General features: G+C 57.5%; 48 protein-coding genes (2 of these 48 only partly in view). 24 read left to right on the top strand and 24 right to left on the bottom strand.

Going from position 1 to position 57,671, the window contains the following annotated elements:
• The 5 genes from ACOTXF_RS09540 to ACOTXF_RS09560 form a co-directional block, all read right to left on the bottom strand.
• On the bottom strand, window positions 1-401 hold the start of the coding sequence (locus ACOTXF_RS09540) for a lysophospholipid acyltransferase family protein (protein WP_008503080.1). It extends 415 nt beyond the left edge of the window; 401 of the gene's 816 nt are visible here — the first part of the coding sequence; the start codon lies at window positions 399-401; the stop codon falls past the left edge of the window.
• Window positions 398-1,120, bottom strand: a complete 723-nt coding sequence (locus tag ACOTXF_RS09545) for a beta-ketoacyl synthase chain length factor (RefSeq protein ID WP_008503079.1) — start codon at window positions 1,118-1,120, stop codon at window positions 398-400. The genes ACOTXF_RS09540 and ACOTXF_RS09545 overlap by 4 nt, the downstream gene beginning before the upstream one ends.
• Window positions 1,121-1,188: 68 nt before the next feature.
• Complete coding sequence (locus ACOTXF_RS09550; RefSeq protein WP_008503077.1) at window positions 1,189-2,253, bottom strand: class I SAM-dependent methyltransferase; 1,065 nt, start codon at window positions 2,251-2,253, stop codon at window positions 1,189-1,191.
• Between the two features lie 69 nt (window positions 2,254-2,322).
• On the bottom strand, window positions 2,323-2,712 hold the full coding sequence (locus ACOTXF_RS09555; RefSeq protein ID WP_008503076.1) for a hypothetical protein: 390 nt from the start codon (window positions 2,710-2,712) through the stop codon (window positions 2,323-2,325).
• A gap of 336 nt (window positions 2,713-3,048) precedes the next feature.
• Complete coding sequence (locus tag ACOTXF_RS09560; RefSeq protein ID WP_008503075.1) at window positions 3,049-4,098, bottom strand: AI-2E family transporter; 1,050 nt, start codon at window positions 4,096-4,098, stop codon at window positions 3,049-3,051.
• A gap of 145 nt (window positions 4,099-4,243) precedes the next feature.
• On the opposite strand from ACOTXF_RS09560, the gene ACOTXF_RS09565 reads away from it, so the two are divergent.
• Complete coding sequence (locus tag ACOTXF_RS09565; protein ID WP_047745222.1) at window positions 4,244-5,461, top strand: MFS transporter; 1,218 nt, start codon at window positions 4,244-4,246, stop codon at window positions 5,459-5,461.
• Between the two features lie 4 nt (window positions 5,462-5,465).
• Here ACOTXF_RS09565 and ACOTXF_RS09570 read toward each other — a convergent pair whose 3' ends face one another.
• Both ACOTXF_RS09570 and ACOTXF_RS09575 read right to left on the bottom strand, forming a co-directional pair.
• Window positions 5,466-6,023, bottom strand: coding sequence for a DcrB family lipoprotein (locus tag ACOTXF_RS09570; RefSeq protein WP_008503073.1), 558 nt, complete (start codon window positions 6,021-6,023; stop codon window positions 5,466-5,468).
• Between the two features lie 72 nt (window positions 6,024-6,095).
• Window positions 6,096-6,761 (bottom strand): 7-cyano-7-deazaguanine/7-aminomethyl-7-deazaguanine transporter, encoded by a 666-nt coding sequence (locus tag ACOTXF_RS09575; RefSeq protein WP_008503072.1) that lies wholly within the window; start codon window positions 6,759-6,761, stop codon window positions 6,096-6,098.
• Between the two features lie 167 nt (window positions 6,762-6,928).
• Here ACOTXF_RS09575 and tusA point away from each other — a divergent pair, with 167 nt between their 5' ends.
• Entirely contained in the window at window positions 6,929-7,171 is a 243-nt protein-coding gene (tusA, locus tag ACOTXF_RS09580) for a sulfurtransferase TusA (protein ID WP_023615786.1), read from the top strand.
• Window positions 7,172-7,311: 140 nt separating this feature from the next.
• Here the strand turns inward: tusA and yhgN are convergent, their stop codons facing one another.
• Complete coding sequence (yhgN, locus tag ACOTXF_RS09585; protein WP_003861574.1) at window positions 7,312-7,905, bottom strand: NAAT family transporter YhgN; 594 nt, start codon at window positions 7,903-7,905, stop codon at window positions 7,312-7,314.
• 177 nt (window positions 7,906-8,082) lie between these two features.
• On the opposite strand from yhgN, the gene asd reads away from it, so the two are divergent.
• The 6 genes from asd to glgP all read left to right on the top strand — a co-directional run bounded on the left by asd (window position 8,083) and on the right by glgP (window position 18,803).
• Window positions 8,083-9,186 carry an aspartate-semialdehyde dehydrogenase gene (gene asd / locus ACOTXF_RS09590; RefSeq protein WP_021242179.1) on the top strand — a complete coding sequence of 368 codons (1,104 nt, stop codon included), beginning with the start codon at window positions 8,083-8,085 and terminating at the stop codon, window positions 9,184-9,186.
• Between the two features lie 248 nt (window positions 9,187-9,434).
• Window positions 9,435-11,621, top strand: a complete 2,187-nt coding sequence (gene glgB / locus ACOTXF_RS09595; RefSeq protein WP_232926890.1) for a 1,4-alpha-glucan branching enzyme — start codon at window positions 9,435-9,437, stop codon at window positions 11,619-11,621.
• Complete coding sequence (gene glgX, locus ACOTXF_RS09600) at window positions 11,618-13,591, top strand: glycogen debranching protein GlgX (RefSeq protein ID WP_232926892.1); 1,974 nt, start codon at window positions 11,618-11,620, stop codon at window positions 13,589-13,591. Before glgB ends, glgX begins: the two co-directional genes overlap by 4 nt.
• A 17-nt stretch (window positions 13,592-13,608) precedes the next feature.
• A complete protein-coding gene (gene glgC / locus ACOTXF_RS09605; RefSeq protein WP_008503066.1) occupies window positions 13,609-14,904 on the top strand; it encodes a glucose-1-phosphate adenylyltransferase in 1,296 nt (431 codons plus the stop codon).
• Entirely contained in the window at window positions 14,904-16,337 is a 1,434-nt protein-coding gene (gene glgA / locus ACOTXF_RS09610; protein ID WP_008503065.1) for a glycogen synthase GlgA, read from the top strand. Before glgC ends, glgA begins: the two co-directional genes overlap by 1 nt.
• An 18-nt stretch (window positions 16,338-16,355) precedes the next feature.
• Window positions 16,356-18,803 carry a glycogen phosphorylase gene (gene glgP, locus ACOTXF_RS09615; protein ID WP_008503064.1) on the top strand — a complete coding sequence of 816 codons (2,448 nt, stop codon included), beginning with the start codon at window positions 16,356-16,358 and terminating at the stop codon, window positions 18,801-18,803.
• An 86-nt stretch (window positions 18,804-18,889) separates the two neighbouring features.
• On the opposite strand, the gene glpD is transcribed toward glgP, so the two are convergent.
• Window positions 18,890-20,398 carry a glycerol-3-phosphate dehydrogenase gene (gene glpD / locus ACOTXF_RS09620; RefSeq protein ID WP_021242183.1) on the bottom strand — a complete coding sequence of 503 codons (1,509 nt, stop codon included), beginning with the start codon at window positions 20,396-20,398 and terminating at the stop codon, window positions 18,890-18,892.
• Window positions 20,399-20,586: 188 nt separating this feature from the next.
• Between glpD and glpE the strand changes: the two genes are divergently transcribed.
• The 3 genes from glpE to ACOTXF_RS09635 are packed head-to-tail and all read left to right on the top strand — an operon-like array spanning window position 20,587 to window position 22,572.
• Window positions 20,587-20,919, top strand: a complete 333-nt coding sequence (gene glpE, locus ACOTXF_RS09625; RefSeq protein ID WP_008503062.1) for a thiosulfate sulfurtransferase GlpE — start codon at window positions 20,587-20,589, stop codon at window positions 20,917-20,919.
• 47 nt (window positions 20,920-20,966) lie between these two features.
• Window positions 20,967-21,797: a rhomboid family intramembrane serine protease GlpG gene (gene glpG / locus ACOTXF_RS09630; RefSeq protein ID WP_023294729.1), complete on the top strand. Its 831-nt coding sequence runs from the start codon at window positions 20,967-20,969 to the stop codon at window positions 21,795-21,797.
• A 16-nt stretch (window positions 21,798-21,813) separates the two neighbouring features.
• Window positions 21,814-22,572 (top strand): DeoR/GlpR family transcriptional regulator, encoded by a 759-nt coding sequence (locus ACOTXF_RS09635; RefSeq protein WP_008503060.1) that lies wholly within the window; start codon window positions 21,814-21,816, stop codon window positions 22,570-22,572.
• Window positions 22,573-22,657: 85 nt separating this feature from the next.
• On the opposite strand, the gene malT is transcribed toward ACOTXF_RS09635, so the two are convergent.
• Window positions 22,658-25,363 (bottom strand): HTH-type transcriptional regulator MalT, encoded by a 2,706-nt coding sequence (gene malT / locus ACOTXF_RS09640; RefSeq protein ID WP_008503059.1) that lies wholly within the window; start codon window positions 25,361-25,363, stop codon window positions 22,658-22,660.
• 588 nt (window positions 25,364-25,951) lie between these two features.
• Here malT and malP point away from each other — a divergent pair.
• The gene (gene malP, locus ACOTXF_RS09645; protein WP_047745231.1) at window positions 25,952-28,345 is read left to right on the top strand and encodes a maltodextrin phosphorylase; all 2,394 of its coding nucleotides are present in this window, start codon (window positions 25,952-25,954) and stop codon (window positions 28,343-28,345) included.
• Window positions 28,346-28,354: 9 nt separating this feature from the next.
• Window positions 28,355-30,433 carry a 4-alpha-glucanotransferase gene (malQ, locus tag ACOTXF_RS09650; protein WP_048963239.1) on the top strand — a complete coding sequence of 693 codons (2,079 nt, stop codon included), beginning with the start codon at window positions 28,355-28,357 and terminating at the stop codon, window positions 30,431-30,433.
• A gap of 87 nt (window positions 30,434-30,520) precedes the next feature.
• On the opposite strand, the gene gntT is transcribed toward malQ, so the two are convergent.
• The 3 genes from gntT to gntX all read right to left on the bottom strand — a co-directional run bounded on the left by gntT (window position 30,521) and on the right by gntX (window position 33,474).
• Complete coding sequence (gene gntT / locus ACOTXF_RS09655) at window positions 30,521-31,837, bottom strand: gluconate transporter (protein WP_013099097.1); 1,317 nt, start codon at window positions 31,835-31,837, stop codon at window positions 30,521-30,523.
• Window positions 31,838-32,153: 316 nt separating this feature from the next.
• Window positions 32,154-32,729: a Fe-S biogenesis protein NfuA gene (gene nfuA / locus ACOTXF_RS09660; RefSeq protein ID WP_048963240.1), complete on the bottom strand. Its 576-nt coding sequence runs from the start codon at window positions 32,727-32,729 to the stop codon at window positions 32,154-32,156.
• 61 nt (window positions 32,730-32,790) lie between these two features.
• Complete coding sequence (gene gntX / locus ACOTXF_RS09665; RefSeq protein ID WP_021242187.1) at window positions 32,791-33,474, bottom strand: DNA utilization protein GntX; 684 nt, start codon at window positions 33,472-33,474, stop codon at window positions 32,791-32,793.
• Window positions 33,475-33,509: 35 nt separating this feature from the next.
• Here gntX and bioH point away from each other — a divergent pair, with 35 nt between their 5' ends.
• On the top strand, window positions 33,510-34,292 hold the full coding sequence (gene bioH / locus ACOTXF_RS09670; RefSeq protein ID WP_047745235.1) for a pimeloyl-ACP methyl ester esterase BioH: 783 nt from the start codon (window positions 33,510-33,512) through the stop codon (window positions 34,290-34,292).
• On the opposite strand, the gene feoC is transcribed toward bioH, so the two are convergent.
• The 5 genes from feoC to greB form a co-directional block, all read right to left on the bottom strand.
• A complete protein-coding gene (gene feoC / locus ACOTXF_RS09675) occupies window positions 34,264-34,503 on the bottom strand; it encodes a [Fe-S]-dependent transcriptional repressor FeoC (RefSeq protein WP_021242188.1) in 240 nt (79 codons plus the stop codon). The genes bioH and feoC overlap by 29 nt on opposite strands.
• Before the next feature lie 12 nt (window positions 34,504-34,515).
• The gene (gene feoB / locus ACOTXF_RS09680; protein WP_232927089.1) at window positions 34,516-36,834 is read right to left on the bottom strand and encodes a Fe(2+) transporter permease subunit FeoB; all 2,319 of its coding nucleotides are present in this window, start codon (window positions 36,832-36,834) and stop codon (window positions 34,516-34,518) included.
• A 30-nt stretch (window positions 36,835-36,864) separates the two neighbouring features.
• On the bottom strand, window positions 36,865-37,092 hold the full coding sequence (feoA, locus tag ACOTXF_RS09685; protein WP_008503050.1) for a ferrous iron transporter A: 228 nt from the start codon (window positions 37,090-37,092) through the stop codon (window positions 36,865-36,867).
• Between the two features lie 319 nt (window positions 37,093-37,411).
• Window positions 37,412-39,742 (bottom strand): Tex family protein, encoded by a 2,331-nt coding sequence (locus ACOTXF_RS09690; RefSeq protein ID WP_021242190.1) that lies wholly within the window; start codon window positions 39,740-39,742, stop codon window positions 37,412-37,414.
• Between the two features lie 88 nt (window positions 39,743-39,830).
• A complete protein-coding gene (gene greB, locus ACOTXF_RS09695; protein ID WP_008503048.1) occupies window positions 39,831-40,304 on the bottom strand; it encodes a transcription elongation factor GreB in 474 nt (157 codons plus the stop codon).
• Between the two features lie 228 nt (window positions 40,305-40,532).
• Between greB and ompR the strand changes: the two genes are divergently transcribed.
• Complete coding sequence (ompR, locus tag ACOTXF_RS09700; protein WP_001157751.1) at window positions 40,533-41,252, top strand: two-component system response regulator OmpR; 720 nt, start codon at window positions 40,533-40,535, stop codon at window positions 41,250-41,252.
• Window positions 41,249-42,595: a two-component system sensor histidine kinase EnvZ gene (gene envZ, locus ACOTXF_RS09705; RefSeq protein WP_047745239.1), complete on the top strand. Its 1,347-nt coding sequence runs from the start codon at window positions 41,249-41,251 to the stop codon at window positions 42,593-42,595. Before ompR ends, envZ begins: the two co-directional genes overlap by 4 nt.
• 66 nt (window positions 42,596-42,661) lie before the next feature.
• Here the strand turns inward: envZ and pckA are convergent, their stop codons facing one another.
• The 5 genes from pckA to ACOTXF_RS09730 all read right to left on the bottom strand — a co-directional run bounded on the left by pckA (window position 42,662) and on the right by ACOTXF_RS09730 (window position 48,823).
• Window positions 42,662-44,281, bottom strand: a complete 1,620-nt coding sequence (gene pckA, locus ACOTXF_RS09710) for a phosphoenolpyruvate carboxykinase (ATP) (protein WP_021242192.1) — start codon at window positions 44,279-44,281, stop codon at window positions 42,662-42,664.
• 353 nt (window positions 44,282-44,634) lie between these two features.
• Window positions 44,635-45,519 carry an Hsp33 family molecular chaperone HslO gene (hslO, locus tag ACOTXF_RS09715; protein ID WP_161958630.1) on the bottom strand — a complete coding sequence of 295 codons (885 nt, stop codon included), beginning with the start codon at window positions 45,517-45,519 and terminating at the stop codon, window positions 44,635-44,637.
• Between the two features lie 18 nt (window positions 45,520-45,537).
• A complete protein-coding gene (gene hslR / locus ACOTXF_RS09720) occupies window positions 45,538-45,939 on the bottom strand; it encodes a ribosome-associated heat shock protein Hsp15 (RefSeq protein ID WP_021242193.1) in 402 nt (133 codons plus the stop codon).
• Window positions 45,936-46,619, bottom strand: a complete 684-nt coding sequence (gene yrfG, locus ACOTXF_RS09725; RefSeq protein WP_023345033.1) for a GMP/IMP nucleotidase — start codon at window positions 46,617-46,619, stop codon at window positions 45,936-45,938. Before yrfG ends, hslR begins: the two co-directional genes overlap by 4 nt.
• 68 nt (window positions 46,620-46,687) lie before the next feature.
• The gene (locus tag ACOTXF_RS09730; RefSeq protein ID WP_008503042.1) at window positions 46,688-48,823 is read right to left on the bottom strand and encodes an intracellular growth attenuator family protein; all 2,136 of its coding nucleotides are present in this window, start codon (window positions 48,821-48,823) and stop codon (window positions 46,688-46,690) included.
• 324 nt (window positions 48,824-49,147) lie between these two features.
• Between ACOTXF_RS09730 and nudE the strand changes: the two genes are divergently transcribed.
• Complete coding sequence (gene nudE / locus ACOTXF_RS09735; protein ID WP_008503041.1) at window positions 49,148-49,708, top strand: ADP compounds hydrolase NudE; 561 nt, start codon at window positions 49,148-49,150, stop codon at window positions 49,706-49,708.
• A gap of 80 nt (window positions 49,709-49,788) precedes the next feature.
• Here the strand turns inward: nudE and mrcA are convergent, their stop codons facing one another.
• Window positions 49,789-52,341 carry a peptidoglycan glycosyltransferase/peptidoglycan DD-transpeptidase MrcA gene (gene mrcA, locus ACOTXF_RS09740; RefSeq protein WP_023294724.1) on the bottom strand — a complete coding sequence of 851 codons (2,553 nt, stop codon included), beginning with the start codon at window positions 52,339-52,341 and terminating at the stop codon, window positions 49,789-49,791.
• A 120-nt stretch (window positions 52,342-52,461) separates the two neighbouring features.
• Between mrcA and ACOTXF_RS09745 the strand changes: the two genes are divergently transcribed.
• The 7 genes from ACOTXF_RS09745 to aroB all read left to right on the top strand — a co-directional run.
• The gene (locus ACOTXF_RS09745; RefSeq protein ID WP_045353573.1) at window positions 52,462-53,238 is read left to right on the top strand and encodes a hypothetical protein; all 777 of its coding nucleotides are present in this window, start codon (window positions 52,462-52,464) and stop codon (window positions 53,236-53,238) included.
• The gene (locus ACOTXF_RS09750) at window positions 53,235-53,729 is read left to right on the top strand and encodes a PilN domain-containing protein (RefSeq protein ID WP_045409130.1); all 495 of its coding nucleotides are present in this window, start codon (window positions 53,235-53,237) and stop codon (window positions 53,727-53,729) included. The genes ACOTXF_RS09745 and ACOTXF_RS09750 overlap by 4 nt, the downstream gene beginning before the upstream one ends.
• Before the next feature lie 3 nt (window positions 53,730-53,732).
• The gene (locus ACOTXF_RS09755; RefSeq protein ID WP_047745243.1) at window positions 53,733-54,188 is read left to right on the top strand and encodes a hypothetical protein; all 456 of its coding nucleotides are present in this window, start codon (window positions 53,733-53,735) and stop codon (window positions 54,186-54,188) included.
• On the top strand, window positions 54,178-54,582 hold the full coding sequence (locus tag ACOTXF_RS09760; protein WP_047745244.1) for a HofP DNA utilization family protein: 405 nt from the start codon (window positions 54,178-54,180) through the stop codon (window positions 54,580-54,582). The genes ACOTXF_RS09755 and ACOTXF_RS09760 overlap by 11 nt, the downstream gene beginning before the upstream one ends.
• Window positions 54,494-55,732 (top strand): DNA uptake porin HofQ, encoded by a 1,239-nt coding sequence (gene hofQ, locus ACOTXF_RS09765; protein ID WP_047745247.1) that lies wholly within the window; start codon window positions 54,494-54,496, stop codon window positions 55,730-55,732. Before ACOTXF_RS09760 ends, hofQ begins: the two co-directional genes overlap by 89 nt.
• 286 nt (window positions 55,733-56,018) lie before the next feature.
• Window positions 56,019-56,540: a shikimate kinase AroK gene (gene aroK / locus ACOTXF_RS09770; protein ID WP_003861630.1), complete on the top strand. Its 522-nt coding sequence runs from the start codon at window positions 56,019-56,021 to the stop codon at window positions 56,538-56,540.
• Window positions 56,541-56,597: 57 nt separating this feature from the next.
• Window positions 56,598-57,671 carry the 5' portion of a 3-dehydroquinate synthase gene (gene aroB / locus ACOTXF_RS09775; protein WP_232927087.1) on the top strand. 15 nt of this gene lie beyond the right edge of the window, so only the first 1,074 of its 1,089 coding nucleotides appear in the window; the start codon lies at window positions 56,598-56,600; its stop codon lies off the right edge, out of view.

Raw genomic sequence — 57,671 nt, forward strand, 5'->3', positions numbered from 1 at the left:
TCCGCCGCGCGGATGACGCCGCTGACAAACGGATTGCGCAGCAGCGCGCTTTTCACCAGACAGTCGGTTTCTGGCATCACCGATGCCAGAATCACGTAGTCAATTAACGTGGGGTGGTTAGCCACCACCAGACAACCCCGATCGTTGCGCAGGGCGTCAAGATTGTGAATGCGATAGTCCAGTACCCCGAGGCCACGGGCAACGGTCAGGAAGAAGCGGAAGCTGGCCGCAATGCTGCGCCGCGCAAGGCGACGGCGGTTGGTGCGGTCGCGCTGGACGATCAGCAGCAGGTTGAACCATACCAGTGACAGCAGCAGCCCGCCCACGCCAAACAGCACGAAGCAGAATCCGGTCATCACCAGACGCCATAACCAGTTAATTCGGGCAGTCAGGCGGTTCATGCGCGCGTCCATTGCCACAGCAAACGTTCGCCGGGTACCACAAACTGGCGTGCCTCGCTGAGATAGCGTTGCAGGAACACCAGGCTTTGCGGAAGGGCGGGTTCATCCCCCGTGCTGCCGCTGCGGGTTTCACACTGCAATTCCTTGCCGGATTCAATCACCAGCGCCAGCGCGTAGGGCCAGGTGGGCATCTGGTGCGGTAACGCCGGGTGGTAAAATTCCGGCAGTGCGCCGTCAAAATCGACCAGCAAGACCCGGGAGTAGCCCGCCTGCAGCAGGCTCAGGACTTCACATAATGCCTGCTGGAAGGTGTCCAGCCCGGCAGAAATGGATGACGAGACGATTGCCTGGCGTGCGGTAATCGTGAGATTGCCCACCGCCGAGTTGTGCACGGACATGGCGAAGTCGGTAGGCGATACGGATTGCCCCGTCGCCAGAGCATGCAGAATACGGTAGTTGCGCTCCAGCTCGCCGTGGCGGCTGGAATAGACGACGGCATCAATGGCGTGGTGTTGCAGCATAGCGAGACCAATGTCCACCGCCAGCTTACTGCCTGAATTGAGGCGGCGCGCGGTCATCATGGGTAAAGCGGTCAGCCGGGGAAGCGGGGCCGCTGGATCGACGGGCAGCTGCAGGCGTGACCACGCCTGCCACTCTGTGGCATCGCTGAGTCCTGGGGCTCTCGCCTGCCAGTCGATAATGTTCAGTGAAAATTTCATCTACGCGCGTCCGCGAAAAAAAACCGTATTCAAAGGGCAGACCTGGCCACCCGGGCAGCTAAGCTGCTCTATTGTTCACGTTTGGTGCATATCAGCAGGGTATGACCGACCCCAAGGTTATCCAGACGCTGTTCAACGCTGAAACCTGCGCTCTCCAGGTATCGATAAAACGCCTCTACGCTATAAAACCGGCTATTGCCATTCGCCATACAGGTGAAATAGAGCGAGGTGGCATTCAGGCTGAAAGAGGCCGCTTCAAACTTCTGGGCATCCCAGAAAAGCTCCATGATGCACAAACGTGCGCCTGGCTTCATGACCTGTGCGACGCGCGTCAGCATGGCGACAATCTGATCCGGAGAGAAACAATCCAGAAACTGGCTCATCCACCAGACGTCGGCCTCACCCGGCAAGGCTGCTGGGCTAAGCATATCGACAGCATGGAATCCAATACGATGAGAAAAACCTGCTTTTGCGATGTTTTCCTGCGCCAGCGCTATCTGCTGCGGCAGGTCGAGGATCGTCACGGCAACATTTTCGTCATAGCGGCAGCAGCGTAACGCCCATTTACCCGTATTTCCGCCCACATCGTACAATTTTGTCGGCGAGCTTGCGAATATATATGGCAAAGCGGCATCAAACGCGGCGTCGGAATAGTAATGATCAAAGGCGAACCAGCTCTCTTTCGCCTGAGCCGGTAATTGGGATAATGCCGGATAGATGGTTGGCCAGTTGCCAAACACCGCTAATCCCGCAGGTTTTTCTTCCTTCAGGGCGTCCGCCAGGTGAAATAGCCCTTTGTAACAAACGTCCTGAGTGAAATCCATATTTACGCGGGTCATTTCATCGTGCAGTAAAAAGTGGCCCACTTTCGCCAGAAAATAACGTCCATGCTGTTGGGTAACGATCCGCCCGCTTAATCCCATATCCAGCAGTACGCTGACGCCATAGCTGCCGAGCGTGCTGTGTTCGGTTATTTCCTCGAGGCTGGCACCCTCTTTACCTTGTTTATCGAGCCAGGCGAGAATGCCTGAGTTACGCAGACAAAGCGCGGTCTGAAATAACATCGGAGCAAAAGCGATGCGTTGCGCTTCGGTAATGGCATCCAGTGCGCTGAGCGTATCCTTTTCGTACATTGCTGCGTAACCTTTCAGGGCAAGAAATAGGGGTTATCGGGCCATATGCGGCCCGACTTTAGAAAAATATTACAGTGCGGCGCCCGCGGAGAGGTTCAGCTGAATATCGTGGTCGAGGTTATTCACCCAACGGTTATAATTTTTGTGAATTTTACCGTCAGCCGCTTTCAGGTTCATACTGCTTTCGTAGTTAATGGAATAGCTTGTGGCGGAATAAGGAATACGCACGTCGACCGAGTGGTCGCGCGCCTGCAGACGACCTTTGATAACGCCCGGACCGGCTTCCGTCATGATCCAGTCACGTTTTTGTCCTGCTTTCAAAATCGCTGTTTTTACCTGGTCGGCGGTATGACCCGCGCTCACAGTAGAGTGAACCTGAGCGATTGGGGCAGTACGCGCACAGCCTGCCAGTGCGCCAACGAATACGGCGGCAGCACACCATTTAACGATCTTTTTCATCAACAACTCCATATCAATAATAACAATTAAAGGTAGTGGTTTTTACAAATAATATTCATCCGGCGTTTCTTATGTGCCAGATGTTTTTTTAATCAATATTAAGGTTTGCATTACGTTGACGCGAAGGCGGGCATAATAACATGGAAAATAATTAACAATTTCATTTTTTTTAATTTGCGTTAAATCATGATTTGCGTTTCAACGTAATGCGACCGACGTAAACAAAAACAGAATTAATATTTCCTTAACGCAAATAAAAATACCGCGACAGGTTATGAACGCGGTAATTTAAGGCGGATTATTGGCGGTTTAAACCTACCTATACAGGTAGGTCAGCTACCCGGGCAACCTGCTTTTCGGCCTTCCCGGCCCGAGCAAAATGGCCAGCTTGCTGCCGCCTTTGGTGGTCTCCATCCAGATCTTACACACGCTGGTCAGGGGGACCGAGAGCAGCATACCGACCGGGCCCAGCAGCCATCCCCAAACCAGTAAGGATAAAAAGACGACCAGCGTCGACATGCCGAGCCGGTGCCCCATCATGCGTGGTTCGAGAATATTGCCCAGCACCATGTGCACGACGAGGAATAACGCGCCGACCAGCATACATTCGTAGAAACCGTTAAACAGAAACGCCTGAATCATCGGCGGCACGGCGGAAAGCACCGCGCCAATGTTGGGCACGTAGTTCAGCAGAAACGCCAGCACGCCCCACATCAGCGCGAACTGCACGTTCATCAGCATCAGCCCCAGCCAGACGATGATCCCGGTCCAGACGCTCAGCAGCGTTTTCAGCGCCAGATATTTAGAGACGCCCTTCAGCGCCCGGTGTAAGCCAGCAATGTGAATTTGTGGGTTATTCAGTGCAAAGCGCAGCTTATACGGGACGTGGCGGACTTCAAACAGCATAAACACCACCGTCATGACCAGCAGCAGAATGCTGGCCATCGCGCCGGAAAGCCCCGTCATCAAGGTGGTGGCGTAGGTCATGACCTTCTCGGAGTCCATCCTGCGCAGCATCCGTTCGGGAGAGATATGCAGATTAAGGAAAGGCACCATCTCCTGGAGTGCGACGATCTTACGCGTCAGCTCTTTGTTGTACTGCGGCAGCATGGTGGAGAATTCACTCAGCGAGGCCGCCAGCACGCCGAAGAGCGCCGTCAGGGCAATCAGCATCACGATGACGACGATAGTGATGGCGACCGGGCGGCTAACGCCCCGGCGCAGAAACCAGGTGACCAGAGGATTAAGCACAATGGCAAAAAAGAGCGCCAGCAGGAGCTGAACTATGATGTCGGCGGCCGCATGGATACCCGCAAGGATAACCACCAGACAGGCGAGTTTTAATAAGATGTGGAGTCCTGCTTTGTCGGACGGGTTAGCGATCATGCGCGTTCCTTAATGTGATGACCCGGTAAGTGTAGTGCCCGGGCCTCGCTTCGTCTGGCACCGTTAATCTGAAAGTCGCTGCTGATTTTCTTATTGGGGCGTGGTAATAGTGAAACACTGTTGTAAAAAATCCAGGTAGAACCCCATGCTCGAACCTGCCGCTGAACCGGCACTGAGCGGACTGCGCCTCAATCTGCGCATCGTTTCCGTTGTGATTTTTAACTTTGCCAGCTATCTCACCATCGGCCTGCCGCTGGCGGTTCTGCCGGGCTATGTCCATGACGTCATGGGCTTCAGTGCCTTCTGGGCGGGGCTGGTGATTAGCCTGCAGTATTTCGCCACGCTCCTGAGCCGCCCGCATGCCGGGCGCTACGCGGACACGTTCGGTCCAAAAAGCATCGTGGTGGTGGGATTGTGCGGCTGTTTCCTCAGTGGCCTGAGCTACCTGCTGGCTGCCTCAGCCAGCCACTGGCCGCTGGTCAGCCTGGCGCTGCTCTGCCTGGGCCGCGTCATCCTCGGCATTGGGCAAAGCCTGGCGGGAACCGGCTCGACGCTCTGGGGCGTGGGGGTTGTCGGGACGCCACACATTGGTCGGGTGATCTCCTGGAACGGGATTGTCACCTACGGCGCGATGGCGCTCGGTGCGCCGCTCGGCGTGGCCTGCTATGCGTTTGGCGGGCTGTATGGACTGTCGCTCACCATTATGGCGGTCGCGCTTGTGGCGATTCTGTTTGCGCTGCCGCGCCCGACAGTGAAGGCCAGCAAGGGCAAGCCGCTGCCGTTCCGGGCGGTGCTCGGGCGGGTCTGGCCATACGGGATGGCGCTGGCGCTGGCGACCACCGGCTTCGGGGTCATCGCCACCTTCATTACCCTGTTCTATGACGCCAAAGGCTGGGACGGCGCGGCCTTTGCGTTAACCCTGTTCAGCTGTGCGTTTGTTGGCGCGCGCCTGCTTTTCCCTAACGGCATCAACCGTCTGGGCGGGCTGAACGTGGCGACGATCTGCTTTGCGGTAGAGATTGTCGGGCTGCTGTTGACCGGCGTAGCCAGCGCGCCCTGGATGGCGAAAATGGGCGTATTTCTCGCGGGAGCCGGTTTTTCACTGGTCTTCCCGGCGCTGGGCGTGGTCGCGGTAAAAGCGGTACCGCAGCAGAACCAGGGGGCGGCGCTGGCGACCTATACGGTATTTATGGATATGTCGTTGGGCATTACCGGGCCGCTGGCAGGGCTGGTAATGGCTTGGGCGGGGGTACCGGTGATCTATCTTGCCGCGGCGGGTCTGGTCATGATGGCATTGCTGCTGACGTGGCGGTTAAAAAAATGGCCCCCGGTGCAGGCACCGGAGGCCACGTCATCATCGTGAAACGTTACTGGATTACGATGGTGTTAATGATGTTTTCAGCAGCCGTCTGCGCTTTCTGCTGATCTTCCGCTGGCAGGGTGATCTGCAGGGTCAGGAGTTTGTTATCGACCTTGCCCAGCACGACAGAGGAGTACGCGGTCTGGCCTTTCGCAGAGATGATGCTGTCCAGCTGCTGTAGCTTATGGCCTTTCAACTCGATGGATTTATTGGTCACGACCTGCAGCTGCGGGTCGCGGCCGCGCTGCTGATCTTCCAGACGTTTGGACAGGACCGCCAGATCTTCGCTGGTGTCGTCGCCCACAATCACAATGACCGCTTTCTGCCCGGTTGCGTCGGAGTAAACGTGCATGTTATTCGCCTGAGTGCCCAGCTTGCCGCTCTGGTCAGTCATATCGGCTGGCAGAGAGAAGCTAAGTTTGCCATCCATCAGATTCACCGGCTGGCCGGTCGCATTGCTTTCTGCGGATGCGCCCTGAGCAGGCGTTTTCGTGTCGCTGTTATCACAGGCTGCAAGACCCACAACCAGCAGGCCAATCCCGACATATTTAACCAGATTGCGCATTGACTTCTTCCTTTCGATAAACGGCCATAACGGCTCATTCGCTCATCTTATCACAACTGATAAAGCGAACCCTTAACCAGCCTGCAATGCCGTGATTTCAGATTTATCTGCCAGCCTTTTCAGCAGCATATTCAGCAGCACGCCGTACATGGGCAGGAAGAACACAATGCTGATGAGCACCTTGAAGCAGTAGTCCACCAGCGCGATTTCCATCCAGTGTTCGGCCATGAACGCATCCGGGCTACGCCAGAAGGCGATGAAGAAGAAGGCCAGCGTATCGCTCACGTTACCGAACAGCGTGGAGGCGGTGGGTGCCATCCACCAGCGATGATTCTGACGCAGGCGATTAAACACGTGCACGTCCAGAATCTGCCCCAGCGCGTAGGCCATAAAGCTTGCTGCGGCGATACGGGCGACAAACAGGTTGAAGTGGGTTAACGCCTCAAAACCCTGCCAGCTTCCCATATAAAACAGGGACGAAACCCCGTACGAGATGAACAGCGCCGGGAGCATGACCGCAAAAATAATGCGGCGAGCCAGCGGTGCGCCAAAAATACGCACGGTCAGATCGGTGGCGAGGAAAATAAACGGAAAGCTGAACGCGCCCCAGGTGGTATGAAAACCAAAGATGGAGATAGGGAGCTGCACCAGATAGTTGCTGGAGGTGATCACCAGCAAATGGAAAAGCGAAAGCCAGAACAACGCTTTTACGCGCTGTGATTCAGAAAACTGCGTCATATTGTGACCTTTTTATACGTTGGGGTGAGGGAACCCAATAAAAACCGCAGCATGATACTGCTTTGGCGGGACATTGCAATGGTTAGTTTTTACGCAATCGTTAACCTGGTTTGCATTGACCGCAACGGGGCGTAAACTACAGCCGTTTTTACCTGACCGAGAAGATCATGACCGACCTGTTTTCCAGCCCAGACCACACTCTTGATGCCCAGGGCCTTCGCTGCCCGGAACCGGTAATGATGGTACGTAAAACCGTGCGCAACATGCAGACCGGTGAAACGCTGCTGATCGTTGCCGACGACCCGGCCACGACCCGCGACATTCCCGGTTTTTGTACCTTTATGGAGCATGAGCTGGTGGCGCAGCAGACTGAGGCGCTGCCGTACCGGTATTTGATTCGTAAGGGGTAAGTTTTGTAGGCCGGGTAAGGCGAAGCCGCCACCCGGCGAATATGTTTCCTCTGCGGCCTGATGCCCTCACCCCGGCCCTCTCCCACGGGGAGAGGGAGCAAACACTAAAAATGGCCACGTAGTGGCCATTTTGCTTTTACCTAGCCCTTCATCCACGCCCGGATCCCGTCCAGGAACATCTGCGTTGCCATCATCACCAGAATGAGCCCCATCAGGCGCTCCAGCGCGTTTACCCCTTTTTCGCCCAGCAGGCGCAGGAACAAGGACGACTGCAGCAGGATGATAAACGTCCCGCCCCAGGCAATCAGCAGGGCAATGACCAGATGGCTCATCTGGTTCGGATACTGGTGCGACAGCAGCATCAGCGTCGCCAGAATGGTTGGCCCCGCGACGAGCGGGATCGCCAGCGGCACAATAAACGGCTCTTCACCCGCAGGCAGGCCGCTGCTGCTGCCTTCCGCGCTCGGGAAAATCATCTTAATCGCAATCAGGAACAGAATAATCCCGCCGGAAATCGACACGGTTTCAGCGCGCAGGTTCAGGAAGGCGAGGATTTTTTCACCCGCAAACAGGAAGATAAACATCACCAGCAGGGCGATGAGCAGCTCGCGGATCATGATCGCCCGGCGGCGCTTCGGCTCGGTGTGCTTCAACACCGACATGAAGATCGGCAGGTTACCCAGGGGATCCATTATCAGGATCAATAAAACCGCGGCGGAAATGATTTCACTCATGTAAATTATCCCTGAATTTCTCTAAGGTTATTATGATAATTAGCTGTATTTCTGATTGCCGGGCAATCATCGATTAATTTCGCTTGCGACTTTGGCTGCATTTTGTAATGTGAAGCATATCCCAGTTCAATACTGGCTTGCACAATCAGCACACACCCTCAGCAGGAAAAAAATGCTATGAAAAACGTTGGTTTTATCGGCTGGCGCGGTATGGTCGGCTCTGTACTCATGCAACGCATGGTTGAAGAGCGCGATTTCGACGCTATCCGCCCGGTCTTCTTCTCCACTTCCCAGCTCGGCCAGGCTGCTCCGTCCTTTGGTGGTACCACAGGCACGTTGCAGGATGCTTACGATCTGGAAGCGCTGAAGGCACTCGACATTATTGTGACCTGCCAGGGCGGCGATTATACCAACGAAATCTATCCAAAGCTGCGTGAAAGCGGCTGGCAGGGCTACTGGATTGACGCGGCCTCGTCGCTGCGCATGAAAGACGATGCCATCATCATTCTCGACCCGGTTAACCAGGGCGTGATCGCCGATGGCCTGAACAACGGCGTAAAAACCTTTGTTGGCGGCAACTGCACCGTCAGCCTGATGCTAATGTCCCTCGGCGGCCTGTTCGCGCAGGATCTGGTGGAGTGGGTCTCCGTGGCGACCTACCAGGCGGCGTCCGGCGGCGGCGCGCGTCATATGCGCGAGCTGCTGACCCAGATGGGCCAGCTGCACCAGAGCGTCGCGACCGAGCTGGCAAACCCGGCGTCGGCTATTCTCGATATCGAGCGTAAAGTGACCGAGCTGACCCGCAGCGGCGAGCTGCCGGTGGATAACTTTGGCGTACCGCTGGCCGGCGGACTGATCCCGTGGATCGACAAGCAGCTGGATAACGGCCAGACCCGAGAAGAGTGGAAAGGCCAGGCCGAGACCAACAAAATCCTCAATACCGCGAACACCATTCCGGTTGACGGTCTGTGCGTGCGTATCGGCGCGCTGCGCTGCCACAGCCAGGCCTTCACCATTAAACTGAAAAAAGATGTGTCTATTCCGACCGTGGAAGAGCTGCTGGCCGCGCACAACCCGTGGGCGAAAGTGGTGCCAAACGATCGCGATATCACCATGCGCGAGCTGACCCCGGCAGCGGTGACCGGCACGCTGACCACGCCGGTTGGCCGTCTGCGTAAGCTGAACATGGGGCCGGAGTATCTCTCCGCGTTCACCGTCGGTGACCAGCTCCTGTGGGGCGCCGCTGAGCCGCTGCGCCGCATGCTGCGCCAGCTGGCGTAATAATTTGTTAAATACCGGGGGTGATTTTCACCCCTTTTTTTTGCGTACTACATGGAGTAACACGCGTATGTCTTATTTTTTATCAGGAGTCATTTAGAGCGTTGGCTATGCTTTAAGGAAGAGTCATTTCTTACCTGAGGTTCGAACGGAGCAGAATGGATGCACATTTTTGTGCTGTCCCGTTCAGGTCACATTAAAAGTCGTCCCGGAGCGCTTAAAAAGGACGACATAAAAACAGGATGAATACCATGTCCGATCGTGTGGATAGAGACGTGATTAATGCGCTTATTGCGGGTCATTTCGCTGACCCCTTTTCTGTGCTTGGGATGCACCGTACTGAGGCAGGCCTGGAAGTTCGTGCCCTGTTGCCGGATGCCATAGAAGTTTGGGTGATTGAACCCAAAACCGGCCGCAAAGTCGGTAACCTTGAATGCCTCGATTCCCGTGGCTTCTTCTCGGGCGTGATGCCCCGTCGTAAAAACCCTTTTCGCTATCAGCTCGCCGTTCTCTGGCACGGTCAGCAAAACCTGATTGACGATCCCTACAGCTTCGGCCCTCTGCTTAAAGAGATGGATGCCTGGCTGCTCTCCGAGGGGACCCATCTGCGTCCTTATGAAACGCTGGGCGCCCATGCCGATACCATGGACGGCATCACCGGCACGCGGTTCTCCGTGTGGGCGCCCAATGCCCAGCGCGTCTCCGTTGTCGGCCAGTTCAACTACTGGGACGGCCGCCGTCACCCGATGCGCCTGCGTCGGGAAACAGGCATCTGGGAGTTGTTTATCCCCGGGGCGCACCACGGGCAGCTTTATAAATTCGAGATGATCGACGCCCACGGCAAGCTGCGCATTAAAGCCGACCCGTATGCCTTCGAAGCGCAGATGCGCCCGGATACCGCGTCGCTGATCTGCGGCCTGCCGGAGAAGGTCGTCCAGACGGAGGAGCGTAAACAGGCCAACCGTTTTGATGCGCCAATATCCGTTTATGAAGTCCATCTCGGCTCCTGGCGCCGCCATACCGATAACAACTTCTGGCTGAGTTACCGGGAGCTTGCCGACCAGCTGGTGCCATACGCCAAATGGATGGGCTTTACCCACCTTGAGCTGCTGCCGGTCAACGAGCATCCGTTCGACGGCAGCTGGGGCTATCAGCCCACCGGGCTGTATGCGCCGACCCGCCGCTTCGGCACCCGCGACGACTTTCGCTATTTCATTGATGCCGCGCACGCCGCCGGGCTGAACGTGATCCTCGACTGGGTGCCGGGCCATTTCCCGGCGGATGATTTTGCGCTGGCAGAGTTTGACGGCACGAAGCTGTACGAGCATAGCGATCCGCGCGAGGGCTATCACCAGGACTGGAACACGCTGATTTACAACTACGGTCGCCGTGAAGTGTCGAACTACCTGGTCGGGAATGCCCTGTACTGGATCGAGCGGTTTGGCATTGACGCCCTGCGCGTGGATGCGGTGGCGTCAATGATCTACCGCGACTACAGCCGCAAAGAGGGGGAGTGGATCCCGAACGAGTTTGGCGGCCGTGAAAACCTGGAAGCCATTGAATTCCTGCGTAATACCAACCGCATTATCGGCGAGCAGGTGGACGGTGCCGTGACCATGGCGGAAGAGTCCACCGACTTTGCGGGCGTCTCCCGTCCGCCGTCATCAGGCGGCCTGGGGTTCTGGTATAAGTGGAACCTGGGCTGGATGCACGACACGCTCGACTACATGAAGCTGGATCCGGTTTACCGTAAGTATCATCACGATAAGCTGACGTTCGGGATGCTCTACAACTACACCGAAAACTTCATGCTGCCGCTGTCGCACGATGAGGTGGTACACGGTAAAAAATCGATTCTCGACCGCATGCCGGGCGACGCGTGGCAGAAGTTTGCCAACCTGCGCGCCTATTACGGCTGGATGTTTGCCTTCCCGGGCAAGAAACTGCTGTTCATGGGCAATGAGTTCGCCCAGGGGCGCGAGTGGAACCACGACGCCAGCCTCGACTGGCATCTGCTGGAAGGCGGCGACAACTGGCACCACGGGGTGCAGCGTCTGGTGCGCGATCTGAACCTGACCTATCGCCACCACAAAGCGCTGCACGAGCTCGACTTCGATCCGTACGGCTTTGAATGGCTGGTGGTGGACGACCATGAGCGCTCGGTGTTTGTCTTTGTGCGTCGTGACAAGGCGGGTAACGAGATCATCGTCGCCAGCAACTTCACCCCGGTGCCGCGCGAACACTACCGCTTCGGCATTAACCAGCCGGGCAAATGGCGTGAAATTCTGAATACCGACTCAATGCACTACCACGGCAGCAATGCCGGTAACGGTGGGCTGGTACAGAGCGACGCCATTGAAAGCCACGGGCGACCCAACTCCCTGAGCCTGACGCTGCCGCCACTTGGCACCATCTGGCTGATGCGGGAGGGCGAATGACGCAGCTTACGGCAGGTAAACCCGAACCGCTCGGGGCGCATTTTGACGGAAAAGGGGTGAACTTCACCCTCTTTTCCGCTCACGCCGAGCGGGTTGAACTGTGCGTGTTTGACGGGGAAGGTAACGAGCACCGTTACGATTTACCCGCGCGCACGGGGGATACCTGGCACGGCTACCTGGCCGGAGGACGGCCCGGCATGCACTATGGCTTTCGCGTTCACGGTCCGTGGGAGCCCGCGCAGGGGCACTGGTTTAACCCGGCGAAGCTGCTAATTGATCCGTGCGCGCACCGCGTGGACGGCGAATTTAAAGATGACCCGCTCTTCCACGTGGGCTACGGCGAGCCCGACCACCGCGACAGCGCGTCCGTCGCGCCAAAAAGCGTGGTGGTGAACGATCTTTATGACTGGGAAGACGATGCCCCGCCGCAGACGCCGTGGGGCAAGACCGTCATTTATGAAGCCCACGTCAAAGGGCTGACCTACCTGCATCCGTCGATCCCCAAAGAGATGCGCGGCACCTACAAGGCGCTCGGGCATCCCACCATGATTGCCTACCTGAAACACCTCGGCATCACCGCTCTGGAACTGCTCCCCGTTGCCCATTTTGCCAGCGAGCCGCGTCTGCAGCGGCTGGGGCTGAGCAACTACTGGGGCTATAACCCGCTGGCGATGTTCGCGCTCGAGCCGCGCTATGCCGTCCATCCGGAAAAGGCGCGGGACGAGTTCCGCGATGCGGTGAAGGCGCTCCACGCGGCGGGCATTGAGGTCATTCTGGACGTGGTGCTGAACCACAGCGCAGAAAGCGATCTCGACGGCCCGACGCTCTCCATGCGCGGAATTGATAACCGTAGCTATTATTGGATCAGGCACGATGGCGATTATGAGAACTGGACCGGCTGCGGTAACACGCTCAATCTCAGCCATCCGGCGGTTACGCATTTTGCGTATGAATGCCTGAAATACTGGGTGGAGACGTTCCACGTCGACGGTTTTCGTTTCGACCTGGCGCCCGTCATGGGACGCACGCCGGCGTTCAGCCAGCAGGCGCCATTGTTTGAGGCGATAAAAAACTGTCCGGTGCTCTCGCAGGTGAAGCTGATTGCCGAGCCGTGGGACATTGGTGAAGGCGGTTATCAGGTCGGGAATTTCCCGCCGCTGTTTGCCGAGTGGAACGACCACTACCGCGACGCCGTACGCCGCTTCTGGCTGGAGCGGAACCTGTCGCTGGGGGAATTTGCCGGGCGCTTTGCCGCGTCGAGCGATCTCTTTAAGCGCGACGGCAAACGCCCGTCGGCCACCGTTAATCTGTTGACGGCGCACGACGGTTTTACGCTCAGGGACTGCGTTTGTTTCAATCAGAAACACAATGAGGCGAACGGCGAAGAGAATCGCGATGGCACTAACAATAACCATAGCTTTAATCATGGTATAGAAGGGTTAGGCGGAAGTCTGGATGTGATAGAGCGGCGACGCGCCAGCGTTCATGCGCTGCTGACAACGCTTTTACTGTCGCAGGGCACGCCGATGCTGCTGGCAGGCGACGAGCATGGTCACAGCCAGCACGGTAACAACAACGCCTATTGCCAGGACAACACCTTAACCTGGCTCGACTGGGGTGAAGCCAACAGCGGGCTGATTCATTTTACCGCTGCGCTGATCCATCTTCGCCAGCAGATCCCCGCGCTGACCGCCAACAGCTGGTGGGAAGAGGGTGACGGCAACGTTCGCTGGCTGAATAAAGACGCGCAACCGTTAAGCGCGCAAGAGTGGCAACACGGCGTACCACGCCTGCAAATCCTGCTGTCGGATAAATGGCTGGTCACGCTGAACGCGACGGATGACGTCGCAGAGATTGTTTTACCTGACGGGGAGTGGCGAGCCGTTCCCCCCTTTGCCGGAGCGGATAATCCGGTAGTAATGGCTGTCTGGCACGGGCCTGCGCACGGAGTGTGCGTATACCAAAGATGATAAAAAAGGAGTTAGTCATGGTTAGATTAGAGAAGAACGATCCCTTAATGTTGGCACGCCAGCTACCATTAAAAACGGTTGCCCTGATACTTGCGGGCGGGCGTGGTACCCGTCTGAAAGATTTGACCATCAAGCGCGCCAAGCCGGCCGTTCACTTTGGTGGTAAGTTCCGTATTATCGACTTTGCGCTCTCCAACTGCCTGAACTCGGGCATTCGCCGCATTGGCGTCATCACGCAGTATCAGTCGCACACCCTGGTGCAGCATATTCAGCGCGGCTGGTCATTCTTCAGCGAAGAGATGAACGAATTTGTCGATCTCCTTCCTGCGCAGCAGCGCGTTCACGGCGAGAACTGGTATCGCGGAACGGCGGATGCGGTCACCCAGAACCTCGACATCATTCGTCGCTATAACGCGGAATACATTGTGATCCTCGCCGGGGACCACATTTACAAGCAAGATTACTCCCACATGCTGATCGACCACGTCGAAAAAGGGGCGCGCTGCACCGTGGCGTGTCTGCCTGTGCCCGTTGCTGAAGCGACGGCGTTTGGCGTCATGCACGTGGATGCCGACGACAAAATTATCGACTTCGTTGAAAAACCGGCGAACCCGCCAACCATGCCGGGCGATGACACCAAATCGCTCGCCAGCATGGGGATCTATGTCTTTGACGCAGATTATCTTTATGAGCTGCTGGAAGAAGACGACAAAGACGAAAACTCAAGCCACGACTTCGGTAAAGACATCATTCCGAAAATCACCAAAGCTGGCATGGCGTATGCACATCCTTTCCCGCTGTCCTGCGTGCAGTCCGACCCGAATGCGGAACCGTACTGGCGCGATGTGGGCACGCTGGAAGCGTACTGGAAAGCGAACCTCGATCTGGCATCGGTCACGCCTGAACTGGATATGTACGACCAGAACTGGCCGATTCGTACCCATATGGAGTCGCTGCCGCCAGCCAAATTCGTGCAGGACCGCTCCGGTAGCCACGGTATGACGCTGAACTCGCTGGTGTCCGGCGGGTGCATCATCTCCGGTTCGGTCGTGGTGCAGTCGGTGCTGTTCCCGCGCGTGCGGATAAATTCATTCTGTAATATCGATTCGGCAGTCTTGTTGCCGGACGTCTGGGTAGGGCGCTCGTGTCGTCTGCGTCGTTGCGTGATCGACCGTGCCTGCGTCATCCCTGAAGGGATGGTCATTGGGGAGAATGCGGAAGAAGACGCGCGTCGTTTCTACCGTTCGGAAGAGGGGATCGTGTTAGTCACACGGGAAATGTTGCGGAAGCTGCAAATCAAACAGGAGCGATGATGCAGGTTTTACACGTATGTTCTGAGATGTTCCCGTTATTAAAAACGGGCGGTCTGGCAGATGTGCTTGGCGCATTACCGGCGGCGCAAATCGCCGGAGGCGTGGATACCCGAGTCCTGCTGCCCGCCTTTCCGGATATCCGGCGCGGTATACCTGATGCAAAAGTGGTGACCCGCCGTGAAACGTTTGCCGGACGCATTACCCTGCTGTTTGGACATTACAATGGCGTAGGGATTTACCTGATCGACGCGCCGCATTTATACGATCGCCCGGGCAGCCCGTATCACGATACGAACCTGTTCGCCTACACCGACAACGTGCTGCGCTTTGCGCTGCTCGGCTGGGTTGGAGCAGAAATGGCGACGGGGCTGGATCCGTTCTGGCGTCCGGATGTGGTGCACGCGCACGACTGGCACGCCGGGCTTGCCCCGGCGTATCTCGCCGCGCGCGGCCACCCGGCGAAATCGGTCTTTACCGTGCATAACCTGGCCTATCAGGGGATGTACTACGCCCATCACATGAATGACATCGATCTGCCATGGTCGTTCTTTAACATGCACGGTCTGGAGTTTAACGGGCAGATCTCGTTCCTGAAGGCGGGGCTGTACTACGCCGATCACATCACGGCGGTGAGCCCAACCTACGCGCGTGAGATCACCCAGCCGGCATTTGGCTACGGCATGGAAGGGTTGCTGCAGCAGCGCCACCGCGAAGGCCGCCTGTCGGGCATTCTGAACGGCGTGGATGAACAGATCTGGAGCCCGGAAACCGATCTCCTGCTGGCGGCGCGCTACGGTCGTGATTCCGTGGAAGATAAAGCGGAAAACAAACGCCAGCTGCAGATTGCGATGGGCCTGAAGGTTAACGACAAAGTGCCGCTGTTCGCCGTCGTAAGCCGCCTGACCAGCCAGAAAGGGCTGGATCTGGTGCTGGAGGCGCTGCCCGGTTTACTGGAGCAGGGCGGGCAGCTGGCGCTGCTCGGCGCGGGCGACCCGGTGCTGCAGGAAGGTTTCCTTGCCGCCGCTGCGGAACATCCGGGGCAGGTCGGCGTACAGATTGGTTACCACGAGGCGTTTTCGCACCGCATTATGGGCGGCGCGGACGTCATCCTGGTGCCGAGCCGTTTCGAACCCTGCGGCCTGACGCAGCTTTACGGCCTGAAATACGGCACCCTGCCGCTGGTGCGCCGCACGGGCGGGCTGGCGGATACGGTATCGGATAGCTCGCTGGAAAACCTGGCGGACGGTATCGCCAGCGGGTTTGTCTTTGAGGACAGTAATGCCTGGTCGCTGCTTCGGGCGATTCGGCGTGCTTTCGTCTTGTGGTCCCGTCCATCGCTGTGGCGCTACGTCCAACGCCAGGCGATGTCCATGGACTTTAGCTGGCACGTTGCGGCGCAGTCATACCGCGATCTCTATCAACGCTTGATGTAACGAGGCGAAGTTACTGATATGAACGCTCCATTTAGCTACTCTTCACCCACGCTCAGCGTTGAGGCGTTAAAGCACTCCATCGCCTACAAGCTGATGTTCACCATCGGGAAAGATCCGGTTATTGCCAACAAGCACGAGTGGCTGAACGCCACCCTGTTTGCGGTGCGCGACCGCTTAGTTGAACGCTGGCTGCGCTCAAACCGCGCCCAGCTCTCGCAGGAGACGCGTCAGGTTTACTATCTGTCGATGGAATTTTTGATTGGCCGCACGCTGTCCAATGCGCTGTTGTCGCTCGGTATTTATGACGACGTCAAAACCGCACTGGAAGAGATGGGGTTAGATTTAGAAGAACTGATCGACGAAGAGAACGACCCGGGCCTCGGTAACGGCGGTCTGGGACGTCTTGCCGCCTGCTTCCTCGACTCGCTGGCGACGCTGGCGCTGCCGGGCCGCGGCTACGGTATTCGCTACGATTACGGCATGTTCAAACAGAACATCGTCGACGGGCGTCAGAAAGAGTCCCCGGACTACTGGCTGGAGTACGGCAACCCGTGGGAGTTCAAGCGCCACAACACGCGCTACAAGGTGCGCTTTGGCGGGCGTATTCAGCAGGAAGGAAAAAAATCCCGCTGGGTGGAAACGGAAGAGATCCTGGCCGTGGCCTACGACCAGATCATCCCCGGCTACGACACCGATGCCACCAACACGCTGCGCCTGTGGAGCGCTCAGGCCAGTAGCGAAATTAACCTCGGTAAATTTAACCAGGGTGACTACTTCGCGGCGGTGGAGGATAAAAACCACTCCGAGAACGTATCCCGCGTGCTGTACCCGGATGACTCGACCTACTCAGGCCGCGAGCTGCGCCTGCGTCAGGAGTACTTCCTCGTTTCGGCGACCATTCAGGACATCCTCAGCCGCCACCATCAGCTGCACAAAACCTACGCCAACCTGGCGGAGAAAACCGCGATCCACCTTAATGACACCCACCCGGTGCTCTCTATTCCGGAGCTGATGCGCCTGCTGATCGACGAGCATAAGTTCAGCTGGGACGACGCCTTTGAGGTGACCTGCCAGGTGTTCTCGTACACCAACCACACGCTGATGAGCGAAGCGCTGGAGACGTGGCCGGTGGACATGCTCGGCAAAATCCTGCCGCGCCATCTGCAGATTATCTTTGAGATTAACGACTACTTCCTCAAGACGCTGCAGGAGCAGTATCCAAACGATACCGGCCTGCTGAGCCGCGCGTCTATCATTGATGAGTCGAACGGCCGCCGCGTGCGCATGGCCTGGCTGGCGGTTGTCATCAGCCACAAGGTCAACGGCGTGTCCGAGCTCCACTCGAACCTGATGGTGCAGTCGCTGTTTGCGGACTTCGCGAAGATCTTCCCGACGCGGTTCTGCAACGTGACCAACGGCGTCACCCCGCGCCGCTGGCTGGCGCTGGCCAACCAGCCGCTCTCTGAGGTGCTGGACGAGAATATCGGCCGCACCTGGCGTACCGATTTGAGCCAGCTGAGCGAGCTGGAACAGCATATTGATTTCCCGACGGTGAACAAAGCCGTGCGCGAAGCCAAGCTGCTGAACAAAAAGCGTCTGGCGGTCTGGCTGGCGATGCACCTGAACGTGGTGGCAAACCCGAAAGCGCTATTCGACGTGCAGATCAAACGCATCCACGAATACAAGCGTCAGCTGATGAACGTGCTGCACGTGATCACCCATTACAACCGCATCAAGGCCGACCCGACGGCCGAATGGGTGCCGCGCGTGAAGATCTTCGCCGGTAAGGCGGCGTCGGCCTACTACATGGCGAAGCATATTATTCATCTCATCAACGACGTGGCGAAGGTGGTTAACCAGGATCCGGACATTGGCGACAAGCTGAAGGTGGTGTTCATTCCGAACTACAGCGTCAGCCTGGCGCAGCTGATCATCCCGGCAGCGGATCTCTCTGAGCAGATTTCCACGGCGGGCACAGAAGCGTCCGGCACCAGTAACATGAAGTTTGCCCTTAACGGCGCGCTGACCATCGGCACGCTGGACGGGGCGAACGTCGAGATGCTGGAGCACGTGGGCGAAGAGAATATCTTTATCTTCGGTAATACGACGGAAGAGGTAGAGGCGCTGCGCAGGAAAGGCTACTCGCCGCGTCAATATTACGAAGAGGATGAAGAGTTGCGTCAGGTGCTGACGCAGATTGCAACCGGCGTGTTTAGCCCTGATGAACCGAGCCGCTACCGCGATCTGGTGGATTCGCTGATTAACTTTGGCGATCACTACCAGGTGCTGGCGGATTACCGTAGCTACGTCGACTGTCAGGATAAGGTGGACGAACTGTATCGCCAGCCTGAGAAGTGGACCAGCGCCGCGATGTACAACATCGCCAATATGGGCTATTTCTCGTCAGACAGGACCATCAAGGAGTATGCCGAGACGATCTGGCATATTGATCCGGTGAGGTTGTAAAAACAAAGCCCGGTGGCGCTGCGCTTAGCGGGCCTACGGGATCGAGTAGGCCGGGTAAGGCGGAGCCGCCACCCGGCTTTTTTGTATTAGGACGCCAGCGACAGCTCACGTTTCGCCGCATGTTGCAGCAACCACTGCGCCACGCGAGACTGCTGTTCGGCGTTGAGCCACATCCCTTCTTTGGTACGGCGCCAGATAGCATCATCCAGACGACGCACCCACTCGTGCTCAACCAGATAACGCAGCTCGGCTTCGTACAGCTCGTGGCCGAAATGCTCGCCCAGATCGGCAATCTCTTTTGCATCACCCAGGATCAGCTCGGTATTGCTGCCGTAGGTGCGGGCATAGTGGCGCGCCATCCCTTCAGTGATGAACGGGAAGCGACGGCGCAGCTTCGCGGCGTAATCATCGCGGTTATCGCCGATATCACCGCCGGGCAGTACCGCGCCTTTGGTCCATGCCGGGCCAATGCCTTTATAGTACGGCGCCAGTTTTTCCAGCGCGTGCTCGGCCAGCTTGCGGTAGGTGGTGAGCTTGCCGCCAAACACGGACAGCAGCGGCGCCTGGCCGTCTACGTCGTGAATATCGAGCGTATAGTCGCGGGTAATGGCCTGCGGTGAGTCAGACTCGTCATCGCACAGCGGACGCACGCCGGAGTAGGTCCAGACCACGTCGTCGCGCGACAGCTGTTTCTTAAAGTGCGCGTTATACACTTTAAGCAGGTAGTTCACTTCGCTCTCGTCGATCTCGACGTTCTTCGGATCGCCTTTGTACTCCACGTCGGTGGTGCCGATGATGGAGAACTCGTCCATCCACGGGATCACAAACACGATGCGCTTGTCTTCGTTCTGCAGGATGTAAGCCTGCTTCTGGGTATGCACGCGCGGCACCACAATGTGGCTGCCCTTGATCAGGCGGATGCCGTACGGCGAAGGCAGATGCATGCCGTCGTCAAAGAACTGCTTCACCCACGGGCCGGTGGCGTTCACCAGGCCGCGCGCTTTCCAGCTGAACTTCTCGCCGGTATCGATATCTTCCGCCTCGACAATCCACAGGCCGTTTTCACGACGGGCAGCGGTCGCGCGGGTGCGGGTTTTCACCTCGCCGCCTTTCTTCTCAACCATCTGCGCGTTCGCCAGCACCAGGCGGGCATCATCCACCCAGCAGTCGGAATATTCGAATCCGCGCACGATTTCCGGCTTAAGGACCGATTCTGAGCCAAAACGCAACCCTTTCGAACCCGGGAGGCTGGTGCGTTTACCCAGATGATCGTACATAAACAGACCAATTCGGATCATCCACGCCGGACGCAGATGCGGGCGATGGGGCAGGCGGAAGCGCATCGGAATCGCCAGATGCGGGGCCATTTTCAGCAGCACTTCACGTTCGGCCAGCGCTTCGCTGACCAGGCGGAATTCGTAGTGTTCCAGGTAGCGCAGGCCACCGTGAATCAGTTTGGAGCTGGCGGACGACGTCGCGCAGGCGAGATCGTTAGCTTCCAGCATCAGTACGGATAAACCGCGTCCTGCGGCATCGACCGCAATACCGGCACCGTTGATGCCACCGCCTATCACAATCAGATCTTTGGTTTCCATAACACCCTCATGCACTTTCGTTAAAGCTCAGAAATGTTCGATATCGCTCATAATAGCAAAGGAACGCGCTTTTGGTAACATCAAAAAAACAATTTAGAGTGATATGGATAACATAATGGCGTTTACCCGCCGCCAGGACGTACACTACGGGGTAAAATCTTGTCGTTGACCACTGTTAAGAGAACACCATGGATCAGTTTGAATGTATTAACGTAGAAGAAGCCCACCAGAAGATGCACCAGGGAAAAGCGGTGCTGGTGGACATCCGCGATCCGCAGAGTTTTGCGATGGGCCATACGCCGGGCGCGTTTCATCTTACCAACGACACGCTGGGCGCGTTTATGCGCGATAACGACTTCGACACGCCGGTGATGGTCATGTGCTACCACGGCAACAGCAGCAAAGGCGCGGCGCAGTATCTGCTTCAGCAGGGTTACGACGCGGTTTACAGCGTCGACGGCGGTTTCGATGCCTGGCATCGTCATTTCCCGGCGGAAGTGGAATACGCGTTTGAGCGCTGATCCCGCTATACTGTCCCCTTTTGTGTGGAAATAAGCGACCGCTGCCCATGTTGATGATCACCTCTTTTACCAACCCGCGCGTCGCCCAGGCGTTTGTCGACTATATGGCGACGCAGGGCGTTATTCTTACTATTCAGCAACATACGCAAACCGACGTCTGGCTGGCCGATGAGAGCCAGGCCGGGCGGGTAAACGAGGAGCTGGCGCGTTTTCTTGAGAACCCTGGCGACCCGCGCTATCTCGCGGCCAGCTGGCAATCCGGCCAGACCGGCAGCGGATTGCAATACAGCCGCTTTCCCTTCCTTGCCACCCTTCGCGAGCGCGCGGGCCCGTTTACGCTGCTGCTGATGGCGGCCTGCATCATCGTCTTTATTATCATGAACGTGGTCGGCGACCAGAGCGTGATGATTGCCCTGGCGTGGCCCTATGATCCGTCGCTTGAATTTGACGTCTGGCGCTACTTTAGCCACGCGCTGATGCACTTCTCGGTGATGCATATCCTCTTTAACCTGCTCTGGTGGTGGTATCTCGGCGGTGCCGTTGAAAAGCGTCTGGGCAGCGGCAAGCTGATCGTTATCACCATCATCAGCGCGCTGTTGAGCGGCTACGTACAGCACAAATTCAGCGGGCCGTGGTTTGGCGGGCTGTCGGGTGTCGTCTATGCCCTGATGGGCTACGTCTGGCTTCGCGGGGAGCGCGATCCGCAAAGCGGCATCTATCTGCAACGCGGATTGATAACCTTTGCGTTAATATGGCTAATTGCCGGATGGTTTGATCTGTTTGGTATGTCTATCGCCAACGGTGCGCACGTCGCCGGGCTGGCCGTGGGGCTGGCGATGGCCTTTGCCGACACGCTCCATGCGCGAAAACGAACATAATTCTCAGGGATAATTGATGAAACAAACACAACGTCATGACGCCATTATCGAACTGGTAAAAAAACAGGGATACGTCAGCACCGAAGAGCTGGTGGAGCAGTTTGCCGTCAGCCCACAAACCATCCGTCGTGACCTGAACGACCTGGCCGATCAGAACCGCATCCTTCGCCACCACGGCGGCGCGGCGCTGCCGTCCAGCTCGGTCAACACCTCCTGGCACGACCGAAAAGCGACGCAGACGGCGGAGAAAGAGCGCATTGCCCGCAAGGTCGCCAGCCAGATCCCGAACGGGGCGACGCTGTTTATTGATATCGGCACCACGCCGGAAGCGGTCGCCCATGCGCTGCTGGATCACGAGAACCTGCGCGTGGTCACCAACAACCTGAACGTCGCCAATACCCTGATGCAAAAAGACGATTTCCGCATCATCCTCGCGGGCGGCGAGCTGCGCAGCCGCGACGGCGGGATTATCGGTGAAGCGACCCTCGACTTTATCTCTCAGTTCCGCCTCGACTTCGGCATTCTGGGCATCAGCGGCATCGACAGCGACGGTTCGCTGCTGGAGTTTGATTACCACGAGGTGCGCACCAAGCGCGCGATCATTGAAAACTCACGCCACGTGATGCTGGTGGTGGATCACTCGAAGTTTGGCCGTAACGCGATGGTGAACATGGGCAGCATCAGCATGGTGGATGCGGTCTATACCGACGTGATGCCGCCGGCGGGCGTGATGCAGGTAATTAAAGATAATAATTTGCAGCTGGAACTGTGCTAACGGTTGTGTCGGGTGGCGCTGCGCTTACCCGACCTACAAATTGTTTTCCCTCTCCCTGTGGGAGAGGGCATCAGACCGCACAAAACTAAACGCCGTACCCCATCATCTTCAACAGCTGCTGCGCATGCTGTACCGCATCCTGACGATGCGCCACGCCCAGCTTCTGGTACAGGTTGCGGATATGCGTTTTGATGGTGGTCGCCGCCACCGCCAGCTCGCCGGCAATCTGCTCGTTGCTGTAGCCTGAATAGATCAGCCCCAGAACCTGCCATTCGCGCTGGGTGAGCGGGCTGGTGCGGATAAGCTCCGGCACTTCCGGGTGGTTTAGCAGACGTTCAACGAAGTTCTCATCGAAATGCGCGAACTTGTGCCGATGATGCTGGTTAATCTCGCGCAGAATACGCTGGGCGCGATGCTGATCCAGCTCCGGCAGCGTGTTGAGCTGAATAAGCTGGCGCAGCTGCTGCGCCATCACCTCCCCTTCAATCACAAAGTGGCTGATAAACCCGGTGCGGTTTGCCAGCTGTAGCGCCTCCAGCAGCACGCGCTGGGCATCGTTTTTACGGCCCGCCTGCCAGTAGAGCTGATTTTGCAGCAGCAGGTTGCGGTTCAGGTCGCTCATCAGGCGCAGGCTGCGCGCGTTCTCGTTCAGCTCCTCCAGCACAATCTCAGCGGGCTCTAATTCACCGAGCAGGATCTGCGCGCGGGCAATGTTACGCCACTGGCTCTGCAGGAAGTGGTTGTTGGCAAATTCCGGTTTTGGCGTCTGACGCAGCCAGTTGGCGGCGGATTTTTTATCGCCGGTCATCTGCCAGTAAATCACCCGGACCTTGTCGGCGTTTGACACCCAGTCGCTATGATACTGGCCGTTGCCGAGCAGGTTTTCCAGGCGGTTAAGATGGTTGCGGGCGTTATCGAGATCGCCGCGCGCCAGCGAGCACTGCACCAGCAGCGCCAGGCACTGCAGCTGCTGCTGAGGCTGGAAACTGGAAAGGACGTCCACACCCTGGCGGGCGCAGCTTTCTGCTTCATCCAGACGCGACCATGCCCACAGTAATTGAGCGCGAATACGCAGCAGGAACTCGTGCATCGGCAGCTGTTCCAGATGCTGCTCGCGAATCAGCTGGAACGCTTTCTCCTGGTTTTCCCAGGCGGCCTGCAGGAACCCCTGCGCGAATAAAATCTCGCTCTGCTGGATCAGGCTCCACAGCGCGTAGTGCCAGACATCATGACGACGCGCCATCTGTTCGGTTTGCTGCATCAGTGAAAGCGAGCGCGTGAGATCGCCTTTGCAGTGCAGCACTTCGCCGTGTACGGAGGTCGCCACGATGCGGCTGTAGAAGTTGGCCAGCGGCAGTTCATCCAGCGCGACCATCGCCAGCCGTTCCGCTTCGTCCGGATCGCCGTCGTTAATGGCCACCTGAGCGCGCAGCGCGTTGAACTCGCCGTGCAGGGTGGTATCCATCTCGCTTTCCATCTCCTGCTCGGCGCGCGCCAGCAGGGTGTTCACTTCGCTGTAGCGATGCTGGCTCTGCATCAGCCAGGCCTGCAGCAGCACCAGACGCGGATTCTCCAGCAGGCTTTCCCACGGCAGGGCTTTGAGTGACTCTTCCAGCAGGGTCAGCTCGCTGTGGTTAAACAGGCCCCACGCGTGATTGAGGAGGATATCGCGCAGCATACTGGCGTCACCGGCGGCCAGCGCATGGTGGATGGCCTCGCTCGGGAAGCCCTGTGCCATCCAGCTTTCGGCAGCGGCGCGGTGGATCTCCGGCAGTTCAACCGCCAGCTCCCACTGACAGCGCTGGCGCAGGAAGCTACCAAACAGCGGATGATAGCTAAACCACTCGCCGGGATCGTCCATGCGCGTCAGGAAAAGGCCCTGACGTTCAATCTCTTCGAGCTGAAGCTGACCGTTTTCACAGCCCGTTACCCGCACGATCAGCGCATCGTTCATGGAGCGCAGCAGCGAGCTTTTCAGCAGGAAATTACGCGTCGAGGGATCGACGCTGTCCAGCACCTCATCCACCAGATAATCAGAGAGGTGGCTGGCGTTGATGCCTGCCAGACGGCGCGCTGACTGGTGCGCCGGGCTGTTGTTTTGCCGGGCAGAGAGGGCAATCAGCTGCAGCGCCGTGGCCCAGCCTGCGACGTCATCACACAGACGGCTGCTTTCGGCGGCCTCAATCGGTGAGTTCAGGCGGCAGTCGAAGAACTGTTTCGCTTCCTGGTGGGTAAAAGCAAGCTGTTGGCTACCCACTTCCAGAAGCTGATCGCGCACGCGCAGGTTGGCAATACCCAACTGCGGCAGGTTGCGTGACAGCACCACTAACGTCAGGTTTTCCGGCTGATGGCGCAGGAAGAAACGCATCGATTCATGAATCACCGGGTTAGTGATGAGATGGTAATCATCAATCACCACGTAAAGCGGGCGATGCCATTCAGCCAGTTCGATAAACAGCTGAGAGAAAAGGGAGGACAGGCTGGCGTACTGGCGCTTTTGCACCATCACCTCACTGGCGACGCAGTGTCCATGGGTGGCTTGCTGTATGGCGGCAATCAGATAGCTGGCAAAACGTTCTTGCTGGTTATCGCCCTCATCAAGGGAGTACCAGCCAAGATCGCTCTTACCTGCGGCCCATTGCGAGATGAGCGTTGTTTTTCCATAACCTGCAGGGCTCGTAACCAGCGCCAGTCGGAAATTATGCGCGCCGGAAAGTTTAGCCAACAGACGCTCGCGGACCACTGTATGGTCAAGACGAACCGGGCGACTTAATTTAGACGGAATCAACATAGGTTTCACTTCACTGTGGGGAACGAGAGATTTTATTTTTTTTGCGCTTCGTAATTAATACGATATAAGGTCGGTCAGAAAGAGAACTATTGCAAGTTATGTCTGGATTTGGTGGCTCTGAATTTGCACTCTGTCACAAAACATTCAGGCAGATGATGGAACTTTCTGGAAAGGGCTTTAATGTCGCGTCAATGCTGGCTTGTATGGTTGTGCTGCGGCTGCGCTGAAACTGGTTTCAGGAAGGGATAGTGACGTCAAATTTAATAAAGTGTGGGTAAAGTTCAGTGAGAATAATACCTTTCCTGGTCATGACATCCTGTTGCAAAAATATTATTCCAGGTAAGTAATTATTTCGGCAGGGTTTAATTTCATCCGAAACTGCATTTCATTTCTTTGACATTCTCCTCGGTTACTTTTTTATCTTCCGGGCACACTCGAACTATGCTCTGAGAGTGGCCTTGATCACACTTTTCTGCTCATCCCCGCTACTCCTCCCTGTCTAATCCCCTACGGGAGGAGGAAGAGGTGAAATGAGCCAGGCACACTAGCGCCAACTTGTGTTTTCTTTCTAAAGGATGCCGATCCCCTATGTCACAGCCTACCTTCAACAAAGCTCAATTCCAGGCTGCCCTGACGCGTCAGTGGCAGCGTTTTGGCCTTCATGCTGCAAACGAGATGACGCCTCACCAGTGGTGGCAGGCAGTGAGCGGTGCGCTCGCAGAGCAGCTGGATGCTCAACCTCTGGCAAAACCGGCAAACGGGCAGCGCCATGTAAACTACATTTCAATGGAGTTCCTGATTGGCCGTCTGACGGGCAACAACCTGTTGAACCTCGGCTGGTATCAGGAGGTTGGTGACGTTCTTAAAGAACACGACATTAACCTGACCGATCTGCTGGAAGAAGAGATTGACCCGGCGCTGGGCAACGGTGGCCTGGGTCGTCTGGCGGCCTGTTTCCTGGATTCCATGGCGACCGTCGGCCAGTCGGCGATTGGTTACGGTCTGAACTACCAGTACGGCCTGTTCCGTCAGTCCTTCGCTGACGGCCATCAGATGGAAGCGCCGGACGACTGGCATCGCAATACCTACCCGTGGTTCCGTCATAACGCGCAGCTGGACGTGCAGGTTGGCATTGGCGGGAAAGTGACGAAGCAAGGCCTCTGGGAACCTGCGTTCACCATTACCGGCGAAGCCTGGGATCTGCCGGTGCTTGGCTACCGTAACGGCGTGGCGCAGCCGCTGCGTCTGTGGCAGGCGAAGCACGCCCATCCGTTTAACCTGACCAAATTTAACGACGGCGATTTCCTGCGTGCCGAGCAGCAGGGCATCGACGCCGAGAAGCTGACCAAAGTTCTCTACCCGAACGACAACCACCTGGCCGGTAAAAAGCTGCGCCTGATGCAGCAGTACTTCCAGTGCGCCTGCTCCGTGGCGGACATTCTGCGTCGCCATCACCTGGGGGGCCGCAAGCTGGCGCAGCTGCCGGACTTCGAAGTGATTCAGCTCAACGACACGCACCCGACCATTGCCATCCCGGAACTGCTGCGCGTGCTGATTGACGAGCATCAGCTGAGCTGGGACGACGCCTGGTCCATCACCAGCCGTACCTTTGCCTACACCAACCACACCCTGATGCCGGAAGCGCTCGAGTGCTGGGATGAGAAGCTGGTGAAAGCGCTGCTGCCGCGCCACATGCAGATCATCAACAAGATTAACGACCAGTTTAAAACCCTGGTGGATAAAACCTGGCCGGGCAACAAAGCGGTCTGGGCGAAGCTGGCGGTGGTTCACGATAAGCAGGTACGCATGGCGAACATGTGCGTAGTGAGCGGCTTTGCGGTGAACGGCGTGGCGGCGCTGCACTCGGATCTGGTGGTTAAAGATCTGTTCCCGGAATACCACCAGCTGTGGCCGACCAAATTCCATAACGTGACCAACGGCATTACGCCGCGTCGCTGGATCAAGCAGTGCAACCCGCTGCTAGCGGGCCTGCTGGACAAGACCCTGAAGAAAGAGTGGGCCAACGATCTGGACCAGCTCATCAACCTGGAAAAATACGCTGACGACGCGAAATTCCGCGAACAGTACCGCGCGATTAAGCTGGAGAACAAAGTTCGCCTGGCGGCGTTCGTGAAAGCGCGCACCGGGATTGAGATCAACCCAAATGCGATTTTCGATATCCAGATCAAACGCCTGCACGAGTACAAACGTCAGCACCTGAACCTGCTGCACATTCTGGCGCTGTATAAAGAGATCCGCGAGAACCCGCAGGCTGACCGCGTGCCGCGCGTGTTCCTGTTCGGCGCGAAAGCGGCGCCGGGCTACTATCTGGCGAAAAACATTATCCTCGCCATCAATAAAGTGGCGGAGGCGATCAACAGCGATCCGAACGTGGGCGACAAGCTGAAGGTGGTTTTCCTGCCGGATTACTGCGTCTCGGCGGCTGAAATGCTGATCCCGGCGGCGGATATCTCCGAGCAGATCTCAACCGCAGGAAAAGAAGCCTCCGGTACCGGCAATATGAAGCTGGCGCTGAACGGCGCGCTGACCGTCGGCACGCTGGACGGGGCGAACGTCGAAATCGCCGAGAAGGTGGGCGAAGAGAATATCTTTATCTTCGGTCATACCGTGGAAGAGGTGAAAGCCATCAAGGCCAAAGGCTACGACCCGGTGAAATGGCGTAAGAAAGACAAAGTGCTGGACGCGGTGCTGAAGGAGCTGGAGAGCGGCAAATACAGCGACGGCGACAAGCACGCGTTTGACCAGATGCTGCACAGCATGGACAAACACGGCGGTGACCCGTATCTGGTGATGGCGGACTTCACGGCCTACGTTGAAGCGCAAAAACAGGTCGACGTGCTGTATCGCGACCAGGAAGCGTGGACCCGGGCGTGCATCCTGAACACCGCCCGCTGCGGCATGTTCAGCTCTGACCGCTCAATCCGTGATTATCAGGCCCGTATCTGGCAGGCAAAACGCTAAGGAAGCGCGATGGAGAGTAAACGTCTGGACAGTGCCGCGCAGGCGGCGGGAATTAGCCTCAGTTACATTAATGCTCACGGCAAACCACAGTCTATTGGCGCCGACACCAAAAGACGTTTGCTGGATGCCATGCACAAAACCGACGCGAAAGCGTCGGTTGCGCCGGTGCCGAACGTGAAGGTATTCACCGCAGGTAAAAAGATGCCGCTCGCGGTGGAAGGGCGCGGCGAGTTTAGCTGGCTGCTCACGACCGAAGAGGGGCATCAGCACAAAGGCCACGCCACCGGCGGCAAAACCCTTAACCTTCCGGCGAAGCTGCCGGAGGGCTACCACACCCTGACGCTCACCCAGGACGATCGGCGTTTCCACTGCCGGGTGATCGTCGCGCCAAAACGCTGCTACGAGCCGCAGGCGCTGCTCGAAGGGAAAAAGCTGTGGGGCGCCTGCGTGCAGCTCTATACGCTGCGCTCCGACAGCAACTGGGGGATCGGTGATTTTGGCGATCTGAAGAACATGCTGGCATCCGTGGGCGAGCGCGGCGGCGCGTTTATCGGCCTCAACCCGATCCACGCCCTCTATCCGGCCAACCCGGAGAGCGCCAGCCCGTACAGCCCGTCCTCCCGTCGCTGGCTGAACGTGATTTATATCGACGTTAACGCCTTAGATGACTTCAAAAACAGCCAGGAGGCGCAGGCCTGGTGGAAACTCAGTACCACGCAGCAGGCGCTGAAGCAGGCGCGCGAAGCCGACTGGGTGGACTATTCCACCGTCACGGCGCTGAAAATGGCCGCGCTGCGTCTGGCGTGGAAAGGCTTTTCGCAGCGCGATGACGAGCAGATGGCGGCGTTCCGCCAGTTCGTGACGCAGGAGGGCGAGAGCCTGTACTGGCAGGCGGCGTTCGATGCGCTGCACGCGTATCATGTGAAAGAGGACGAAATGCGCTGGGGCTGGCCGGTCTGGCCTGAAGCGTATCAATCCGTCGACACGCCGGAAGTGAAAGCGTTCTGTAAAAAATATGCTGATGAAGTGGACTTCTACCTGTGGCTGCAGTGGCTGGCGTACAGCCAGTTTGCCGCCTGCTGGCAGGTGAGCCAGGGCTACAAGATGCCGATTGGCCTGTATCGTGACCTGGCCGTCGGCGTGGCGGAAGGCGGTGCGGAAACCTGGTGTGACCGCGAGCTTTACTGTCTGAAAGCCTCCGTCGGCGCGCCGCCGGATATCCTTGGCCCGCTCGGCCAGAACTGGGGCTTGCCGCCGATGGATCCGCACGTGATGGCGGCGCGCGCCTACGAGCCGTTTATCGACCTGCTGCGCGCCAACATGCAGAACTGCGGGGCGCTGCGTATCGACCACGTGATGTCCGTGCTGCGCCTGTGGTGGATCCCGTACGGTGAAACGGCGGATCACGGGGCATACGTGCAGTATCCGGTTGACGATCTGCTGTCGATCCTGGCCCTGGAAAGCAAGCGTCACCAGTGCATGGTGATCGGTGAAGATCTCGGTACCGTGCCGGTGGAGATTGTCAGCAAGCTCCGCGACAGCGGCGTCTACTCCTATAAAGTGCTCTATTTTGAAAACGACCATGAGAAAACCTTCCGCGCGCCGCAAGCGTACCCTGAACAGTCAATGGCAGTCGCGACGACGCATGACCTTCCTACGCTTCGTGGCTATTGGGAAAGCGGCGATCTGACCCTTGGCAAAACGCTGGGCCTGTATCCTGACGAAGAGGTGTTACGCGGTCTTTATCAGGATCGCGAGCTCTCCAAGCAGGGGCTGCTGGATGCGCTGCATAAGCATGGCTGTCTGCCGAAGCGCGCCGGGCATAAAGCGTCGCTGATGGCGATGACTGCGACACTCAACCGCGGTTTGCAGCGCTATATTGCCGACAGCAATAGCGCCCTGCTGGGCCTGCAGCCGGAAGACTGGATTGATATGGCGGAGCCGGTGAACATTCCGGGTACCAGCTATCAGTACAAGAACTGGCGTCGCAAGCTGTCCACCACGCTTGAGGCGATGTTTGCCGATGACGGGGTGAACAGGCTGATCAAGGATTTGGATAAGCGGCGAAAAGCTGCTGGTAAGAAGTAATAAAAAACCCGCCAGTGGCGGGTTTTTTAATATCAGGCAGTGCTCATGTAGGTCGGGTAAGGCGTAGCCGCCACCCGACTTAGGGCATCAGACCACCATATTCAGCAGCAGCACCCCGACCAGACCGCACACCGAAATAATGGTTTCCAGCGCGGACCAGGACTTGATGGTTTCACCGATCGTCAGGTTGAAGTACTCCTTGAACAGCCAGAAGCCCGGATCGTTTACGTGAGAGAAAATCACGCTACCGGAACCGACGGCGATAACCATCAGCTCAGGGCTCACGCCCGTGGTGGCAATCAGCGGCGCAACGATGCCGCCTGCGGTGATCGCTGCAACGGTCGCAGAACCCAGCGCAATACGCAGAACCGCGGCAATAGACCAGGCCATCAGGAGCGGCGACACGTTGGTTTCATGCATCATAGCAGCGATGTATTTGTCCACGCCGCTGTCAACCAGAACCTGTTTGAACGCACCGCCACCGCCGATGATCAGCAGCATCATGGCAATGATTTTGATGGAAGAGGTCAGCGTGTCGTTGATCTGATCCATGGAGCGGCCGCGGTTCAGACCGAAAGTGAACATCGCGATCAGCACGGCAATCAGCGTTGCCATCACCGGGTCACCCAGGAATTCTGCAACGGACAGGAACGCATGACCTTTTGGCAGAACCATCTCTGCCACGGCGCGCATCGCCATCAGGATCACCGGTACCAGAGAGGTCCAGACGCTGACGCCAAAGCCAGGCATCTCTTCTTCGGTGAAGGTTTTGGCGCTGTACAGACCTTCCGGAATCGGCTTATCAATGCCTTTCAGGAAGCGGGCATAAACCGGGCCTGCCAGAATCACCGTTGGGATCGCCAGAATCGTACCGAACAGCAGGGTTTTACCCATGTCGGCGTGGAAGATGGTCGCGATAGCGGTTGGGCCCGGGTGCGGCGGCAGGAAGCCGTGGGTCACGGACAGCGCCGCGGCCATTGGCACACCGACATACAGCAGCGGGATGCTCGCGGCAGCCGCAATGGTGAACACCAGCGGCAGCATCAGCACGAAGCCCACTTCATAGAACAGCGCGAAACCAACGGTAAAGCCGGTTAACACCACTGCCCACTGAATGTTCTTCTTACCAAATTTGTCGATAAGCGTGGTGGCAATACGCTGCGCGCCACCGCAGTCCGCCAGCATTTTACCGAGCATGGCGCCGAAGCCCATGATCAGCGCCAGGCTGCCGAGCGTGCCGCCGACACCGGCTTTAATCGAGCTGATAACTTTAACCAGCGGCATCCCCTGCATCAGACCGACTGCAAGCGCCACCAGAACCAGAGCGATAAATCCGTTCATTTTGAAGCGGATCATCAAGAGCAGTAATAACACAACACCGATAGCAACGATGACTAATGGCATGATTTACCTGGCCTTTGAATTGTTATGGGTAACGTCATTGTTTCAACGACAAATTCCGGTTGTCCCAACTGGGAACAGAGAAGTAACGGCACTAATACTGATGCCTTTTAAACGATTAAGTTTAGTCGGCTGTTATGAGTGTGCTTAGTGCCCATGAGAATGATACGGGTAACATGGCGTGATTGAGAATCACCCTGGAAGGCAAAATGTGAATTATGAGACGCAGGTCAACATATAGAGGGGAGCGAAGAGGGGGAGCAGGGTTTTGTAGGCCCGGTAAGCGCAGCGCCACCGGGCAATACAGACGGGCAATGAATCAGTAGTAAGAGTGCTCGCCGCGCTGGTGTTCGGTCAGGTCACGCACGCCTTTCAGTTCCGGGAACTCGTTCAGCAGCTGCTTCTCGATCCCTTCTTTCAGGGTGACATCGACCATTGAACAGCCGTTACAGCCGCCGCCAAACTGCAGAATGGCAAAACCTTCGTCGGTGATTTCCATTAGGGAAACACGACCGCCATGGCCAGCCAGCTGCGGGTTAATCTGGGATTGCAGCAGATACTCAACGCGTTCCATCAGCGGAGCATCGTCAGACACATTACGCATTTTCGCGTTCGGCGCTTTCAGGGTCAGCTGAGAACCCAGCTGATCGGTGACGAAGTCGATCTCCGCATCTTCAAGATACGGTGCGCTCAGCTCATCAACATAGGCGGTGAGCTGTTCAAATTTAAGGGCAGTGTCGGTGGCTTCCACGGCGTCCGGAGGACAATAAGAAACACCACATTCTGCATTCGGCGTGCCTGGATTGATCACAAACACACGGATCTGCGTCCCTTCTTCCTGATTTGCCAGCAGTTTGGCAAAGTGCGCTTGTGCAGAATCGGAAATACGGATCATAGCTTTGGCCTAATAGTTGACTAAATTACCTGGGTATAATCATACGCCCATTGAAGAAGGGCTACAAGGTACGGCACAGACACCATACCTGAACCGACGCGGCGCCGCTTTGCAAAAGCAGTCGGGAAAGTTCAGCAACGGTACTGCCTGTGGTGACGACATCATCCACAATCGCGATATGGAGACCGTCGACCGGCAATTCAAGGCGAAAGGCATTTTTGAGGTTTCTTTTGCGAAGCCGGGCGCTGAGCTGATGCTGGATGGCGGTGGCATGAACACGCGTCAGCGCGCGGGCATCATACTGACAGCCAAGCCACCGGGCGAGGGGACGGCAGATCAGGTCGCTCTGATTGTAACCGCGTCGCCAGTGGCGGCGTCGGTAGAGGGGAACATTCACCAACCTGTCGATTTTCGGCAATGCGCGGTGGCGCCGCGCCTGCAAAACCGCCAGCAGTAGCAGTCGCGCAAGGGGCTGTGCCAGGGAACTTTGACCGGAAAACTTCAGCGCGTGAATCAGCCTGCTCAGCGGCGGAACATAATCATCCACCGCCACCAGCGCGCTCCACGGCGGGGATTTTTTCAGGCACCGGCCACAGGGCAAAGAGGGATTTGTGGCCGGTAAACCACATTGTGGACAGCTCCCGATACGCCATTGCAGCGATCGCGTACAGACGGAGCAGATGCCCCACCTGCTGAGTGCCAGCGGCATTCGGCATAGCCAGCACAACCCAGGTACTGTTAGCATGTGCAACCTCCATGTGAAAAAGAGAACAGTAACTGATGAAGACGCTGTGGTGGCAGACCGTCGGAACGGGAAATTGCCATCTTGTGCTGCTGCACGGATGGGGACTGAATGCTGAGGTGTGGCGTTGCGTAAGCGAGGAACTTGCCTCGCAATTTACGCTGCATCTGGTGGATTTGCCGGGTTATGGCCGCAGCCGCGGCTTTGGCGCGATGTCGCTTGATGAGATGGCGCAGCAGGTTCTGGACGCCGCGCCGCAAAACGCTGTCTGGCTGGGCTGGAGCCTGGGCGGGCTGGTGGCAAGCAAGATTGCGCTGGATAACCCCGGGCGCGTGAGCGCGCTGGTTACCGTTGCCTCGTCACCCTGCTTTAGCGCGCAGGACGCGTGGCCGGGGATCAAACCTGAAGTGCTGGCAGGATTCCAGCAGCAGCTAAGCGACGATTTCCAGCGGACGGTGGAGCGTTTTCTCGCGCTGCAGACGATGGGTACAGAAACCGCGCGTCAGGACGCGCGCACGCTGAAGCAGACCGTGCTGTCGCTGCCGATGCCTGACGTTGAGGTGCTTAACGGGGGGCTTGAGATACTCAAGACGATCGATCTGCGTGAACCGCTGGCGTCGCTGGCGCTTCCGCACCTGCGCATCTACGGCTACCTTGACGGGCTGGTGCCGCGTAAGGTGGTTCCACTGCTGGATAACCTGTGGCCGGAAAGCCAATCAATGGTGGTCGCTAAAGCGGCACACGCGCCATTTATCTCACATCCTGGCGAGTTTTGTTCGGCGCTGTCCGCCTTTATTCGCGCAGTGCCCACCACTCCCTGAGGCAGGCTTTTCCTTCCGGGCAATGTTTACAGCTGCCGGACAGACAACCGTCCGGCTCTTCCTGAATGCGCACCGCTTTCCCCATGGCTTCCAGTCTTTCCAGCATGGCGTCGATCATCGGCTGCGGCGTATGCAGGCTGAGGCTCAGCTGTTTCGCCTCCATTCGCCCCTGCAGCGCCAGCAGATCACGAATCTGAATCAACGATGCCATGGGGTGTGCTCCTTAGTGACAGTCGCCTGCCGGGCTGTTGCAGCAGGTCGCCGCGGTTTTACGGTTTGCCAGCAGGTCGATGTCGACGCGGCTGCGTGCCCGCCGCAGCAGGCCGAGAACGATCATGTTAAACAGCACAACCGCGAGAATGCAGACCAGGCTGTAGCGCGGGTGCTGGCTGAAATTGACGGTTTGATAAAACAGCGTCGCCAGCGAATACGCGATGTTTAATCCCCAGAGGATGGAGAAGCCCATCCAGCCGCGGCTGGACTCGCGGGCAATCGCCCCCATCACGGAGATGCATGGAATATAGAGCAGAACGAAGATGAGGTAGCTGTAGGCCGCGGACGCGCTGCCAAACTTCTCGCCCATCACGCCCATGGCACCGGTCGCCATCTCGCCGTCGCCTTTGCTCGCCTCAATCGGGTTCGCCAGCACGCTCAGGCTGAAGGTGTCCTTCAGGCTCTGCCAGGTTTCCTCTACGGCACCCAGCAGTTCGTCACCGAGGTGAAACTCCGCCGGGTTAAATTCCTGCTCCTGAATGTTCTCGGCGGTGTAGAGCGTGTTCAGGGTACCGACAACCACCTCTTTTGCCATCGCGCCGGTAAACAGCCCGACGGTTGCCTGCCAGTTATCCTCATGCACGCCAATCGGTTTGAAGACCGGCGTGATGACGCGGCTGACGGAGGCGAGGGCAGAGTCGTTAATGTTATCCGCTGCCTGTCCACTCAGGGTAAAGCTGTTCAGGGCGCTCAGGAAAACGCTGACGATGACAATCACCTTACCGGCGCGCAGGACGAAGCCTTTCAGGCGCTGCCAGGTCTGGATCGCCAGGCTTTTCAGATGGGGGACGTGGTACACCGGCAGCTCCATCACGAACGGTGACGCTTCACCGCGCATGATGGTGTGTTTCAGCATTAAGCCGGTCAGGATCGCCATCACGATGCCCAGCACGTACAGCGAGAAGACCGCCAGCGCGCCCTGCTGGCCAAAGAAGGCTGCCGCAAAGACGGCAAAGATCGCCAGTCGGGCACCGCAGGACATAAACGGCGCCATCATGATGGTCATCAGACGCTCGCGCGGTGCATCCAGCGTGCGTGCGCCCATCACCGACGGCACGTTACAGCCGAAGCCGACGATCAGCGGGACGAAGGATTTGCCCGGCAGGCCCAGCGCCTGCATCAGACGATCCATCACGAACGCCGCGCGCGCCATGTAGCCGGAATCTTCCAGGAACGAGAGGAACAGGTACATCATGCCGATCTGCGGCACCAGCGGCAGAACGGTATTGATACCGCCGCCGATCCCCTGCGCGAGGAAGATGGTGAGCCATTCCGGGAAGTGCAGGGTGTAGCCCACCCACTGAATGCCGTGCACGAAGACCGCGACGGAACCGGCGTCAAAAATCGGCTGCAGCGCGCCACCGATGTTAATGGCGAGCAGGAACATCACGTACATCACCAGCAGGAAGATGGGCAAACCGAGGAAGCGGTTGAGCACAATCTTATCCACCGCCGCCGTAAAGCGGCTGGGTTCCGCCGTCAGCGCGTTACTGACCACGTCGCAGATCGAGGCGATAGCCTGGTAACGGGCATCGGCGATGTGCAGCGCCGGGTCGTCAAGCTCGTCGCTAAGACGGGCCACCGTCACGTCCAGCTTATCGGCCGCATGACCGGCATAAGCGCGGCTGTAAATATCCCCTTCCAGCATCTGCAGGCCAAGCCACAGGCGCTGTTTCGCAGGCATGGCTTTGTCCATCTCCTGCGCCAGCACGTTGGCTTCGCGCAGGAGAGGCTGGGCGTAATGCACCAGCTCAACGTCGCGATTTCCCGCGTGACGGTCAATGGCCAGCTTCAGCGCATCAATACCGCGCGCGCGCGTCGAGACCAGCGGAACGACCGGGCACCCGAGGCGCGCGGAGAGGGCATCAACGTCGATGCGTAGCTTTTGTTTCTCTGCGATGTCGAGCATGTTGAGCGCCACGATGCAGGGGATACCCAGCTCCAGCAGCTGCAGCGTCAGATAGAGGTTACGCTCGAGGTTCGAGGCATCGACCACGTTGATCAGCAGATCCGCATCGCCGCCAAGAATGTAGTGACAGGCGATTTGCTCATCGAGCGAAGTTTGCGACGAAATGGTGGTTAAGGAGTAGGTGCCGGGAAGGTCAACCAGCGTCACCTGGTTGTCTGTCGTCGTGAACTGGCCCTCTTTACGTTCAACCGTTACGCCCGCCCAGTTGCCCACGCGCTGGCGAGCCCCGGTCAGCTGGTTAAAAAGCGTAGTCTTGCCGGAATTAGGATTGCCAATTAAGCCAATAGTTAACTTTTTCATTTTTCTGGACTCACTGAAACCGCTGGCTTGTTATCGGGATAAGGCTTCGACTTCTATTAACGCGAGGTCTTTTTTACGCAGGACCAGATTCACGCGTCGGGTTTCGATATGAACCGGATCGCCTAACGGCGCCACGCGTACGACCTGGAATGACGAGCCGGGCAGCATGCCAAGCGACAGCAGCTTTTGCCGATAGGCCGGGCTAATTTCGCGGGTAAAACCGGTAATCTTCCATGCACTGTCTGGAGTGAATTGCATAACGCCTGATTCCACGAAAGGTTAAATTATCTACTATGCGATGATAATGAGAATAGTTTTTATCAGCAATATTAAAACTGTGACGGAATGTTGTTTACGGTATTAATTTACGGCCTGTTTGACCTTGCTCAATATTTGCAGAAATGCCGGGAAAACGAAAAGAGAGGTATTTGTTAACGGGGTGATAATTCGTGGTTTAAATATGGCTACACGCTATTTATTTTAATTCCCTGCGGCCTGCTTGCCGGGCGGCACAGCGTTTGCCCGGCCTACAAAACCGTAGGCCCGGTAAGCATAGCGCCACCGGGCATGTACAACCTTAGCGTTTTTTACCCATCGCGGCCGCCAGCGCATCCATCATCGCGCTGTTGCCTGCAGGCTGGGCGTCACGTCCACGCGGCTTCGCGGCTTTCGCGGCCGGACGCTGCTGCTCGCGGCCCCCGCCGTTGCCGCCGCGGCGTGCGCTGGTGTCACCCGGCTGCTCGTCCAGACGCATGGTCAGGGCGATACGCTTGCGCTGCAGATCCACTTCCAGCACTTTGACCTTCACGATGTCGCCCGCTTTGACCACGGTGTGCGGGTCTTCAACGAACTTGTCGGCAAGGGATGAGATATGGACCAGGCCATCCTGATGCACGCCGATATCCACAAACGCGCCAAAGTTGGTGACGTTGGTCACCGCACCTTCCAGCACCATCCCTGGCAGCAGGTCGTTCATGGTCTCGATACCGTCAGCAAAGGTCGCCGTTTTGAACTCAGGACGCGGATCGCGGCCCGGTTTTTCCAGCTCTTTAATAATGTCGGTAACGGTTGGCACACCAAATTTGTCGTCAGTGAAATCAACGGCTTTCAGGTTGCGCAGGGCGCTGCTGTCGCCCATGAGATCTTTCAGCGCCTGCTGGGTGGCGGCCAGGATGCGTTCCACCACCGGGTACGCTTCCGGGTGAACGGTGGAGGCATCGAGCGGGTTATCGCCGTGGTTGATGCGCAGGAAGCCCGCGCACTGCTCAAACGCTTTTGGCCCCAGACGGCTTACCTTCAGCAGCTGCTGACGGTTCTGGAACTGGCCGTTCTCATCGCGCCAGGCGACGATGTTTTGCGCCATCATGCGGGTTAAGCCCGCTACGCGGGTCAGCAGAGGGACGGAGGCGGTGTTCAGGTCAACGCCAACGGCGTTTACGCAGTCTTCCACCACCGCATCCAGCTTGCGCGCCAGCTGAGTCTGGCTCACGTCATGCTGATACTGGCCCACGCCGATCGATTTCGGGTCGATCTTCACCAGTTCCGCCAGCGGATCCTGCAGGCGGCGAGCGATCGAGACCGCACCGCGCAGGGAAACGTCCAGGTCCGGGAACTCCTGGGCCGCCAGCTCGGACGCGGAATAGACGGACGCCCCGGCCTCGCTGACGATCACTTTCTGCGCCGTCACTTTCGGGAACTGCTTCTGCACGTCGAGGTAGAAACGTTCGGTTTCGCGGGACGCCGTACCGTTGCCGATGGCGACAAGTTCGACGTTGTATTTTTCGCACAGCGCCGCCACCACGACGGCCGCTTTCGCTGCCTGGCCGGTGTGCGGATAGATGGTATCGGTGGCGACCAGCTTGCCGGTGCCGTCAACGACAGCGACTTTTACACCGGTACGCAGACCCGGATCGAGACCCATAGTCGCGCGCAGGCCAGCAGGGGCGGCCATCAGCAGGTCGTGCAGGTTGCGGGCGAAGACGTTGATGGCTTCATCTTCGGCGCGTTCGCGCACGGTGCCCATCAGCTCGGTTTCGAGGTGCATCAGCACCTTGATGCGCCAGGTCCAGCTCACCACGCCTTTGCGCCAGCTGTCAGCCGGGGCGTTGTTCAGGCGCAGGCCAAGATGGTCGATGATGATCTGCTCGCAGTGGCTCTCTTTCGGCGGCTCGTCAAACTGCGGGTCGGCGTTCAGGGAGAGCTGCAGCACGCCTTCGTTGCGGCCGCGGAACATTGCCAGCGCGCGGTGAGAAGGGGTGGTGGAAATCGGTTCGTGGTGATCGAAGTAGTCGCGGAATTTCGCGCCTTCTTCCTCTTTACCCGCGACGACGGTAGAGACGATGTGGGCGTTCTTCCACAGATAATCACGCACTTTAGCGAGGAGGGCGGCATCTTCAGCGAAGCGCTCCATCAGAATGTAGCGTGCGCCGTCGAGGGCGGCCTTGGTGTCCGCTACGCCTTTGTCGGCGTCGATGAATTTCGCCGCTTCGGTATCCGGATCGTGGGACGGCTCGTTCCACAACAGGTCGGCTAGCGGCTCAAGACCCGCTTCAATTGCAATCTGTCCGCGCGTGCGGCGCTTCGGCTTGTACGGCAGATAGAGGTCTTCGAGTTCGGTTTTGCTCAGGGTGCCGTTAATGGCGCTTTCCAGCTCGCTGGTCAGCTTGCCCTGTTCGCCGATAGATTTGAGGATCGCCTGACGACGTTCTTCCAGTTCGCGCAGATAACCGAGACGGGTTTCCAGGTTACGCAGCTGCGTGTCGTCCAGACCGCCGGTGACTTCCTTACGATAGCGTGCAATAAACGGCACGGTGTTCCCTTCATCAAGCAGGCGAACGGCAGCTTCTACCTGTTCGGCTCTGGCCTGAAGTTCACCCGCAATAATGCGGCAGAGCGAATCTTTCATCATGGCTTTATCATCTGTTGAGTCGAAAAAATCAGGGGATAGTTATACGGGCTGACACGGCAAAATGCCAGCCGGGGAGGGCGCTCTCGGACTATTTTACGTAGACGATCTCATTAACGTACCAGCTGGCTTCACCGGCTGGGGTTTGCACGACGGCCAGATCGCCCACTTCCTTTTTCAGCAGCGCGCGGGCCATCGGGGAGTCGATGGAGATGTAATCCTTACGACCAAAAATTTCATCGTAGCCGACGATGCGAAAACGCAGGGTGTCACCGTCGTCGTTTTCAATCTCCACCCACGCGCCGAAGAAGACCTTGCCCTCCTGCTGCGGGGAGTAATCGACGATTTTCAGGTTCTCAAGGCACTTCGTCAGATAGCGTACACGGCGGTCAATTTCGCGCAGCCGCTTCTTGTTGTACTGGTAGTCAGCGTTTTCGCTGCGATCGCCCAGGCTCGCGGCCCAGGTCACCTTTTTGGTCACCTCAGGACGCTCTTCGCGCCAGAGGAAATCCATCTCTTTTTTGAGCTTCTCGTACCCTTCGCGGGTGATCAGGGGCGTTTTCATGGTGCTGCCTTTGCTGCCGGTTCTCTGTTTTGCGCACAATACGTACCACACAGTGTAACAGACAGGATTAATAATAATTTATGTGGTGAAATGAAAAGATAAGCTGCTGTTAAATATGCTTTGTAACAATTTCGACTAGAATTTATACCAGAATTAACTGGTCGAATACGTGCACTTTTTTAGAATACGCTGTTACAAAGACTATCCGAACCTTTGGGAGTACACACAATGCAAGAAAACTATAAAATTCTGGTCGTGGATGACGACATGCGCCTGCGTGCGCTGCTGGAGCGTTATCTGACCGAGCAGGGCTTCCAGGTTCGCAGCGTCGCGAACGCTGAGCAAATGGATCGTCTGTTGACCCGTGAATCTTTCCATCTGATGGTTCTCGACCTGATGCTGCCAGGCGAAGACGGGCTCTCTATCTGCCGCCGTCTGCGCAGCCAGAGCAACCCGATGCCGATCATTATGGTAACGGCGAAGGGCGAAGAAGTTGACCGTATCGTGGGCCTCGAAATCGGCGCCGACGACTACATTCCAAAACCGTTTAACCCGCGTGAACTGCTGGCGCGCATTCGCGCCGTGCTGCGCCGTCAGGCGAACGAGCTGCCGGGCGCACCGTCGCAGGAAGAAGCCGTTATTGCCTTCGGCAAGTTCAAGCTGAACCTCGGCACGCGCGAAATGTTCCGTGAAGACGAGCCAATGCCGCTCACCAGCGGCGAGTTCGCGGTGCTGAAAGCGCTGGTTAGCCACCCGCGTGAGCCGCTCTCCCGCGACAAGCTGATGAACCTGGCGCGCGGTCGCGAATACTCCGCAATGGAACGCTCCATCGACGTGCAGATCTCCCGTCTGCGCCGCATGGTGGAAGAAGATCCGGCGCATCCTCGTTATATTCAGACCGTGTGGGGTCTGGGCTACGTGTTCGTCCCGGACGGCTCTAAAGCATGAGGCGAATGCGCTTCTCGCCGCGAAGCTCGTTTGCCCGCACCCTGTTACTGATCGTCACCCTGCTGTTCGTCAGCCTGGTGACGACCTACCTGGTGGTGCTGAACTTTGCGATCCTGCCGAGCCTCCAGCAGTTTAATAAGGTCCTGGCCTACGAAGTGCGTATGCTGATGACCGATAAGCTGCAGCTGGAGGACGGCACGCAGCTGGTTGTTCCCCCGGCGTTTCGTCGTGAAATCTACCGTGAACTGGGCATCTCGCTCTATTCGAATGAAGCGGCGGAAGACGCGGGTCTGCGCTGGGCGCAGCACTACGAATTTCTCAGCCAGCAGATGGCGCAGCAGCTGGGTGGCCCGACGGAAGTGCGCGTCGAGGTCAACAAAAGCTCGCCCGTTGTCTGGCTGAAAACCTGGCTGTCACCCAACATCTGGGTGCGCGTCCCGCTGACCGAAATCCATCAGGGCGATTTCTCGCCGCTGTTCCGCTATACCCTGGCAATTATGCTGCTGGCGATAGGCGGAGCCTGGCTGTTTATTCGAATACAGAACCGACCGCTGGTCGACCTGGAGCACGCTGCGCTGCAAGTCGGTAAAGGCATTATTCCTCCTCCGCTGCGCGAGTATGGTGCCTCGGAAGTCCGCTCGGTGACGCGTGCGTTTAACCATATGGCGGCAGGCGTGAAGCAGCTTGCGGATGACCGTACGCTGCTGATGGCGGGCGTGAGCCATGACCTGCGCACCCCCCTGACGCGTATTCGTCTGGCGACGGAGATGATGGGGGAAGAGGACGGTTATCTCGCCGAGTCCATCAACAAGGACATCGAAGAGTGCAACGCCATCATCGAGCAGTTCATCGACTACCTGCGCACCGGCCAGGAGATGCCGATGGAAATGGCGGACCTGAACGCGGTGCTGGGTGAAGTGGTGGCGGCAGAAAGCGGCTACGAGCGTGAAATTGATACTGACCTTCAGGCCGGTGAAATTCAGGTTCGTATGCACCCGCTCTCCATTAAGCGCGCGGTGGCGAACATGGTGGTCAACGCGGCGCGCTACGGTAACGGCTGGATCAAAGTCAGCAGCGGGTCTGAACTCAACCGCGCCTGGTTCCAGGTGGAAGACGACGGTTCGGGCATCAAGCCCGAGCAGCGTAAGCATCTGTTTCAGCCGTTTGTGCGCGGCGACAGCGCGCGCAGCACCAGCGGTACGGGCTTAGGCCTGGCGATTGTGCAGCGTATTGTGGATAACCATAACGGGTTGCTGGAGATTGGTACCAGCGAGCGGGGCGGGTTGAGCATTCGCGCCTGGTTGCCGGTTCCGGTCACGCGGGGGCAGGTGAAAGAGAGTTGAAAAAAGGGTGGCACGAGCCACCCTTTTTTGTAGGTCGGGTAAGGCGAAGCCGCCACCCGACATGGACTACAGTTTTGGACCCGCGCTCACCAGCGCAGCACCCGCCGGAGTATCGGTATACTTCTCGAAGTTCTCGATAAACAGCTTCGCCAGCGATTCCGCTTTCTCGCGCCACTGTTCAGGCGAACCGTACGTATTGCGCGGGTCGAGGATATGCGTATCCACACCCGGCAGCGACGTTGGGATCGCCAGGTCAAACATCGGCAGCGTGAAGGTTTCGGCGTCGTCCAGAGAACCATCCAGAATAGCGTCGATAATGGCGCGGGTATCTTTGATGGAGATACGTTTGCCGGTGCCGTTCCAGCCGGTGTTCACCAGGTATGCCTGCGCGCCGGATGCCTGCATGCGTTTCACCAGCACTTCAGCGTACTGCGTCGGGTGCAGCGACAGGAAGGCTGCGCCGAAGCAGGCGGAGAAGGTTGGGGTTGGCTCCGTCACGCCGCGCTCGGTACCCGCCAGCTTGGCGGTGAAACCGGAGAGGAAGTGGTACTGCGTCTGGCTGGCCGTCAGGCGAGACACCGGCGGCAACACGCCGAACGCATCCGCCGTCAGGAAAATGACCTTCGTGGCATGACCCGCTTTTGACACCGGCTTCACGATGTTGTCGATGTGGTAGATCGGATAAGAGACGCGGGTGTTTTCCGTTTTCGACGCATCGTCGAAGTCGATGGAGCCGTCGGCACGCACGGTGACGTTTTCCAGCAGCGCATCGCGACGGATCGCGTGGAAGATATCCGGCTCGGCCTCTTCAGACAGGCGAATGGTCTTCGCGTAGCAGCCGCCTTCAAAGTTGAATACGCCGTCGTCATCCCAGCCGTGTTCGTCATCGCCAATCAGGCGACGTTTTGGATCGGTAGACAGGGTGGTTTTCCCGGTGCCGGACAGGCCGAAGAAGACCGCCACGTCGCCTTTTTCACCGACGTTAGCCGAGCAGTGCATGGAGGCGATGCCCCGCAGCGGCAGCAGGTAGTTCATGACCGAGAACATCCCTTTCTTCATTTCGCCGCCGTACCAGGTACCGCCGATCAGCTGGATACGCTCGGTCAGGTTGAAGGCAACAAAGTTTTCGGAGTTCAGACCCTGCTCTTTCCACTGTGGGTTGGTACATTTCGCGCCGTTCATCACGATGAAATCAGGGGTGAAGTCCTGCAGCTCTTCGTCGGTTGGACGAATAAACATGTTTTTCACGAAATGCGCCTGCCAGGCCACTTCGGTGATAAAACGTACGGAGAGACGGGTGTCGGCATTAGCGCCGCAGAAAGCGTCGACAATAAACAAACGCTTGCCGGAAAGTTGATGGGTGACGAGCCCTTTCAGGTGCTGCCAGGTTTCCGGAGAGAGCGGTTTGTTGTCGTTCTTCCCTTTGCCCTTGTCAGCCCACCACAGCGTATCGCGGGTGGTTTCGTCTCGGACGATATACTTATCTTTCGGCGAACGACCGGTAAAAATACCGGTATCGACGGCGATAGCACCAAGATTCGTCAACACACCGCGCTCGTATCCTTCCAGTGCTGGATTGAGCTCTTCCTGATACAGCGTATCGTAGTCGGGGTTGTAGACGACTTCCTGGACGTCGTGAATACCATAAGCCTTGAGATCTTGCGGGGTTAAACCAGTAACACGCATATCACTGCTCCTTAGCCAATATGTACTGCCTGAAATTGTAGGGTTTTTCTGAGGTTGTTTACCGCGACGGGGCTCATAGATTCACGCATCTGGACAAAACCCTTACTAACGGAAAACGCTGCGACTCCAGTCACAGCGCAGGCGGATTATCGCAGGAATCGCTTTTTTGTTGGGGAAAATGTTCCGAAAAGGTTAAAGGCTGGTGATTTTATCGGAAAGAATGTGAATGTAATCGCATACACGTAAGAAAATTACGTAAGAGTTACATTGGGAAAACGATTCAGCTTGGGGGGTGTTTTTTACCCCTCAACCCAGCCCTCTTCCCAAACGGAAGAGGGTGAGGGGAAAGAGGTTTAGTGAACCTGCGGATCCGCCGGGGAGGCGTTGTTGCGGATCTCAGCGATATCCATCGAATTGAACACATAGTGCGTACCGCAGTAGTCACAGTGCATATCAATTTCGCCGTCTTCCGCCATGATGCTGTCGATCTCTTCATCCGGCAGGGTTTTCAGTGCGCCAGCGCAGCGCTCGCGGGAGCAGGTGCACTTAAACTCCACGGACTGCGGATCGTAGACGGTCACTTCTTCTTCGTGGTACAGACGCCACAGCACGTCGGTCGCCGACAGGTTGAACAGCTCTTCCGCCTTGATGGTTTCGGTCAGCGTCGCCAGGTGCTCAAAATCATTGGTCTGCGCGTCCTGCGCAGGCAGAACCTGCAGCAGCATCCCGCCAGCAGCTGGCTGGCCGTCCACTTCACCGGTGCGGATGAAGAGACGCGTCGGCAGCTGTTCAGAACGCATGAAGTAATCTTCCAGGCAGGCTGCCAGGGTATCGCCTTCCAGACCGACCACGCCCTGATAGCGTTCACCTTCCTCAGGGGAGATGGTGATCACCAGGTAGCCATTACCTACCAGCGTTTTGAGGTCAGCATTTTCAGGCACGTCGCCCTGAACGCGCGCCACGCCGCGCATCTGCTGCTGGTTATTGCCGTTGATGACCGCCAGCGACATTGGGCCGTCACCCTGCAGCTGCACGGTGATATCGCCGGCAAACTTCAGCGTTGCGGTCAGCAGGCTGGTGGCAACCAGCAGTTCGCCCAACAGGGTCTTCACCGGCAGCGGGTAGTTGTGGTTTTCCAGAATCTGTTTCCAGGTTTCGGATACGGTGACCAGCTCGCCGCGCACGGCGAATTGTTCAAACAGATAGCGGTGTAATTGGTCGTGTTGGGCCATTTTCATCTCTCGTGCGGGTGAGGGTTACTCGCTCTCACCGTGTTTAAATTTCATCAGATCGCGGCGCTCTTTTTTATCCGGTCGCCGGTCCGGGTGGGGCATGGTCAGCGCATTCATTTTGCGCGCCAGCGCGGTCTTCTCGCGCTTTTCAACGCTTTCCGCCGTCTCTTCGTAAAGCAGTACGGCTTCCGATGCGGGCCGCCGCTGTTCGGTAATGGCTTTAATCACTACCGTACGTTCATCGTTGCCCTGGCGCAGCGTTAAGGTGGCGTTCAGCTCAACCAGCTTGCTCGGCTTGCTGCGCTGGCCGTTGTAATGCACCTTTCCGCCGTCAATCATCTCGCGGGCAAGGGCGCGCGTTTTATAAAAACGCGCCGCCCACAGCCATTTATCCAGTCTTACCCCGTCAGAGGGTTTTTCTTTCATGGCCTCTCCTTCACGGTCAGTGAGGGGATCATCTGGCGGTAGTCGTTCAGTCCCGGGTGGCGCAGATAGCTTTTTTCAGCCAGGCCAGAGTCAGGATTGGTGACGCCCAGACAATAGCGAATGCCAAACCTTGCCGCGGAATCCAGAATGGGCTCGCTGTCGTCAATGAACAGCGTACGTTCCGGCTGCAAGCCCGTCTCTTCCGTCACCGCATGCCACAACCGCTGATCCTCTTTCGGATAACCAAATGTGTGGGTGGAAAGTAATAAATCAAGGTGTGATGCCAGACCCGTATGCTCCAGCTTCACGGCCAGGTTATGGGGATGCGCATTGGTCAGCAAAATACGGCGTTTGCCGCTTGCTTTCAGCGCATCCAGGAACGGAACCGTATCCTCGCGCAGTACGGCGCGTGGACCCTGGGCGGTGGTCATGGCACAAATATCCAGACCGAGGCGCTCGCTCCAGTAGTCCAGACAGTACCAGTTTAGCGTATGTTGCACGGCGCTATATTGCGAACGAATGAATGCCTGCGCTTCTGCCGGGGAGATTCCCTGCTGCTCGCCATAGGTTTCCGGCACCAGCGTTTGCCAGAAATAGTTGTCAAAGGCGAGATCGAGCAGCGTGCCGTCCATATCCAGCAGAACGGTGTCGACCTGCTGCCAGTCGATATCAAGATGCATAGGGGGGGAACTCCAGCCAGAAGAAACGTGCGCGACAGGGTAGCACATCTTGTCGCGCAACGACGTTATCAGATCAGGCTCTCAGAGGAGGGGATCAGCTTAGGATTGAGGCAATTTTCATAATATTGCTGGATCTCTGCAAGCCGGGTGCGCGAGCGCTGGTAGCGTCGCAGGGCCATAAAGCCGTTCCAGAAAATGGCGATCAGCATCGCGGTCATCAGCAGAGAGGTGCCGATGTAGCGCCATAAACCTGCGCTATCTGGCATCCGGTGCAGGCCGATATGGCGCGTGCCGTTGGCGTCGGTATAAACACTCGTGACAATCCCTTCTGCGCTGAACGGCGTTTGCATCAGCATCTGCGCCAGGCGCTGGAACTGGCTCCACTGCTCCTGCGCCGGGTAGTCATAAAGCGCCACCTGCGGGTAAGGCTGATCGACCAGGTCGCTGCCCTCATCGCTTGCAATCACAAAGCCGCCCGGTGCCGGGCTGTTCAGCGCCTGAGCCGCCCGGGTGGTTTCGCGCATCATAAACGGTGATGTGGAGGTGGCGACCAGGTTATCCAGCGATTCAGCACTCACCGGACGCAGCAGCACGTTGACGCCATCCAGTCGTCCCGCTTCGGCGCGCTTTACCAGCGAGTCCCAGTCTTTACTGTTCCCGAGGTTGACCAGGGCATTTTTAAGACGTATGCACTCATCCTGCGAAGAACAGAGATCCTGCGTTTTCAGAACGATGTCACCAAAATCATCCAGCAGAACCATGCCTGATTTTTGAATGGCCGAACGCAGTGCGGGACTAACGCGTGAATCATCGTCCGGTTTCGGGTGCAGCTGGCGGTTAACCGTCTGGGTAAGCGCCGTGGCTTTATTCACCACTTCGGATTCCGGCAGCGGCAGCGGCGGTGCGTCGTTCCAGATAATTTGCGAGCAATCGAACGGCATAAACGGCGAGTTCTGGCGCGTGTTCCATGCCCCCGGCGTGTGAATATTACACATCCCGGTTCCCTTCAGGCGCAGCGTGTCTCCCACGCGTACACCGGCTTCATCCAGCTTGTTGACGCTGGTCGCTTCAATGGTTTGCGCCCCTTTGATCCACGACAGGGTGAATTTGATGGGCATATCCAGCGGTACGAAAAGCAGCAGCATGACTAAGACCAGCGCCGCGCCCCCGGCAATGACCGTGCTGCGAAGCCAGTGCTGAAGCGGGAAATTTTTCACTTCATCATGAAGGGATAAGAAGCGTCCCTGACGCACGACGTGGCGGTCAAGGTAGATATCAATATCGGTTTTCTGGCCTAAATCCTGCGCGATCCACGGTTGCCAGTGGCGCGGGTAAATCAGGTCAATAATCCCGAGCGAGATATTGTTGAGGTGTTCCTGATCGTTTTCACCGAACAGACCCCAGCGCTTTGGCGTCCCGCGCAGGCAGTGGATCTCGCGCAACGAGGTTTTGGCCGGTGGAGCAAAGAGCCCCCAAAGTCCGCCCGCCAGCAGCAGCACCGCACCGCCCGCCAGCCAGGGGACAAACACATCCGGCGTCAGCAGGCAGAAAAAAAAGAGCAGGAAGGCGGCGACGATCAGCAGGGCTTCACGAATGCCGTCCGGGCGGCTCAGGGCGTACTCTTCATGCGTCTCCTGACGAATGTTCAGCAGTTCAATCTGCTCTGTCTCTTCGCCACGAATAGAAGCCTGCGTCGAACTGGCGCGCTCCAGCGCAAAACGCGGGGCTTCCTGAAGATATTCATTCAGCGTGTGGCCGTTAAGCGAGATAACCAGAGGCAATGAATCGGTGTGAATCAGCTCAACGCTGTTTTCGTCATTAATGTATTGCTCCCAGGAAGGAGGGAGATGCACTTCGACGGAATCAAGGTAATAGCGCCACTTGTTGGGGTCATCAGTCGTGATGCCGTAGCGCGTGATGGATCGCGTCACGCAGAGCACGGTATCACTCTGCGCATTAAGCTTTAACGCCACGGGCGCAGCGGTGGCACCCGTTGGCCCAGGCGTGAGTTGAGTACGGTTCAGGATTTCGAGATAGTTTTCAACCGCATCGCGCTCGTCTTGCGTGAGTTTACGCGTGGTCGCGCCCGCAAATGCAGTTAAAAAAGGCAGGCGATAACGGCGCTGTATGCGGCGCCTGTACAACCACCCTGCAACCAATGCGCCGGCCAGCATAGCAGCGAGAACAATCAAAATGGTGCTCATGCTTTCCCCATCTTACTTATCTTCTTACAGGTGTAGTCAGTAGCACCTTTACATTGAATGAGAATCTGTGGCTGGCTATCGGCAAGTATGGAGTCGAACTTGAGCATTCTGAAGCGCATCCCAGTGACCGGTGATGATAGCAAAGCCTGTTATGGCGCGATATCAGCAAATTCCTGGAAACATTTCAACCTCTTGACATTTGTTTTGAATTGAGGATTGATCCCTGCTACGTTGCATAAATGTAAATAAAGAACGATTGACATTGCCGAAACCGTGCGGCGTATCGCACAATAACGCCAGTTCTCACTGCTAAGACCCATCACGATGAGCAAACCACTACAAAAACCCACCATTCTGAATGTTGAAACAGTCGCCAAATCGCGCCTGTTTAATGTCGAAAGTGTGGATCTGGAGTTCAGCAACGGTGTGCGTCGCGTTTATGAACGTATGCGCCCCTCGTCGCGCGAAGCGGTGATGATTGTGCCGATTGTCGACGATCATCTGATTTTGATCCGCGAATACGCGGTGGGAACGGAATCTTACGAGCTTGGGTTCTCGAAAGGGCTGATCGACCCGGGCGAAACCGTCTTTGAAGCGGCAAACCGCGAGCTGAAAGAAGAGGTGGGGTTCGGGGCGAATGAGCTTTCATTCCTGAAAAAACTGAGCATGGCGCCGTCCTATTTTTCCAGCAAAATGAATATCGTGGTGGCGGAAGATCTCTATCCTGAATCGCTGGAAGGGGATGAGCCGGAGCCACTGCCGCAGGTTCGCTGGCCGCTGGCGCACCTGATGGACCTCCTGGAAGACCCTGACTTTAATGAGGCTCGCAACGTGAGCGCGCTGTTCCTGGTACGGGAGTGGTTGAAAGGGCAGGGGCGACTGTAGCCCATAAAAAAAGCCGGGTGGCGGCTTCGCCTGACCCGGCCTACGCTGTGTTGCCCGGTTTTTACCGGGCATTTTTACATTTAGAACAGCTCGTGCGTTTCGCCGTTATCGATAATCTCTGTACCCACCTCATGCACCGCCTGTGTGGTTGGCTGTGTGCCCTCGATGAAATACTCCTCGCGACTATTACCGCCGTTGGCGAGCTGGCCCGTGCTGCGGTCGATATTGACCGTCACCACGCCAGGCGGTGGCGTCAGCGGCTGCTCCGGCACGCCTTCAAGAACGGCCTTCATGTAGGCGTCCCAGGCTGGCTGCGCGCTCTTCGCGCCGCCTTCGTAGCCGGAAATCTGATCTTTAATCGCGCCGGAGGCCGTGGTACGCCCTAAATCGCGGCGGTGATCGTCGAAGCCGATCCAGACTGAGGTCACCACGCCCGGACCGTAACCGGAGAACCACGCGTCTTTCGAGCTGTTGGTTGTCCCCGTTTTACCGCCGATATCATGGCGCTGCAGATCGCGTCCTGCGCGCCAGCCGGTACCCTGCCAGCCTGGCTCACCGAAGATGTTGGTGTTCAGCGCGCTTTTGATCAGGAAAGACAGCGGCGTGTTGATCACATGCGGGGCGTATTCCTGCGCGCCGGTCTGCGCCACCAGCGCCTGGTTCGCCTGCTCGAGCTGCGGCTGCGGCACCACGCCGCTCTGCTGCTCCTGCGACACGGCAGGGTCTTCCATGTCCTTGTTTTCAAGTACTTCAGATTTCGGCGTATTGCCATAAATGACCGGAATATCGCAGTCAGGGCAGGCAATTTTCGGCTTCGCCTCGAACAGCACGCCGCCCTGATCGTTCTCGATCTTGCTGATGAAGTACGGGTCAATCAGGAAGCCGCCGTTGGCCATCACCGAGTATCCACGCGCGACCTGAAGCGGCGTAAAGGAGGCTGAGCCTAACGCCAGCGACTCGGTGCGAACGATGTTCTGCGCCGGGAAACCGAAGCGCTGCAGATACTCTGCGGCATAGTCGACGCCCATGGCGCGCATGGCACGCACCATCACCACGTTTTTCGACTGTCCCAGACCCTGACGAAGACGAATCGGGCCGGCATATTCCGCAGGGGAGTTTTTCGGCTGCCAGTCGGAACCCGCCCCCGCATCCCAGCGGGAGATTGGCACGTCGTTGAGGATGCTGGCGAGGGTCAGGCCCTTATCCATCGCGGCCGTGTAGAGGAACGGTTTGATATTGGAACCGACCTGACGCAGCGCCTGGGTGGCGCGGTTAAATTTGCTCTGGTTGAAATCGAACCCGCCGACCAGGGCCAGTACAGCACCGTTCTGCGGATTGATAGAAACCAGGGCCGAGTTGACGTCCGGCACCTGCGCCAGCCACCAGGATTCGCCAACCTTGCGCACCCAGATTTGCTGCCCGGTCTGCACCGCATCGGTCACTTTACGCGGCGTGGCGCCCTGCAGGGTATCCGAGCGGTACGGACGCGCCCAACGGATACCGTCCATGCGCAGGGAGACGGACGTACCGTCCGCCAGCGTTGCAACGGCTTCCTGAGGATCGGCCTGCGTCACCACCGCAGGAAGGAGCGGCCCGTAGGTAGGCAGTGCTCTCAGTGTACTGATGATTTTTTTGCTGTCCCACGCGCTTTCGCCCACCTTCCAGAGCACGTTTGACGGGCCGCGATAGCCGTGACGCATATCGTAGTCCATCACGTTGTTGCGCACCGCGTCCTGCGCCGCCTGCTGCACTTTACGGGTGACGGTGGTGTACACGCGATAGCCATCTTCATAGGCCTTGTCGCCATAACGGTTCACCATCTCCTGGCGAACCATTTCGGTCAGGTAAGGCGCAGAGAAGGCGATCTCCGGGGCGTGGTAGTTAGCGTCAATGACGTCGTTGCGCGCCTGGTCGTACTCGCTCTGGCTGATATAGCCTTCGCTCAGCATACGTGACAGGACGACGTTACGACGCGCGGTGGCGCGATCGAGCGAGTAGAGCGGGTTAAACGTGGACGGCGCTTTTGGCAGACCGGCGATGGTGGCCATTTCGCTTAAGGTGAGTTGCTCCACAGGCTTACCGAAGTACACCTGCGCGGCCGCCCCCACGCCATAGGCACGGTAGCCCAGGTAGATTTTATTGAGGTACAGCTCAAGGATCTCATCTTTGCTCAGCAGCTGCTCAATACGGATCGCCAGGAACACCTCTTTGATCTTACGGGTCAGCGTCTTTTCAGGGCTGAGGAAGAAGTTACGCGCCAGCTGCTGCGTAATGGTACTCGCCCCCTGAGAGGCGTGACCAGAGAACAACGCAATGCTCGCGGCACGGAAAATCCCCACCGGATCGACACCGTGGTGCTCGTAAAAACGGCTGTCCTCCGTGGCGATAAAGGCTTTCACCATCACGGGTGGAATTTGGTTTAAGGTCAGCGGGATACGACGCTTCTCGCCATACTGCGCCATGAGCTCGCCATCGGCGCTATAGACCTGCATCGGGATCTGGAGACGCACATCGCGAAGCGTGGCGACATCAGGTAGCTGTGGCTCAATATATTTGTACAAACCGTAAATCGAGCCTGCTCCCAGCAGAATGCAACAGACTGCAAGGATGAATAAATACTTTACGAACTTCACCGGAGATTTCCCATTTGGTTTCACTTGGGCAGTTTCTAAACAATCGCGCGGTAGTATAAAGGCAAGCCTGATTCATTGATATAGCCGTCAGGGCGACGGGCGATAAGGAGATCGTGAAGCATGGCCTTCAAAACATGGCAAACGGGCGTTCATATTCAACAGGATAGGGTGCTGATCGTGGCGCTGGACCGGGATAAGTCCGGCAGGCGTCTGCGGCGCTGGTGGGCAATCCCGCTGGGCGAAGGCATCATTCGTGACGGCAAAATTTGCCAGCCAGAACAGCTGGTTGATGCGTTGCGCGACTGGCGAAAAACGCTGCCGCACGCCCATCGGGTGTTCCTCTCTTTCCCGGCAGCACGTACCCTGCAGCGGTCGCTTCCCCGCCCGACCGTTGCGCTGCGCGACAGCGAGCAGCTCTCATGGCTGGGTAGCGCGCTCGCCCGCGAACTGGAGATGTCTGCCGATACCCTCTGTTTCGATTACGCGCAGGATACCTTCAGCAATACCTTTCACGTGACGGCCGCACAAAACAACGAGATCGATACCCTTCTGGCGCTGGCGAAAACGCTGCGTTTGCGGCTGGTGACCATTACCCCGGATGCCAGCGCGCTGACGAATCTTCTTTCCGCAGTGGCGCCAGCGCAGTGCGTTGCCTGGCGGGACGATCGGCAGTGGCTCTGGGCGATGCGCCACCAGTGGGGACGCCGCTTAACTACCGAAGCAGAAAACGTGGCCGAGCTGGCGGCGCTGCTGGCGCTTGGTCCGGATGACATCGCGCTGTTTGATTGCCAACGTGATCCGTGGGAAATCCTGGAACGCTGCCATGCTCCGCTGCCGGAATGCGGGGCTGATTATACCGTCGCGCTGGCGTTGGCCATGAGCGAGGTGCCCGGATGAGCATCCTGAATTTTCTGCCCTGGCGACAGCAGCGGCGCGCGCGATGCCTGCGCTTCTGGGGCGCAATGTGTATCGGCACAGTACTGTTAATGTTCGTAGTCATTGTTTGTCTGCGGATGAACCAGTTCGTGAAACTGCGCGCGCTGCAAACGGATCTGACGGGAATGCAGTCCGTGCAGCACGCGCTTGTCGCCCGGCAAAAACTGGCCGCACAGGCGCAGCTACCCGTGCAAACCAGGCAACGACGCGCATGGCAACCGGTGCTGGCCTCCCTTTCCCGCGCCATTCCTTCACAGGTCTGGCTGACAGAGCTGCGCTATCAGCCGCCTGCGCTGATTTTGACCGGTTATGCCATCACCCTGCCGGCCCTCTCTACTCTGCGCGATGCGCTTGGCCAAATAGCGGGCTTTACGCCCGGGACGCCGGGCGAGCTTCGTCAGGATAGCCGGGGGCACTGGCTGTTTACGCTTCATCTCAAAAGCGAGGGGTAACGCGTGAATACCTTGTTAGAACGCTGGTGCGAAAGCCGTCCCTGGCATCGGGTACTCTGCTGGTGCCTGGGGAGTCTCCTGGCAGGGCTGGTCGCGTGGGGCGCGTTGCTCAGACCGGTAGACAGGCAGTGTGCTGAACAACAACGCCAGCTGATTGAGGATGTAAGCACTAACGCATCGTTATGGCCTGCCGTCAGAAAGGGGCCGTTTCGTCCGGACTCTGCGAAGGCTCGGGAGCTGGCGCCGTTCTCCCCGCTCAATTTTCAGGGCGATGAGACGACGCTGGTTCACTGGAAGCCGCTGCAGAATGGAGGGGAGCTGACGCTGGATGCGGAGTGGCAGGCCATTCCGGAACTTTTTTCCCGTCTGGCACAGCAGGATGTGCAGATCGCGGCTTTCACGATTTCGCCACAAGGTACGGCGTTGCGCCTGCAGCTGGAGCTGGAACATGCGAAATAGCGCGCGATGTTTGCTGGTTTGCTCAGTGCTGCTATTGACCGGTATGCGCGATCCGTTTCGTCCCCCGGGCGATCCTTGCGCCATTGGCGAGCTGGCGCAGTGGCGCTTTCGCGGCATGGTGGAAGGGCAGGAGACTATCGGCATTTTACAGGATGGGGAAATGCGCTGGCACCGGCTGAAAATGCATGAGCGCTTCCCGGCTGGCTGGAGGATAACCGCCGTCAATGCAGCGGAGCTGGCGGTTGATGTGGGTGACACCTGTGACCCGGGAAAATGGACGTGGCAACGAGAAGGAACGGACAAAAATGAATTTACGGATAATGCTGTGGCTGCTGGCGTTCAGCCAACCGCTGTGGGCCGCCGCGCCAAAACCGGTCACGCTGGTGGTGGATGACGTGCCTGTGGTCCAGGTGTTACAGGCCCTGGTCGCACAGGAGAATCGTAATCTGGTGGTATCGCCTGATGTCAGCGGTACGCTTTCGCTTAACCTGACGCGCGTCCCCTGGCGGCAGGCGTTACGGACGGTTGTCACCAGTGCCGGACTCGTCTTGCGCGAGGAAGGCGGCATTTTTTATGTGCATACCGCGGCCTGGCAGCGTGAGCAGCGGGAGCGTTCAGAGCAGGAACAGGCGCGTCGACAGCTTGATGCCCCGCTGGTCACTCAGGGCATTCCCTTTTCCTATGCCGACGCCGGGGAGTTGCAAAAAGCCGCGGAAAAACTCCTGAGCCCAAAGGGGAGCTTATCCGTCGACACGCGTACTAACCGCCTGCTGATTAGGGATAACCAGGCTGCGGTGGATACGCTGCAGCGCTGGGCCGCCGAGATGGATATTCCCGTCGAGCAGGTCGAACTGGCGGCGCATATTGTGACCATCAACGAAAAAAGCCTGCGCGAGTTGGGGGTGAAGTGGAATCTCGCCGACGCTACCGACGCGGGCAAGGTGGGACAGCTCACGACGCTGGGCAGCGATCTTTCCGTCGCCAGCGCCACCAGCCACGTGGGGTTTAATATCGGTCGGATTAACGGCAGGTTGCTTGATCTGGAACTTTCAGCGCTGGAGCAAAAACAGCAGGTCGATATTATCGCCAGCCCGCGGCTGTTGGCCTCGCATATGCAACCTGCCAGCATTAAGCAGGGCAGCGAAATTCCGTATCAGGTCTCAAGCGGGGAAAGCGGCGCCACCTCCGTTGAGTTTAAAGAGGCGGTACTCGGAATGGAGGTCACACCGGTAGTATTGCCGGGGGGACGCGTGCGCCTGAAATTACACATCAGCGAAAATATGCCGGGACAGGTTCTGCAGCAGGCCGATGGCGAAACGCTGGCTATCGATAAGCAGGAGATCGAAACCCAGGTGGAGGTAAAAAGTGGAGAAACGCTGGCGTTGGGCGGAATATTTTCCCAGAAGAACAAAACCGGCACTGACAGCGTACCGGGGCTTGGGAGCATCCCGTGGATTGGGTCGCTTTTCCGCCATGACGGGAAAGACAACGAACGGCGTGAATTAGTGGTGTTTATTACACCACGTCTGGTCGGTATTCGCTGACGGGTAACGATCCCCGCAATGATTTTGCATTCAGTTTGTTGCAGATGTTTGACGTGGGGCATGAATTAGCATACAAGGAGTACCGATTTGAGTTGGACTTACGTCTTATTACCTTATGCGCCCGGCGCGGTGATTTAATCAGTTGCCAAACAAGCCGGAGTATTGAGATAATTTTTAGTCTGACTCTCGCTCTATTGCATATGAGGTTTCAGTTCATGTCCTGCTACGCCGGGTGTCTGCGAAGCGGGGATTACCATTAACGAATAGTCTTAGTAGTACCGATAAAATGGCAGAGAAACGCAATATCTTTCTGGTTGGGCCTATGGGTGCCGGCAAAAGCACTATTGGGCGTCAGTTAGCTCAACAACTCAATATGGAATTTTACGATTCTGATCAAGAGATTGAGAAACGAACCGGAGCTGATGTGGGCTGGGTTTTCGACGTAGAAGGCGAAGAAGGTTTCCGTGACCGAGAAGAAAAAGTGATCAACGAACTCACGGAAAAACAGGGCATCGTTCTGGCAACAGGCGGCGGCTCTGTGAAATCTCGCGAAACCCGCAACCGTCTCTCCGCCCGTGGCGTAGTGGTCTATCTTGAGACGACCATTGAGAAACAGCTGGCACGTACGCAGCGCGATAAAAAGCGCCCGCTGCTGCAGGTTGAAACGCCACCACGCGAAGTTCTGGAAGCGTTGGCCGATGAACGCAATCCGCTGTATGAAGAGATTGCCGATGTGACCATTCGTACCGACGACCAGAGCGCTAAAGTGGTTGCAAACCAGATTATTCATATGCTGGAAAGCAACTGATTCTGGCTTTATATACACTCGCCTGCGGGTAAAAGCATTAAAGGTGGATGTCGCGTCATGGAGAGGATTACAGTTACTCTCGGGGAACGTAGTTACCCTATCACCATCGCGGCTGGTTTGTTTAACGACCCAGCTTCCTTTTTACCACTGAAAGCGGGTGATCAGGCGATGCTGGTCACCAACGAGACGCTGGCTCCGCTTTATCTCGACCGCGTACGCCACCTGCTTGAGCAGGCGGGCGTAAAAGTCGACAGTGTGATTCTCCCCGATGGCGAGCAGTATAAAAGCCTGACGGTACTGGATACCGTCTTTACCGCATTGCTGCAAAAAACGCATGGTCGCGATACAACACTGCTTGCCCTGGGCGGCGGTGTTGTGGGCGATCTGACCGGCTTTGCGGCCGCAAGCTATCAGCGTGGTGTCCGCTTTATTCAAATCCCTACCACGCTGCTGTCCCAGGTCGACTCCTCTGTGGGTGGCAAAACGGCAGTGAACCATCCGCTCGGCAAAAACATGATTGGCGCGTTCTACCAGCCCGCATCGGTGGTGGTGGATCTCGACTGTCTGAAAACCCTGCCGAAGCGCGAGCTGGCTTCGGGTATGGCGGAAGTGATCAAATACGGCATTATTCTGGACGGCGAGTTCTTTAGCTGGCTTGAAGAGAATATGGATGCGCTGCTGGGCCTCGATGAGGCAAAACTGGCATACTGCATTCGTCGTTGCTGTGAGCTGAAAGCAGAAGTTGTTGCCGCAGACGAGCGTGAAACGGGCTTACGTGCTTTACTGAATCTTGGGCATACGTTTGGTCACGCGATTGAAGCCGAAATGGGTTACGGCAACTGGCTGCACGGTGAAGCCGTCGCGGCCGGCATGGTGATGGCTGCCCGCACCTCTGAACGTCTCGGACAGTTCAAACCGGAAGAGACGGCACGTATCATTGCGCTGCTTGAGCGTGCAGGTTTGCCGGTGACCGGGCCGCAGGAGATGTCGGCGCAAGCGTATTTACCCCACATGATGCGCGATAAAAAAGTATTGGCAGGTGAGATGCGTCTTGTACTCCCGCTTGCAATAGGGAAGAGTGAAGTGCGCGGCGGAGTGCCGCACGATGTCGTTCTTGGCGCTATCGCTGAC

The organism is Enterobacter cloacae complex sp. IR53041 (genome assembly GCF_049238285.1).
Lineage (GTDB): Bacteria > Pseudomonadota > Gammaproteobacteria > Enterobacterales > Enterobacteriaceae > Enterobacter > Enterobacter roggenkampii.

Excerpts from the sequence above, each read along its gene's own strand:
- ACOTXF_RS09750 (WP_045409130.1), top strand. The coding sequence starts at position 53,235 with ATGAGCATCCTGAATTTTCTGCCCTGGCGACAGCAGCGGCGCGCGCGA.
- aroK (WP_003861630.1), top strand. The coding sequence starts at position 56,019 with ATGGCAGAGAAACGCAATATCTTTCTGGTTGGGCCTATGGGTGCCGGC.
- hslO (WP_161958630.1), bottom strand. The coding sequence starts at position 45,519 with ATGAAAATGGCCCAACACGACCAATTACACCGCTATCTGTTTGAACAA.
- greB (WP_008503048.1), bottom strand. The coding sequence starts at position 40,304 with ATGAAAACGCCCCTGATCACCCGCGAAGGGTACGAGAAGCTCAAAAAA.
- gntT (WP_013099097.1), bottom strand. The coding sequence starts at position 31,837 with ATGCCATTAGTCATCGTTGCTATCGGTGTTGTGTTATTACTGCTCTTG.
- asd (WP_021242179.1), top strand. The coding sequence starts at position 8,083 with ATGAAAAACGTTGGTTTTATCGGCTGGCGCGGTATGGTCGGCTCTGTA.
- gntX (WP_021242187.1), bottom strand. The coding sequence starts at position 33,474 with ATGCTAACAGTACCTGGGTTGTGCTGGCTATGCCGAATGCCGCTGGCA.
- glgX (WP_232926892.1), top strand. The coding sequence starts at position 11,618 with ATGACGCAGCTTACGGCAGGTAAACCCGAACCGCTCGGGGCGCATTTT.
- ACOTXF_RS09745 (WP_045353573.1), top strand. The coding sequence starts at position 52,462 with ATGGCCTTCAAAACATGGCAAACGGGCGTTCATATTCAACAGGATAGG.
- malQ (WP_048963239.1), top strand. The coding sequence starts at position 28,355 with ATGGAGAGTAAACGTCTGGACAGTGCCGCGCAGGCGGCGGGAATTAGC.
- yrfG (WP_023345033.1), bottom strand. The coding sequence starts at position 46,619 with ATGCATCTTGATATCGACTGGCAGCAGGTCGACACCGTTCTGCTGGAT.
- ACOTXF_RS09635 (WP_008503060.1), top strand. The coding sequence starts at position 21,814 with ATGAAACAAACACAACGTCATGACGCCATTATCGAACTGGTAAAAAAA.
- glgB (WP_232926890.1), top strand. The coding sequence starts at position 9,435 with ATGTCCGATCGTGTGGATAGAGACGTGATTAATGCGCTTATTGCGGGT.
- malT (WP_008503059.1), bottom strand. The coding sequence starts at position 25,363 with ATGTTGATTCCGTCTAAATTAAGTCGCCCGGTTCGTCTTGACCATACA.
- feoC (WP_021242188.1), bottom strand. The coding sequence starts at position 34,503 with ATGGCATCGTTGATTCAGATTCGTGATCTGCTGGCGCTGCAGGGGCGA.
- ACOTXF_RS09570 (WP_008503073.1), bottom strand. The coding sequence starts at position 6,023 with ATGCGCAATCTGGTTAAATATGTCGGGATTGGCCTGCTGGTTGTGGGT.
- glgA (WP_008503065.1), top strand. The coding sequence starts at position 14,904 with ATGCAGGTTTTACACGTATGTTCTGAGATGTTCCCGTTATTAAAAACG.
- hslR (WP_021242193.1), bottom strand. The coding sequence starts at position 45,939 with ATGAAAGAAAAACCCTCTGACGGGGTAAGACTGGATAAATGGCTGTGG.
- ACOTXF_RS09730 (WP_008503042.1), bottom strand. The coding sequence starts at position 48,823 with ATGAGCACCATTTTGATTGTTCTCGCTGCTATGCTGGCCGGCGCATTG.
- malP (WP_047745231.1), top strand. The coding sequence starts at position 25,952 with ATGTCACAGCCTACCTTCAACAAAGCTCAATTCCAGGCTGCCCTGACG.
- pckA (WP_021242192.1), bottom strand. The coding sequence starts at position 44,281 with ATGCGTGTTACTGGTTTAACCCCGCAAGATCTCAAGGCTTATGGTATT.
- glpE (WP_008503062.1), top strand. The coding sequence starts at position 20,587 with ATGGATCAGTTTGAATGTATTAACGTAGAAGAAGCCCACCAGAAGATG.
- hofQ (WP_047745247.1), top strand. The coding sequence starts at position 54,494 with ATGAATTTACGGATAATGCTGTGGCTGCTGGCGTTCAGCCAACCGCTG.
- ACOTXF_RS09545 (WP_008503079.1), bottom strand. The coding sequence starts at position 1,120 with ATGAAATTTTCACTGAACATTATCGACTGGCAGGCGAGAGCCCCAGGA.
- feoB (WP_232927089.1), bottom strand. The coding sequence starts at position 36,834 with ATGAAAAAGTTAACTATTGGCTTAATTGGCAATCCTAATTCCGGCAAG.
- tusA (WP_023615786.1), top strand. The coding sequence starts at position 6,929 with ATGACCGACCTGTTTTCCAGCCCAGACCACACTCTTGATGCCCAGGGC.
- feoA (WP_008503050.1), bottom strand. The coding sequence starts at position 37,092 with ATGCAATTCACTCCAGACAGTGCATGGAAGATTACCGGTTTTACCCGC.
- yhgN (WP_003861574.1), bottom strand. The coding sequence starts at position 7,905 with ATGAGTGAAATCATTTCCGCCGCGGTTTTATTGATCCTGATAATGGAT.
- ACOTXF_RS09575 (WP_008503072.1), bottom strand. The coding sequence starts at position 6,761 with ATGACGCAGTTTTCTGAATCACAGCGCGTAAAAGCGTTGTTCTGGCTT.
- bioH (WP_047745235.1), top strand. The coding sequence starts at position 33,510 with ATGAAGACGCTGTGGTGGCAGACCGTCGGAACGGGAAATTGCCATCTT.
- nfuA (WP_048963240.1), bottom strand. The coding sequence starts at position 32,729 with ATGATCCGTATTTCCGATTCTGCACAAGCGCACTTTGCCAAACTGCTG.
- ACOTXF_RS09555 (WP_008503076.1), bottom strand. The coding sequence starts at position 2,712 with ATGAAAAAGATCGTTAAATGGTGTGCTGCCGCCGTATTCGTTGGCGCA.
- ACOTXF_RS09760 (WP_047745244.1), top strand. The coding sequence starts at position 54,178 with ATGCGAAATAGCGCGCGATGTTTGCTGGTTTGCTCAGTGCTGCTATTG.
- glgP (WP_008503064.1), top strand. The coding sequence starts at position 16,356 with ATGAACGCTCCATTTAGCTACTCTTCACCCACGCTCAGCGTTGAGGCG.
- ompR (WP_001157751.1), top strand. The coding sequence starts at position 40,533 with ATGCAAGAAAACTATAAAATTCTGGTCGTGGATGACGACATGCGCCTG.
- ACOTXF_RS09690 (WP_021242190.1), bottom strand. The coding sequence starts at position 39,742 with ATGATGAAAGATTCGCTCTGCCGCATTATTGCGGGTGAACTTCAGGCC.
- ACOTXF_RS09560 (WP_008503075.1), bottom strand. The coding sequence starts at position 4,098 with ATGATCGCTAACCCGTCCGACAAAGCAGGACTCCACATCTTATTAAAA.
- glpG (WP_023294729.1), top strand. The coding sequence starts at position 20,967 with ATGTTGATGATCACCTCTTTTACCAACCCGCGCGTCGCCCAGGCGTTT.
- ACOTXF_RS09565 (WP_047745222.1), top strand. The coding sequence starts at position 4,244 with ATGCTCGAACCTGCCGCTGAACCGGCACTGAGCGGACTGCGCCTCAAT.
- envZ (WP_047745239.1), top strand. The coding sequence starts at position 41,249 with ATGAGGCGAATGCGCTTCTCGCCGCGAAGCTCGTTTGCCCGCACCCTG.
- glgC (WP_008503066.1), top strand. The coding sequence starts at position 13,609 with ATGGTTAGATTAGAGAAGAACGATCCCTTAATGTTGGCACGCCAGCTA.
- nudE (WP_008503041.1), top strand. The coding sequence starts at position 49,148 with ATGAGCAAACCACTACAAAAACCCACCATTCTGAATGTTGAAACAGTC.
- ACOTXF_RS09550 (WP_008503077.1), bottom strand. The coding sequence starts at position 2,253 with ATGTACGAAAAGGATACGCTCAGCGCACTGGATGCCATTACCGAAGCG.
- glpD (WP_021242183.1), bottom strand. The coding sequence starts at position 20,398 with ATGGAAACCAAAGATCTGATTGTGATAGGCGGTGGCATCAACGGTGCC.